The following is a 48,227-nucleotide window of genomic DNA, read 5'->3' as shown; positions in this document are numbered from 1 at the left end:
AGATCGCCACCCGGGTCGGCGTCTCCCAGATGCACGTGTCGCGGCTGCTCGCCCGCGCGCTGACCAAGCTGCGCGGCCAGCTCACCGAAGCCTGATGAGAGGTAAGGAGGGGCCCCCTCTTAACGCCTGCGGTATAGGCGGGGCCCCCTCCTGACGCCTTCGCTCGCACCGCGTCCCGACCGCCACCGGCCCCGCCGGTGGCGGTCGCGTCGTCTCACCCGCCGCGCCCCGGCTCACCAGGCGGCGGGCGGTGGTGGTGGCACCACCGGGGGACGGTCGTCGCAGGTGATGGTGTTGGGCAGCAGCCACGGGGCCAGCCAGCCGCCGTCGTTGCCGCCGAGATCGGTCAGCCGGAACTCCGACCCGGCCGGGGTGAAGTGGAACGAGCCGCAGTTGTTCACCCCGACCGCGCCCACGTTGCGCGCGTCGACGTCGGCGAAACTCACCCCTCCGGCGGTCCGGGCGCTGACCACCGACGTGCCGGCGCCGTCGACCCGGATGTCGCGGAAGGCGACGTTGTCGATGCGTACGCTGTCCTTCACCGGCCAGTCGCTGACCAGCATGATGGCGTTGTAGGTGCTGTCCAGATAGGCGTCGCCGACCACCTGGATGTCGGCGTCGATGCTGCGGTCCAACGCGTAGAACCAGATCGCGCCGAGCCCGATGTTCCAGTTGAGATCGTAGGTGCCGGCCCGGACCGTGGTGTTGCCGGTGATCCGGATCCGGCCGGTGAACGGCTCGGCGCCGAAGCGGGCGCCGACCTGGATGGCGCTGCCCTCGCGTACCGGATCGGCGATCAGGTTGTGCGCGACGGTCAGGTCGGCGCCGCCGTAGAGCGCGATGCCGTTGGCCAGCACCGGCGACTGCACCGTGTTGTACGCGAAGGTGTTGGCCGCGTCGGCCGTCCCCTCCGACCACATGGCCAGCGCGTCGTCGCCGCTGTTGCGGACCACGGAGTTGGTGACCGACGACCGGGTGACGCCGGTGTGGAGGTTGAGCCCGTCGGCGATCTGGTCGGCGATCACGGTGTTCGTCACCCGCAGACCGGTCATCGGCCCGTCGAACCACATGCCGACCTTCGTGTGGTGCACGTAGAGGCCGTCGAGCGTGCTGTGGCTGAGCGGCCACCGACGCCGTTGACCTGGTCGGTGTCGATCCGCTCGCGCACGTCGCCCTCGATCGCGAAGCCGGAGAGGTGCACGTTCCGGCTGCCGCCGTCGGCGGCGTCGCGGCCGTAGAACCCGACGCCGGTGTGCCGGGAGCCGTCGGGCGCCGGGGTGTCCAGGGGGACCTCACGTCCCTTCACCACGGTGTACCAGCTGCCGGCGCCGACGACTGTCACGTCGTCCACGACGATGTGCCGGTCGACCCGGAAGGTGCCCGGCGGCAGGTACAGCGGGCGGTGCGCCCGCCGGGCGTACGCCACGGCCCGGTCGAACGCGTCGGCGGACTCCCGCCGGCCGGTCGGGTCGGCGCCGAAGGCCAGCACGTTCACCGCGCGGGGAAGCACCCGGGGCGGCGCGATCAGGTGCGTATCCAACAGGTCGATCACGGTCCAGGCGGCGGCGGTCCCGGTCGGCGCGGTCAGCCGGACCACGTCGCCGGCCCGGTGGGTGCGGCCGAGCGCCATCCGCTGCTCGTCGTAGAAGTGGTGCGGCCGGAACGGCTTGCTGACCACCGGCGCGGGTGTGGTGGCCGCCGGCACGCAGGAGCACTCGGTGATCCACCAGTCCGGGTGCAGCAGGTCGGCGCCGGGGTCGTTGGTGAACGGGTACTGGTTGTAGAGCCAGGCGTACTGCGAGGTGAGCGTCATGGTGCGCGCGGGCGTCCGGCCGACGGCCACCCGTAGCGGCGCGGTGATGCCGCCGCCGCCGGGGGCGTCCGGGATGCTGTATCGCACGGTCAGCGCGTTGGTGGCGCGGGGGAGCGTGAACTCGACGTACTGGCCGGGGAGCAGACGCACGGCGCGACGGCCGGACGCCTCGCCGGCCAGGGTGTAGGCCGACCGGTCCGGGCCGATGACCGTGCCGCTGGTCCGGGCGTGCTCGGCCTCCTGCTCGAGGTAGTCGACGGTGGCGCCGCGGCCGGCGACCAGGGCCGGGTCGAGGGCGGCCCGGGTGGTCACCGCTGCCGGGCCGGCCGGGGCGGGCGACGCCGCGGCGCTGCCGCCGGTCGGCACCGCCAGGGCGACGGCGGTGACCGCGGTGGCGAGGAGCTTCGGTACGGATGGACGGCCCGCCGGGCCGGGAACGCTCCGCTGCATCGGAGCACCCACTTTCTCGAGGGAGGGGACGGTGGCGGCCATGTTATTCCTGATGTCTGTCGTCTTTCAAGCATCAATATGCTCGAATCTTTCGACACTCCAGGGGCGATCGATGGCAGGATTCGCGCCGAATCGCTGTTCATTTCTTGCAAGAATCTGACGTACGATTGCCGCCGTGACGAAGCGCTTGACGGAGGTGGCCCGCAAGGCGGGCGTCAGCGAGGCGACCGTGAGTCGGGTGCTCAACGGCCGGGGCGGCGTGTCCGAGGCGACCCGGACGGCGGTGCTGACCGCGCTCGACGTGCTCGGTTACGAGCGCCCGACGAAGCTGCGTGGGGAGCGGGCCCGGCTGGTCGGCTTGGTCCTGCCGGAGCTGCAGAACCCGATCTTCCCGGCGCTGGCCGAGGTGGTCACCGGCTCCCTCGCCCAACGGGGCTTCACCCCGGCGCTCTGCGCCCGCACCATCGGCGGCGTGCCGGAGTCCGGCTATGTGGAGATGCTGCTGGACCACCAGGTCAGCGGCGTCATCTTCGCCGGCGGCTCGTACGCGTTGGCGGACGCCTCGCACGAGCACTACCGGCGCCTGATCGACCGGGGCCTGCCGGTCGTGCTGGTCAACGCGGGCGTGGAGGAGCTGGGTTTCCCGCGCGTGTCCACCGACGACGCGGTTGCCGTCGAGCAGGCGTACGGGCACCTGCGCTCGCTCGGGCACGAGACGATCGGCATGGTGCTCGGCCCGGAGGACCACGTGCCGTCACGACGCAAGCTGGACGCCATGATCCGGGCCGCCGGTTGGGGCGGCGAGGACCGCAGTTACGTGGAGCGCTCCAGCTTCTCCATGGAGGGCGCCCGGGTGGCCGCGACCAAGCTGGTCGAACGCGGCGTGACCGGCATCGTCTGCGCCAGCGACGTGCTGGCCCTGGGCACCATCCGGGCCGCCCGTCGGCTGGGTCGCGCGGTGCCGGCCGACGTGTCGGTGGTGGGCTTCGACGACTCCGCGTTCATGACGTGCACCGACCCGCCGCTGACCACGGTGCGGCAGCCGATCGAGACGATGGGTCAGGCCGCGGTGGACCTGCTGGTCACCCAGATCGAGGGGGTCGGCGTGCTGCACGACGAGCTGCTCTTCGAGCCGGAACTCGTGGTGCGCGGCTCGACCGCCCCCGCCCCGCGTACCTGATCCCCTCGCCCCACCGGGCCGTCGACCGCTTTCCGGGTCGGCGGCCCTTTTCGTGCTGCTGATGCCTCCGTCGTGATCATCCGGCACCAAGTCGCCTTCTTTCGTCATCAGGTCGAAACCTTGCTGCGAAGAGTCGACGTCGCTACATTGACTCCACTCACAGGCGGTCCCCGCAGGCCAGTGAAAGTCATCGATACACCCGTTCCCGAAGGGATGGACAGATGTCCGTACCGCAGTATCGGAAGGTCGCGGCGGCGGCGCTCGCGGCCGGCCTCGGGCTCAGCCTCGCGGCGTGTTCCACGAAGAGCGACGACTCCGCCGACGCCGGCGGCAAGGTCACCATCACGGTCGACTGCCAGCCGGTCGGCGCGCAGAAGGAACTGCTGAAGAACTGGAACGACGACGTCGCCGAGTTCCAGCGGCAGAACCCGAACATCGTGGTCAAGAGCGTCAGCGTCGGAGAGCAGTGCAACAACCCGCCGGACTTCACCGCCCGGCTCGCCGGCGGCACCGTCACCGACGTCTTCTACGGCTACATGACCGACCTGGCGCAGGTGCTGGACTCCGGTCAGGCGATGGACATCACCCGGTACGCCACCAAGGACGCGATCCCGACCTGGGACAGCGTGGACCCGGCGCTCAAGGAGGTCTTCACCGACGGCGGCAAGCTCTACGGCGTCCCGGTGAAGAACTACTCGATGGGACTGACCTACAACAAGGCGCTGTTCCAGCGCGCCGGGCTCGACGCGGCCAACCCGCCGAAGACGTGGCCCGAGGTGCGGGCGGCGGCCAAGAAGATCTCCGCACTCGGCGGCGGCATCGCCGGATACTCGGAGTACAGCGCCGGCAACACCGGCGGCTGGCACTTCACCTCGCTGCTCTACTCACAGGGCGGCCAGGTGCTGTCCGCCGACGGCAAGAAGGCCGACTTCAACAACCCGATGGGCAAGCAGGTCCTGCAGAACCTCAAGGACATGCGCTACGGCGACAACAGCATGGGCAGCCGCCAGCTCCTCCAGTGGGGTGACCTGCTCACCAACGCCGGGGCCGGCAAGGTCGGCATGTTCATCGGCGCGCCCGACGCCACCCAGGCGATCGTCAGCCAGTTCCAGGGCAAGTACCAGGACTGGGCGATGGGTCCGCTGCCCGGCCAGGACGGCCCGGCCAAGGCGACGCTCGGCGGCGGCGAGGGCTACTTCTTCAAGAAGGGCCTCACCCCGGAGCAGGTCAAGGCCGGTCTGAAGTGGATCGCCTACCAGAAGCTCACCCCCGGCAAGGGTCAGTTCGACTACGTCCGGGCCAAGCCGCAGAACTACCCGGTGGGCCTGCCCCAGCCGCTGCTCTTCGCAGGCGGCAGCGACGCGCAGAAGCAGGAACTGGACCTGCGCAAGGCCAACGCCAACGTGGACACCACCAACTTCGCGGTCTTCGAGGCCAACCCGGTGCCGATCAAGGGGGAGCCGCGAAACGCCCAGGCCATCTACGCGGTGCTCGACGCCGCGATGTCCGGGGTGCTGACCAACCCGAACGCCAACATCGACGCGCTCCTCAAGACGGCCGAGGCCAAGGTCAACCAGCTCCTGGCCGCCGGCAGCTGACCCGACCGGTGTGGGGGCCGGTCCGCCGGCCCCCACCCCCTACCGCAGGAGTCGTCTTGGCGCTCACCACCGCCCCGGGTGCCACCCGTCGGCCCGGCCGTCCCGCCCCGCCGCCGCAGCAGACCGCTGCGCGCCACGCCGGGCTCGGCCGGAAGGTACGGGACAACCTCACCGGGCACACGTTCCTGATCGGCGCGGTCGCGTGCTTCGCCGTCTTCTCCTGGTACCCGATGGTCCGCGGCGTGGTGATGAGCTTCCAGCGCACCCGGCGCGGCGAGACCACCTGGGTGGGCTGGGACAACTACACCCGGATCATCGCCGACCCGAGCTTCTGGACGGCCTGGAAGAACACGTTCGTCTTCACCGGCCTGGCGCTCGTGCTCGGCTACGCCGTGCCGTTCCTCGTGGCGATCCTGCTCAACGAGCTGCGCCACGCCAAGGGCTACCTGCGGGTGCTGGTCTACCTGCCGGTGATGCTGCCGCCGGCGTCCGCGCTGTTCCTGTTCAAGTTCTACGCGTACGACCCGAGCGAGGCGGGACTGTTCAACGCGGTCCTCACCGCGCTGGGCCTGCCCACGTCGGAGTGGATGCAGTCGCCGACCATGACGATGCCGGCCATGGTGCTCGCGTCGACCTGGATGAACATGGGCGGCGCGGTGCTGATCTACCTGGCCGCGTTGCAGAACATCCCCGGCGAGTTGTACGAGGCCGCCGAGATCGACGGCGCCGGGGTGTGGCGGCGGATCGTGCACGTGACCATCCCGCAGACCCGGCTGATCCTCGCGCTGCTGGCGATGCTTCAGATCGTGGCCACCATGCAGGTGTTCACCGAGCCGCTGATCCTCGCCAACGGCGCCGGCACGCAGGACTCGGCGACCTCGGTGGCGTACCTGATCTACCAGCACGGCTTCTTCCAGAACGACCTCAACGGAGCCGCCGCGCTCGGCGTGATCATGCTGGTGGTGCTGGCCGGGTTCTCCGCCGTCTACGTGCGACTGACCGCGAGGCAGGACTAGGACATGGCAGCCGACTCCACCACCCGTACCCTCATCTCCCCGGCCCAACTGCGGCGCGGTCGCGGCCGGGTCCTCTACTGGGCCGTGCTCGCCGTCGTCGTGGCGGCGTTCACCCTGGTCTTCCTCGGCCCGCTCTACTGGATGGTCACCGGCGCGCTGAAGTCGGGCCAGGAGATCGCCCAGACGCCGCCGTCGCTGTTCCCCCGGGATCCCCAGCCGCAGAACTACGTCGACGCCTGGACAAACCTCGCCTTGGCGAAGCTGCTGTTCAACACGTTCTACTACGCCATGGGGGCGGTGCTGTTCCAGTTGGTGTTCGACACCGCTGCCGCGTACGCGCTGTCGAAGCTGCGCCCGGTGCTCGGCAAGCTGATCCTCGGCATGATGCTGGCGACGTTGATGATCCCGGCGATGGTGCTGATCGTCCCGCAGTACGTGACCGTGCTCGACCTGCCGATCGTGCACGTCAACCTGCTCGACTCGCCGTTCGCGATCTGGCTGCCGCTGGTCGCCAACGCGTTCAACATCTTCCTGCTCAAGCGGTTCTTCGACTCGATCCCGGAGGACCTGATGGCCGCCGCCGTGATGGACGGCGCGTCGCCGCTGCGCACGCTCTGGTCGATCGTCCTGCCGATGTCCCGGCCGATCCTCGGCGTGGTCGCGATCTTCGCGGTGACGGCGGTCTGGAAGGACTTCCTCTGGCCGAAGCTGGTCATGCCGTCGCCGGAGACGCGGACCGTCAGCGTCGGCATCTACACCTTCGCCGGCGGCACCCCGATGAACGTGGTGATCGCCGCCTCGGTCATCGCCGCGATCCCGACCGTCGTGCTGTTCCTGATCTTCCAACGGAACATCATGTCCGGCCTGACCTCCGGCGGCCTCAAGGGCTGACCGGGCGGCGCCGGCCCCGGCCCGTCGCAGCCCGCCGCATCAGAACCGACCCCGCAGAAAGCAGGTGCCCGTGTCCATCGTCGACAGCAGCCCGTGGTGGCGCTCAGCGGTGATCTACCAGGTCTACCCGCGCAGCTTCGCCGACGGCAACGGCGACGGGATCGGCGACGTCGCCGGCATCCGGTCCCGCCTGGACCACCTGGCCGCGCTCGGCGTCGACGCGATCTGGTACAGCCCCTGGTATCCGTCGCCGATGGCCGACGCCGGCTACGACGTGTCCGACTACCGCGACATCGACCCGGTCTTCGGCACGCTCGCCGAGGTCGAAGCGCTGATCACCGAGGCGCACGCGCGGGGCATCCGGACCATCGTCGACGTGGTGCCCAACCACTGCTCGGACGCGCACCCGTGGTTCCGGGCGGCGCTGGCCGGCGGGCCGGACGCGCCCGAGCGGGAGCTGTTCTGGTTCCGCGCCGGCCGGGGCCCCGACGGTGACCTGCCGCCGACCGACTGGACCGGCGAGTTCGGCGGCCCGACCTGGACCCGCACCACCGACCCGGACGGCACGCCCGGCGACTGGTACCTGCACCTGTTCGCCCCGCAGCAGCCCGACTTCAACTGGGACCACCCCCGGGTGCGCGCCGAGTTCTCCGACGTCCTGCGGTTCTGGTTCGACCGGGGCGTGGACGGCATCCGGATCGACTCGGCCGGCCTGCTGGTCAAGGACGGCACGCTGCCCGAGGTCCACCCGGACCGGCCGCACCCGTTCCGCGACCAGGACGGGGTGCACGACGTCTACCGGGCCTGGCGGCGGATCGCCGACGAGTACCCGGGGCAGCGGGCGCTGGTCGGCGAGGTGTGGCTGCCCGACCGGCAGCGGTTCGCCAACTACCTGCGCCCGGACGAGCTGCACACCGCGTTCAACTTCGACTTCCTCGGCTGCGCCTGGGACGCCACCGCGTTGCGGGAGAGCATCGACGGCACGCTTGCCGCGCACGCCCCGGTCGGCGCGCCGGCCACCTGGGTGCTGTCCAACCACGACGTGACCCGGCACGTCACCCGCTACGGCCGGGCGGACACCACGTTCAGCTTCGCCGCCAAGCGCGAGGGCATCCCCACCGACCTGGAGCTGGGTACCCGCCGAGCCCGGGCGGCCGCGCTGCTCTGCCTGGCGCTGCCCGGCGCCGCCTACGTCTACCAGGGCGAGGAGCTGGGGCTCTGGGAGGTCGAGGACATTCCGTACGAGCTGCGGCAGGACCCGATGTGGGAACGCTCCGGGCGGGTCGACCCCGGTCGCGACGGGTGCCGGGTGCCGCTGCCCTGGCAGGGCGACGACCCGCCGTTCGGGTTCAGCCCGGAGGGCGCGTCCGCCGCGCCGTGGTTGCCGCAGCCGGCGGACTGGAAGGACCGCACGGTCCGCGCCCAGACCGGGGACCCGCACTCGATGTTGGAGCTCTACCGGGCGGCGCTGGCGCTGCGCCGGGCCGAGCCCGCGCTCGGTGACGGCCCGTTGACCTGGCTGCCCGCACCCGACCGGGTGCTCGCGTTCGCCCGCGCACCCGGCTTCACCTGCCTGGTCAACCTCGGCGGCGAGACCGTGCCGCTGCCCGCCCACGATCGGCTGCTGCTGGCCAGCGGGCCGCTCGACGACGACCGGCTGCCCCCGGACACCGCGGTCTGGCTGCGTACCCGATCGATCTGAACCGCGACGGCGCCGGTGGCACCGTCCCGCCGCCGGTGCCACCGCGAACCGAACGGCGGAAGCCCGCCGACGCGCGACATCGGGCGGCCCGTCCCGGCCGCCACCGGAGGAACACCCGGGGAGGAAGGAGACCGGAGTACCGCCGCAACGGGGGACCTGGCCACCGACGAAAGGGAGCACACCCCGCATGGCCGAGCACCGCACCGCGCACCGCCACCGCAGCACCGGGCTGGCGGCCCTGGCCGCCGCCGCGCTCGCCGCCTCGACACTGACCGTCGTGGCGTTGACCTCCACCGCCACCCCGGCCCACGCCGCCGGGTTGTCCCCGTTCGACATCGCCGGCCGCGGCGCCACCGTCCCTTTCCGGGAGCAGGAGGCGGAGCAGGCCGCGCACAGCGGCACGAAGATCGGCCCGGACCGGCGCTACGGCACGCTGCCGTCGGAGGCGTCCGGCCGGGAGGCGGTCACCCTCGACGCGGTCGGGGAGTACGTCGAGTTCACGCTCGCCGCCCCGGCGAACGCGGTCACCTTCCGCTACAGCCTGCCGGACAGCGCCGCCGGCACCGGCCGGGACGCCAGCATCGACCTGCGCGCGAACGGCACGCTGGTCAAGGCCGTCCCGGTCACCTCCCGGTACGGCTGGTACTACGGCGGCTACCCGTTCAACAACAACCCGGGCGACACCAACCCGCACCACTTCTACGACGAGACCCGGACGATGTTCGGCACCACCTACCCGGCCGGCACCAAGATCCGCCTCCAGGTCTCCTCGACCGCGCAGTCGCCCACCTTCACCATCGACCTGGCCGACTTCGAGCTGGTCGGCGCGCCCATCAGCAAGCCGTCCGGGGCGCTGGACGTGGTCACCGACTTCGGCGCGGACCCGACCGGCGCCACCGACTCCACCGCGAAGTTCCAGGCCGCCGTGGACGCCGGCAAGGCGCAGGGCAGGGCGGTCTGGATCCCGTCCGGCACGTTCACGCTCTGGGACCACGTGGTGGTCGACGGCGTGACGCTCCGCGGCGCCGGGCCGTGGTACTCGGTGCTCGGCGGCCGGCACCCCACCGACCGCAAGCGCGCCGCCGGCATCTACGGCAGGTACGTGCCGGGCGGGGGCTACTCCGGTGAGATCCGGTCGCACGAGGCCGGCGGGCCCAGCCGCAACGTCACGCTGCGGGACTTCGCCATCATCGGCGACATCCGTGAGCGGGTCGACGAGGACCAGGTCAACGCGCTCGGCGGCGCGATGACCGACTCGGTGGTGGACAACCTGTGGTTGCAGCACACCAAGGTCGGCGCCTGGATGGACGGGCCGATGGACAACTTCACCATCCGCAACAGCCGCATCCTCGACCAGACCGCCGACGGGGTGAACTTCCACTGGGGCGTCACCAACTCCACGGTGACCAACACGTTCGTCCGCAACACCGGCGACGACGCGCTGGCCATGTGGGCGCAGAGCGTGCCGAACGTCGGCAACTCCTTCACCCACAACACCATCGGCGTGACGATCCTGGCGAACCACCTGGTCACCTACGGCGGGCGCAACATCACCATTACCGACAACGTGACCGCCGACTCGGTGACCAACGGTGGCGGCATCCACGTGGCCAACCGCTATCCCGGGGTCAACGGGTCGACGGCCGTCGCGGGCACCATCACGGTGGCCCGCAACACGCTCATCCGCAACGGCAACTCCGACTACAACTGGCAGTTCGGAGTCGGCGCGATCTGGTTCTCGGCGCTCAACGAGCCGATCCAGGGCGCGGCGATCAACGTCACCGACACCGACATCCTGGACAGCTCCTACGCGGCGCTGCACTGGATCGAGGGGCAGACCAGCGGCATCTCGTTCAGCAACGTCCGCATCGACGGCGCGGGCACGTACGCGCTCCAGGTGCAGGCGCCGAGCCAGGTCAGCTTCACGAACGTGCGGGCCACCAACATCGCCCAGGCCAACCCGATGCACAACTGCGTGGGCAGCGGCTTCCAGATCACCCAGGGCAGCGGGAACTCCGGCTGGTACACGGCCACCCCGTACTGCGGGCCGTGGCCGCAGCCGCAGTGGGGCAACGGCCCGTCCAGCCCGCCGCCCACCAGCACGCCCCCGACCACGCCGCCGCCGACCACCCCGCCGCCGGCCGGCGGCAACCTGGCCCTCGGTCGGCCGGCGACCGCGACAAGCGTCAACCAGACGTACGCGGCCGGCAACGCGGTCGACGGCAACGCGGCCAGCTACTGGGAGAGCGCCAACAACGCGTTCCCGCAGTCGCTGACGGTCGACCTCGGCGCGTCCCGCACCGTCGACCGGGTGGTGCTGAAGCTCCCGGCCGGCTGGGAACGCCGCACCGAGACGCTTGCCGTGCTCGGCTCCACCGACGGCTCGTCGTTCACCACGCTCGCCGCGTCGGCGGGCCGGGTGTTCGACCCGGGTTCCGGCAACAGCGTGTCGATCGCGCTGCCGTCCGGCGCCCGCCGGTACGTGCGGGTCACCGTGAGCGGCAACACCGGCTGGCCGGCGGCCCAGCTCAGCGAGCTGGAGGTGTACGGCGACGGCACCACCACCCCGCCGCCCACCACCACCCCGCCGACCACGCCACCGCCGACCACCGCGCCGCCGACCGGCAACCTGGCCGCCGGCCGGCCGGTCGCGGAGACCAGCCACGCCGACGTGTACGGCGCCGGCAACACCGTCGACGGCAACGCGAACACCTACTGGGAGAGCGCCAACAACGCGTTCCCGCAGTCGGTCACCGTCGACCTGGGCAGCGCCCGCCCGGTGGCGCGGGTGGTGCTCAAGCTGCCGCCGTCGGCGGCCTGGCAGACCCGCACCCAGACCGTGGCCGTGCTCGGCTCCACCGACGGCGCGTCGTTCACCACGCTCAAGGCGGCGGCCGGCTACCCGTTCGACCCGGCAAGCGGCAACACCGTCTCGATCGCGCTGCCCTCCGGTGACCGCCGCTTCGTGCGGCTGACGTTCACCGGCAACACCGGCTGGCCGGCCGGTCAACTCTCAGAGTTCGAGGTCTACGCCTCCTGACCCGGCGCGGCGGGGACCCGCCCCCGGTCCCCGCCGCACCACCACCCCCGTCAACGCCTCTCCACCTCCCCCGGAAGAAGGTGTCCGTCCACCATGTCCAGACTCCGTACCAGAATGGTCGCGGTGCTCGCCGCGGTCGGCCTGGCCGTCACCGCGGCGCCCGCCCCACCGGCCCTGGCCGCCGGCGGTCCGAACCTCGCCGCCGGCCGACCCGCCACCGCCAGCAGCGTCAACGGCCCCTACGTCACCGCCAACCTCACCGACGGCAGCCAGGGCAGCTACTGGGAGAGCAGCGGCGCGCTGCCCCAGTGGGCCCAGGTCGACCTCGGCGCCAGCCGCGCCGTCGATCAGGTGGTGCTCAAGCTCCCGGCCGCCTGGGAGGCGCGCAACCAGACGCTGTCCGTGCAGGCCAGCGCCGACGGCAGCGGCTTCACCACGGTCGTCGCCTCCGCCGCCCGGTCGTTCAGCCCGGCCGCCGGCAACGCGGTGACGCTCGGCTTCAGCGCCACCGACGCCCGCTACCTGCGCGTCACGATCACCGCGAACACCGGCTGGACCGCCGCCCAGCTCGCCGAGCTGGAGGTCTACGGCGCCGCCGGCTCGTCGACCAACCTGGCGCTCGGCAAGACCATGACCGAGAGCGGCCACTCCGACGTGTACGGGGCCGGCAACGCCAACGACGGCAACGCGGGCACCTACTGGGAGAGCCCGAACAACGCGTTCCCGCAGTGGATCCAGGTCGACCTGGGCGCCGCCACCAGCGTCAACCGGCTGGTGCTGCGGCTGCCCACCGGCTGGGGCGCGCGCAACCAGACGCTGACCGTGCAGGGCAGCACCAACGGCTCCACGTTCGGCACGCTCGTCGCGTCCGCGTCGTACGCGTTCGACCCGGCCGGCGGCAACACGGTGACCGTCACCGTGCCCACCGCGTCCACCCGCTACCTGCGGCTGCTGTTCACCGCGAACAGCGCCTGGCCCGCCGGGCAGCTCGCCGAGCTGGAGATCTACGGTCCGACCACCGGGGACACCCAGGCGCCCAGCGCGCCGGGGAACCTGGCGTTCACCGAGCCGGCCACCGGCCAGGTGCGGCTGACCTGGACCGCGTCCACCGACAACGTCGGCGTCACCGGCTACCAGGTGTACGCCAACGGTTCGCTGCGCACCACCGTCGGCGGGTCCACGCTCACGTACACCGACAGCCAGCCGGACAGCGCCACCGTCTCCTACCAGGTGCGGGCCCGCGACGCGGCCGGCAACGTGTCGGCCAACAGCAACACCGTCACCCGCACCGGGAGCGGCACCGGCGCCACCAACCTGGCGGTCGGCAAGCCGGCCACCGCCTCCTCCGTGGTGCACGTGTTCAACGCCGCCAACGCGGTCGACAACGACGTCACCACCTACTGGGAGGGCGCGCCCGGCGCGTACCCGAGCACGCTGACCGTCGCGCTGGGCGCGAACGCCAGCATCAGCGCGGTCGTGGTGAAGCTCAACCCGGACCCGGCGTGGGGCGCGCGTACCCAGACGTTCCAGGTGCTCGGGCGGGAGCAGTCCGGGTCCGGGTTCACCAGCCTGGTCGGCTCCGCGACGTACTCCTTCAACTCGAACACCGGCAACACGGTGACCGTGCCGGTCTCCGCGACCGCCGCGGACGTGCGGCTCCAGTTCACCGCGAACTCCGGCTCGTCCAACGGGCAGGTCGCCGAACTCCAGGTGATCGGCGTGCCGGCGCCCAACCCGGACCTCACCGTCACCGCCCTGACCGCCTCGCCCACCGCGCCGGTGGAGACCGACACGATCACGCTGTCCGCCACCGTGCGCAACGCCGGCACCGCGGCGTCCGCCGCCACGGACGTCAACCTCTACCTGGGTACGACGAAGGTCGGCACCGCCTCCGTCGGCGCGCTCGCGGCCGGCGCGTCGAGCACCGTCTCGGCGAACATCGGCGCGCGCAACGCCGGCAGCTACCAGCTCACCGCGACTGTCGACGAGTCGAACACGGTGATCGAGCAGAACGAGGCGAACAACAGCTACACCAACCCGACCGCGTTGACGGTCAGCCCGGTGGCCAGCTCCGACCTGGTGGCCTCCGCGGTGACCTGGTCGCCGGGCACGCCTGCGGCCGGCGCCACGGTCAGCTTCGCGGTGACGCTGCGCAACCAGGGCACGATCGCCTCGGCGAGCGGCGCGCACGGCATCACGCTCACCGTGCTCAACGACTCCGGTTCCGTCGTCCGCACGCTCACCGGCTCGTACTCCGGCACGATCGCCGCCGGGGCCACCGCCGGCCCGGTGTCGCTCGGCACCTGGACCGCCGTCAACGGCCGCTACACGGTGAGGGTGGTGCTCGCCGACGACGCCAACGAGCTGCCGGTGAAGCGGCAGAACAACACGAGCGACCGGCCGTTGTTCGTCGGTCGCGGGGCGAACCTGGGCTACGACATGTACGAGGCGGAGGACGGCTCGGTCGGCGGCGGCGCGCAGGTGATCGGACCGAACCGCACCATCGGCGATCTGGCCGGTGAGGCGTCCGGCCGGCGCGCGGTCACCCTCAACACCACCGGCGCGTACGTCGAGTGGACCACCAAGTCGGCCGCGAACGCGCTGGTCACCCGCTTCTCCATCCCGGACGCGCCGGGCGGCGGCGGGATCGACTCGACGCTGAACGTCTACGTCAACGGGGTGCTGCACAAGCCGATCAGCCTCACCTCCAAGCACATCTGGCTCTACGGCGCCGAGGCCGGCCCGAGCGACTCACCCAGCGCGGGCGCGCCCCGGCACCTCTACGACGAGGCGAACGTGCTGCTCAACTCCACCGTCCCGGCGGGCAGCCGGATCCGGCTCCAGAAGGACCCGGCCAACGCCACCACGTACGCGATCGACTTCGTCAACACCGAGCTGGTGTCGCCGCGGGCCAACCCGGACCCGACCCGCTACAAGGTGCCGACCGGCTTCAGCCACTCCGACGTGCAGAACGCGCTGGACGCGGTGCGGATGGACACCACCGGCACGCTCGTCGGCGTCTACCTGCCCGCCGGCACCTACGAAACCGCGCAGAAGCTCCAGGTGTACGGCAAGGCGGTGAAGGTCGTCGGCGCCGGCATGTGGTACACCCGCTTCCAGACGCCGACGAACCAGCAGAACACCGACGCCGGGTTCCGGGTGGAGTCCTCGGCCAGCGGGTCGACCTTCGCCCACCTGGCGTTCTTCGGCAACTACACCAACCGGATCGACGGTCCGGGCAAGGTGTGGGGCGAGCTGAAGGACGTGGACAACCTGACGCTGGACAGCGTCTGGGTGGAGCACACGGTCTGCGCGTACTGGGGAGTGAGCGTGGACGCGCTGACCATCCGGGACAGCCGGTTCCGCAACACCTTCGCCGACGCGGTGAACATGACAAACGGCAGCACCAACGCCCTGGTCACCAATTCCGAGGGCCGCTCCAACGGTGACGACGCGTTCGCGTTGTTCTCCGCCACCGACCAGGGCGGCTCCGGCGGCAACCACGGCAACGTGTTCGAGAACCTGACCGCCACGCTGACCTGGCGCGCCGCCGGCATCGCCGTGTACGGCGGCTACGACAACGTCTTCCGCAACCTCTACATCGCCGACCAGTTGACGTACTCGGGCATCACCATCAGCTCGCTGGACTTCGGCTACCCGTTCGTCGGGTTCGGCGCCAGCCCGCCCACCCGGTTCGAGAACATCTCGCTGATCCGCTCCGGCGGGCACTTCTGGGGCGCGCAGACGTTCCCGGCGATGTGGCTGTTCTCCGCGTCCAAGGAGTTCCGCGGCATCCGGGTCAGCGACGTGGACATCGTCGATCCGACGTACTCGGGGATCATGTTCCAGACCAAGTACACCGGCAGCCAGCCGGAGAACCCGATCACCGACACGGTCCTGACGAACGTCTCGATCTCCGGGGCGCGGCGTAGCGGCGATGCGTTCGACGCGAAGTCCGGCTTCGGTGTGTGGGTCAACGAGATGCCCGAGGCGGGGCAGGGCCCGGCCGTCGGCTCGGCCACCTTCACCAACCTCCGCCTGACCGACAACTACCAGGACATCAAGAACACCACCAGCACGTTCACCATCACCCGCAACTAACGTAAGGCGGGGCCCCTTCTTAACGCCTCCGGTAGAGAAGGGGCCCCTTCTCACACGCCCAGCGGGGACGCACTCGAGCGTCACCGGGGCCGGTCGACGTGGTGACGCCCCGCTCACGGCGGTCCGGGTGTACTCCACGGATGCGCCTGCGTACCCGGCTCGTTCCGTCCCGGACCACCGGGACCACCCGCGCCCTGCTCGCCGCGATCCTCAGCGCGGTCGTGGTCGGTGCCGCCCTGACCTCCGGCTCGCCCGCCGAGGCGGCCATCACGACCCATGTCTTCACCGCCACCAACGACAGTTACGTCAACGCCGCCGCGCCCACCACGAACTACGACACGTCGTCACGGTTGGCGGTGGCCGCGGGGCCGACCCGGATCTCGTACGTGAGTTTCGCGGTCACCGGCCTGACCGCACCCGTGGTGAATGCCCGGTTGGAGATGCACACCAGCAGCGCGAGCTTCGCGGGTAGCCTCACGGGTGGCACGATCGAGCGCACCGGCGCGAACTGGGTCGAGACGACGTTGACCTACGCCAACCGCCCGTCCCCGATCGGCTCGCCGTTGTCCCGGTTCGGCATCGTCAAGCCCGATCGCTGGTACCAGGCCGACGTGACCGCCGCGGTGACCGGCAACATGGTGGTCAGCTTCGCCATCTCCTCCACCGACCCGGACGGCGCCTACTACGACGCCCGGGAGAGCGCCGAGAACTGGCCTCGACTCGCCGTCGACACCGGCGTGCCCCCCAGACCGGACAACATCCTGCTGGCCGCCGGGGACATCGCGAGCTGCACCACCGACCGGGACGAGGAGACCGCGCGGATCCTGGACAGCCAGCCGGGCACCGTGGCCACGATCGGCGACTCCGTCTACGAGTCCGGCACCACCGCCGAGTTCGCCAACTGCTACCAGCCGACCTGGGGGCGACACAAGGCCCGCACCCGTCCCGCCGTCGGCAACCACGAGTACCTCACCGCCAACGCCGCCCCCTACTTCGCCTACTTCGGGGCGGCGGCGGGCCCGGCCGGACTCGGCTACTACTCGTACGACCTGCCCGGCTCCTCCGACTGGCACATCGTCGTGCTGAACTCCAACTGCGCCAAGGTGGGTGGCTGCCAGGCGGGCTCGGCCCAGGAGCGGTGGCTGCGTGCCGACCTCGCGGCCCACCCCACCCGCTGCACCCTGGCCTACTGGCACCACCCCCTGTTCAGCTCCGGCGAACGGCAGGCGCCCAACGTGTTACCGCTGTTTCAGGCGCTCTACGACGCCGGTGCCGAGATCGTGCTTAACGGGCACGCCCACCAGTACGAACGGTTCGCCCCCCAGTCCCCGGACCGGACCGCCGACCCCGCCCGGGGCATCCGCGAGTTCGTGGTGGGCACCGGCGGTCGTTCCCTCCAGTCGGGCTTCGGCACCGTGGTGCCCAACAGCGAGGTACGCAACGGCACCACCTACGGCGTCCTGAGACTCACTGCCTACGAGGGCGGATACGACTGGCGCTTCCTGCCGGTGACCGGGCAGACCTTCACCGACGGCGGCAGCGGCACCTGCCACTGAACCCGGCTGCCTGAAGGGCGCGGCGCCCGCTCGGGCGCGAGCACGGCGGGGTGGCCCGGCCCGAACCGGGCCACCCCGGAGAATCACTCGGGGATGACGAACTGGGCGGCGCTGGTGGTGTCGTAGTTGACGCCGTTCTTCTCGGCGTGGTGGGTGCAGGTGACCGCGACCGTCCGGGACTGGGCGGGGACGCCACTGACCGGGACGGTCGGCGACCAGAAGGTCACGTCGACGAGCGCCCCGTTGTTCTCCGAGTCGTAGTCGTTGGTGGAGTAGCTGAGCACGGTGGCCGAGCACCGGACGTTGATGTAGTTGGCGTCCACCCGGTCGTTGCTCCAGGTGGCGAGCCGCGAGTAGCCACGGACCTTGATGCCGCCGACGCGGAACGGCCAGGCTCCCTCATGGCCGACGCTCTCCAACTGGATGACACCCTGGAGGTTGTACGCCGGCGTTGACGGAGGTGGCGTGCCGGGGTCGCCGGTCCCACCACCGCCGCCATCCCCGCCCCCGCCGTCACAATTGAGAGAACAGTCGGGTTCCGAGGCGTGCGCCGGCATTGCCACCGCGCCGGTGGCCGTGAGGCAGGCCAGCAGGGCGATTCCGACGGTTGCAAAGCGTCTGAGCACGTCATCTCCTGTCGGTGGACGCCCGAGAAAATCAACCCCCGTGGCGCGTGATCGGAGACGTAGGCTATCGCCGCCTTTTTCGAAAAAGCAATAGATACTGATCGGTACGGCTGCGTCAGAAATCCGCTGAATAATGTTGTCGGCCGTTGTTGAGTCGACCGGGACCGCTGAGCCTTTTCCAAGCTGATCATGCAGGTCAAGGCAGTTGCGGCGGGCCCGGTGATCGATGGGTGCGAGGCTCCAGGTAGGACAGCTGTCGACCAAGACTCGAAGCCCCAACCGGGAGCCTCGCCATGCTGTCCTACCCCGCCACGATTCCGTTGTCCAGCCGCACCCTGAACCACCTCGCCGACCGCATCCGCGGCCACCGCAAGCAGCGCCGATCACGATGGCGCCGCCTCGCACCCGGCCGGCAGGCACTGCTGGCTCTGGCCCATCTCCGCAACGGCGACACCTACACCCGACTCGCGGCCGGCTTCGAGATCGGCGTCGCCACCGCCTGGCGCTACGTCCAGGAAGCAATAGCCCTGCTCAGCTCGGCAGCCGACGACCTGGCCACCGCTATGCGACGCATCCGGCTACTGGCATACGCGATACTCGACGGCACACTGATGCCAATCGACCGGGTCGCCGAGCAGAAGCCCTACTACAGCGGCAAACACAAACGCCACGGCGTGAACGTGCAGGTCATCGCCGATGCCGCCGGCCGCCTCGTGTGGGTATCACCGGCACTGCCGGGGTCGGCACACGACCTGAGCGCCGCCCGCCATCACGGCATCATCGATGCCCTGACCAGCGCGGAGGTGATGACCTTCGCCGACAAGGGCTACCAAGGCGCCCACGGTAGCGTCCGCACGCCGTTCAAGCGGCGCCGCTTCCGGCCGAAACTGTCACGCAGGCAGAAGGCCGTGAACCGCGCCCACGCGAAGATCCGCGCCCGCGGTGAACGAGCGATCGCCACGCTCAAGACCTGGAAGATCCTGGCCAAGCTGCGATCCTGCCCACGCCGAGCCACCGCGATCGTCCAAGCCATCCTCGTCCTGCACCACGTCGAAGCGAACCGCTACGCAGGATGAAAATGGCTCACTCTTTTAAGGAGCGATTTTTGGTCTCATGGTGTCAGTTGAATCAGCGTGCGGCAGCCTGACGGCAATTGTCCGGGCTGACGGGATAATTCGGGAGTGCGCGGGAGACCCGCCCTATCCTGCGGCGTACCTCGCGATGCGGCACTGGGGCGCCGATGCGATCCCGAGCTGACACGCCGCCGGAAGGTTGATCACTATGACCTGGTTCTGGATCGCCTGTGGCACATCACTGCCGCTCGTCGCCACGTCAGCCGTCGTCCTTCTGAGGCGCCGACGTCGGATGGTCGATGCCGAGCCGGGGCGGGACGCGGTTGCGGCACGGGCGCGGCGGGCAATGGCCGAGATGGACAACCGGCGTCGGCGTTTCGGCAGAGGCGCGATCCGCGGTGGCGGCGGCGGTGGTGACAGGGGAACAATGTGCGACGCCGCGTACGGCTCGGACACCTCCGCCGGAGCCTAGCGAGGGAGCGGACCCCATGCGTGTACCGTTCGCTATGACAACCTGCCGCAGCGTGTTCGAGCAGGCTCCTCCTGTCGTATCGGAGCGCCGCTGATGCCTCGCCGTCCGGTCCCCGCCGATCCGTCGATCGGTGACCGCATCCGCGCCCGCCGCGAGCTGCGCGGGTGGAGCATCCGGTACGCGGCCAGCCGCGCCGGCATCTCGCACACATCCTGGTCGCGGATCGAGCGCGGTCAACAGCGCACCGACCGGTACATGATCGTGGACTTGGCCGCCGCGCTTGAGTGTTCGGTGGTCGACCTGACCGGGCAGGCGTACACCCCGGCGGATCGGCAGCTCGACGCCGCCCGCATCGACGCCGAACGGGTCTGGCGGGCCATGATGGACTCGCCCATGGACGCGCGATCCGGTGTGGCTGCCACGGTCGAGCAGGTGCACCGTGAGGCGACTCTGGTGCGGGACCTGTACGGGCGGTGTGACTACGCGGGCGCGCTGCGGCGGCTCGTCGATCTGGTGCCGGCGATGCACGGCCTGACCGATCGCCGGGCCGCCTTGGCGGAGATGGTGCCGGTGTACGGCGTCGCGATGGGCTCGCTCCTGAACGTAAGCTACCCGGCCCATGCCTGGCTGGCGGCGGAGCGCTGCGCCGAGGCGGCCGGGCTGCTCGACGCCCCTGTCGCTGTCGGCGTGGCGGCGGCCAACCGGGCGCGGGTGTCCGCCCACTCGGGGGCGTACCGGCCGGCGCGGGCGTGGTGCGACGCGGCGGCGGCCGACCTCGCGGGCAGCGCGGCGCAGGGAGCGTTGGACGTGCTGGGGTTTCTGCACCTGGCGCGGGCGCTGCACCTCGCCGGCCTTCGTGACCTTGTCGGCGCGGAGGAGCATCTCGCCGAGGCGGCGTTGATCGCCGCGCACACCGGGGAGACGGAGAGTTGGGATCTCGCCTGGGGGCCGCGGAACGTGGCGCTGTGGCGGATGGCGTTCCTGCTCGACACGGGGCGGCCGGAGGCGGCCATGGCGGCGGCGGCCGGAGTGGACCTGACCGGCCTGCCGGCAGTGCGGCAGGTGTACTTCTGGCTCGACATGGGACGCGCCGCCGAGGCGGTCGGCCGGGACCGCGAGGCGGTGCGGATGCTGCTCGCGGCCGAGCGTATCGGCCCACAGCACGCCCGCTCGTCGGTCGCGGCCCGCGAAACGGCGCGGTCGATGCTGCGGAGGGGATCGGTGTCACCGGAACTGCGGGGCCTCTGTGAACGAATGAGCCTCACGACGCAGTAGTGGTGCGTAGGCGTTCCAGTCGATCCGCACACATTCCGTAGCGTCCCGATCACAGGGATGCGGTGATCCGATCGCGTCTCTTTTCGGCGCGACGGTGGCGAGCCCATCGCCGTGCCTTCGTCGAAGGGACCATCGATGGGCAACCGGCGTGACCAGGGAGACAACCGAGGCGAGCAGGCGGAGGCCGCTGAGCAGGAGGCGGCGCGGCAGCGGATCATCGCGCAGGCCGAGGCGGACCGAACACCTGTCGAGGACACCACCCGCGCGGTGCCGGACCGGCGGTGGCGTCGTGACCGGTGAGCGGGTGCCGATCGGTCGACGCGTCGCCTACCTGCGGGTGCGCCGCAAGCTGTCGCAGCAGACGTTCGCCGACCGGCTGGGCAAGTCGAAGAGCTGGGTGGACAAGGTGGAGCGCGGCGTCCGGTCCCTCGAGCGGGTGTCGACGATCCGGGAGGTCGCGGCGGTGCTGCGGGTCGATGCCGCGACGCTGCTCGGCGACGATGCCCGGCCCGCCGAGGTGGCCGAGCGCGACGAGGGCGTGGCGCGCATCCGGGCGGCCCTGTCCACGTACGGGATGACGGCCGGCCGGGACGCACCGCCGGACCGGTGGGGTCGGGCCGTGGCGCACGCCTGGGACACCTACCGGCACGCCCGCTATCCGCAGCTCATGGAGCAGCTTCCGGCGTTGCTGACCGACGTCCAACGCGGGCAGGCGCGGGATCCACAGGCGGGCCGGGCGGTGGTGGTGGACGCGTACCGGGTCGCGGCGGCGCTGCTGACCAAGCTGGACGAGGCGAGTCTCGCCTGGCTGGCCGCCGACCGGGCGATGGCGGCAGCGGCGGGGGACCGGGTCCTGTCGGCCTGCGCGGCGGTGCAGCTCGGGCCGGTGCTGCGGGCGTCGGCGCGGGCCCGGTCGGTGCTGTTGGCCGCCGCGTACCGGGTCGCGCCGAGCGACAGCGATTCGGGTACGCCGGAAGAATTGTCGCTGTGCGGGACGCTGCTGGCGCAGGCGGCGTTGACGGCGGCGCGGACCGGCGACGGGCGTGCCGCCGGTGAGCTGTTGGACGAGGCGGCGGAGATGGCCGTCCGGGTGGGCGACGGGCACGACCATTGTCGGACCGCGTTCGGGCCGGCGGCGGTGGACGTGGCGCGGGCGGTCGCCGCCGTGGAACGGGGCGACGGTGCGGAGGCGGTGGCCCGGCACGAGGCGGCGATCGCGGGGGACGGGTGGCGGTGGCTGCCGCTGGAGCATCGCGCCGCGCATCTGGTGGACGCCGCGCGGGCGTACCTCATGGTGGGTGAAGCCGAGCGCGCGGCGAACGCCCTGGCCCGGGCGAAACACCTCGCGCCCGCCGAGGTCCGCCACCGCCCCACCGCGCGCGCCCTGACCGCCCAGATCTCGACCGAAGCGCCGATCTTGGAGTTGTGGCACCTCCGATAAGGAGCGAAACCGGCATACTGTGGCACCACAAGCCCAAGATCGACGAAGGCGGGCCACGCAACGACTGGTCACGCGGTATTCGTGAGTTCAAACTCCGCTGTTGTCACGACTTCGGAGGGTGAAACTCATCGGTCGGTCGTGACTTGTCGCACTGGGCCTGCGCCTCCGCCATCCGCAGGATTGACGTCAACCGATCAGCCGGTGGAGGCAACCGACATGGACGAACGGTACGACTCGTACTGCGCGGTCGATCCGCTCTTCTACGACTCGCTGGCCGGCACCACGACCGAGGCCGGCGGCTACCTCACCGGCCCGGTGCCGGAGGGCTGGGAATGCGAGGTCAAGGACGACTGGATGATCCACGGACCGGTCGGCGGATCGCTCCCCGCGCAGGGCTGGAAGATCCACGTGTCGGCCCGGCTGGACAACGCGGAGCGCGTCCTTCACCGGGTGGCCGAATACTGCCGGCCCCGCGGCATCCCGTTCAAGCACCTGCGCGGCCCGCGCCTGCTGCTCATGCGCAACAGCAAGTACGCCCGGCGCGGCGCCAGCGGGAAGTTCGTCACCGTCTACCCGCGCGACGACGCCGAGCTGGAGCTGACGGCCAAGGAGCTCGCCGGCCTCCTCGACGGCGAGCAGGGGCCGTACATCCTCAGCGACCTGCGCTACGGCGACGGCCCGGTCTACCTGCGCTACGGCGGTTTCGCCGCCCGCTACTGCGTCTCCGCCGACGGGCAGACCGTGCCGGCGATCGAGAACCCGGACGGCGTCCTGGTGCCCGACCGGCGGGACCCGGTGTTCCACGTGCCGGAGTGGGTGCCCCTGCCCGACTTCCTCGCCCCGCACCTGGCCGCCCGGAACGCGGCGACGACGACCGACCTGCCGTACCGGATCGAGAAGGTGATCCACTTCTCCAACGGCGGCGGCCTGTACGAGGCCCGCGACACCCGCACCGACCAGCGGGTGGTGCTCAAGGAGGCGCGCCCGCACGCCGGGCTGGACGCCACCGGCGCCGACGCGGTGAGCCGGCTGCGCCGTGAGGCGGCGACGCTCCGGCGTCTGGCCGACGTGCCGCACCTGGTGCGGGTGCACGACGAGTTCAGCTTCGGCGGGCACGAGTTCCTGGCCCTGGCGTTCGTCGAGGGCCGCCCGCTCAACCAGGTGGTGGTGGAGCGGTACCCGCTGGTCAACGCCGACGCCGACCGGGCCGACTACACCCGCTGGGCGCTCGACGTGCACCGCCAGGTGGCCGAGGCGGTCGCCGCCATCCACGCGCACGGCGTCGTCTACGGCGACCTGCACATGTTCAACGTCATGGTCGGCGACGACGGCGCGGTGACCCTGATCGACTTCGAGGTCGCCGCCGACGTCGCCGAGGCGACCCGGCCCGCGCTGCGCAACCAGGCGTTCGCCGCGCCGCGCGACCGCACCGGCGTCGACGTCGACCGGTACGCGCTGGCCTGCCTGCGCCTCGCCCTGTTCCTGCCGCTGACCGCGATGCTGCGGCTCGCGCCCGCCAAGGCGGCGCACCTGGCCGACGTGGTCGCCGAGAACTTCCCGGTGCCGCGCGAGCTGCTGGACGAGGCGGTCCAGGTGATCGTGGGCGAGCGGCCGGCGGACCTCACGCGTGCCGTCACGATCGACCCGGACGACTGGCCCGGCCTGCGCGACCGGCTCGCCGAGGCGATCACCGCGAGCGCCACCCCGGAACGCGACGACCGGCTCTTCCCCGGCGACATCCGCCAGTTCGCCGGCGCCGACGGCGGGCTCAACCTCGCGTACGGCGTGGCCGGGGTGCTCTGGGCGTTGAACGCCAGCGGCGCCGGCACCGACCCCGCGCACGAGCGGTGGCTGATCGACCGGGTACGCGAACCCGCCTCCGGCAGCCGCCTCGGCCTCTACGACGGACTGCACGGCATCGCGTACGTGCTGGAGCTGCTCGGCCACCGGGACGAGGCGCTGCGCCTGCTCGACCTCTGCCTCGACCAGCCCTGGACCGAGCTGCGCGACGACCTGACCGGTGGGCTGTCCGGGATCGCGCTGAACCTGGCCCACTTCGCCGCGCTCACCGGCGAGCGGCGGTACGCCGACGCCGCCCGACGGGCCGTCGACGTGGTGGTCGGCCGGCTCGGCGACGTCGAATCGGTCGCCGAGGTCAGCGGCGGGCAGCATCCGTACGCGGGGCTGGCCCGTGGCGGGGCCGGCGTGGCGCTGATGCTGCTGCGGATGTACGAGCGGTCCGGCGAGGCCGACCTGCTCGACCACGCGCGCACCGCGCTCCGTCAGGACCTGCGCCGCTGCGTCCGCCGCGACGGCGGGCACCTGGAGGTCAACGAGGGCTGGCGGACCATGCCCTACCTGGCCGAGGGGAGCGTCGGCATCGGGCTGGTGCTCGACCGGTACCTGCGCCACCGGCCCGACGACGAGCTGCGCGACGAGGCCACCGCGATCCGTCGCTGCGCCGACTCCCCGTTCTACGCGCAGTCCGGCCTCTTCGCCGGACGCGCCGGGATCGTCGCGTACCTCGCCGAGCGCGGCGACCGGGACGCGGCCCGGCAGCAGGCCCGGTTGCTCGGCTGGCACGCCCTGCCGTACCGGGACCGGACCGCCTTCCCCGGCGACCAGCTCCTGCGGCTCTCCATGGACCTGGCCACCGGCACCGCCGGAGTGCTCGCCGCGCTCGCCGCGACCCGGCCGGACGACCCGCTCCACCTGCCGTTCCTGACTCCGCTGCCCGACGCGACGCGCGTCGCGGGCACGGACCGGGCGGCCACCGACCCCCCGGCTTCCCCGGGGCGACCCCGCACCGACGTGACCGGAAGGAGGTGAATCGACATGGCCCTGCTCGACCTCCAGGGGATGGAGCTGCCGGCCGCCGAGCGTACCGGCGGTGGCAGCCGCGCCAGCCTGCTGCTCTGCGGCGACAGCTCGCTGAGCGTCACCACCTGCAACTGATCCGTCCGACGACCGACGTCAACGTCACCCGAGAGAAGTGAGGAAACGACATGGCCCTGCTCGACCTCCAGGGAATGGAACTGCCGGCCGCCGAGCGTACCGGCGGTGGCAGCCGCGCCAGCCTGCTGCTCTGCGGCGACAGCTCGCTGAGCGTCACCACCTGCAACTGACCATCAGTCGCTTGGCCCCGGACCGGCGTGAGCCGGCCCGGGGCCCGCGCCCGTGGGAGGACCGATGACCCCCGCCGACCGGCTGGCGCTTCGCGCCGTGGCCTTCGCCGGATGGTGGACACCGACGTTGGCGGTGCTCGCCGTGGTCGAGGCCGCGGCCGAGCTGGCGCTGCCCGCCGTCCTGGGCCGCGCGGTGGACGCCGTGGTCGGTGCGGCGCCGCAGTCGTCGTCCGGCCGGTGGATCGTCGTGGTCGCCGTGCTGGTGCTGGTGCTGATCGGCACGCGGGCCGCACAGGACTACGGCGGTGGCGTGGCCGGGGCCCGTTCGGTGGCCGCGCTGCGGCACGCCCTGGTCCGGCACCTGTTCACGCTCGATCCGCGCACGGTGGCCCGCCGACCGGTGGGTGATCTGGTCGGCCGGCTGGTCGGGCAGGTCGCCGACGCCGGGCAGGCCGCTCCGGCGGTGGTCCTGGCCGGCAGCGTGCTGCTGCCACCGCTGGGCAGCCTGGTCGCGCTCACCCTGATCGACCCGTGGCTCGGCCTGACCTTCGTGGTGGGGCTGTTGCTGCTGGCCCTGCTGCTGCGGCGCTTCGTCAGCGAGGCGTCCGACGCGGTCGCCGGCTACCAGCGGGCGCAGGGGGACCTGGCCGGAAGGCTCGTCGAGGCGCTGGCCGGCGCCCGGACCATCGCCGCCGCCGGCACCGCCGAGCGGGAGGTCGACCGGGTGCTCACCCCGCTGCCGGAGTTGCACCGCCACGGCGTACGCACCTGGCGGGTGCTCGCCGGGGCGTCCGCCCGGGGCGCGCTGCTGAACCCGCTGCTGCAACTGGCGGTCGTGGCGGTCGGCGGAGTGGCGCTGTCGGCCGGGCGGCTGACCCCCGGCGAGCTGCTCGCCGCCCTGCAGTACGCGGCGATCGGCGCCGGGCTGGGTGCCGCGATCGCCGCCGTCAACACCGCCGTACGGGTCCGCGCCGGCTGCGCCCGGGCCGCCGAGATCCTCGACGAACCGGCCCGTCGGCACGGCGCCCGGGACCTGCCGCCCGGGTCGGGTCGGCTGGACCTGTGCGGGGTGCACGTGCGTGGTGACGACGGCCGGCCGCTGCTCGACCGGGTCGACCTGCGGGTGCCGGGCGGGACGCTGCTCGCCGTGGTCGGCCCGTCCGGCGCCGGCAAGTCCCTGCTCGCGGCCGTGGCCGGCCGGCTGCGTGACCCGGACGCCGGCGAGGTACGCCTGGACGGCGTGCCACTCGGGGAGTTGTCGCCGGCGGCGCTCGGCCGGGCGGTCGGCTACGGCTTCGAGCGGCCGGTGCTGGTGGGGGAGACCGTCGGCGCGGCCGTCGGCTGCGGCGCCGACCCGGTGCCGTTGGCCCGCGCGGCGCAGGTCCACGACGTGGTGCGGCTGCTGCCCGAGCGCTACCGCACCCCGCTGGCCGGGCTGGCTCTCTCCGGTGGTGAGCGGCAGCGCCTCGGCCTGGCTCGCGCGCTGCGGGCCGAGCGGCTGCTGATCCTCGACGACGCGACGTCCAGCCTGGACACGGTCACCGAGCACCGGGTGGTGGACGCGCTCACCGGCCCGCACGACCGGCGTACCCGGGTGGTGGTGAGCCATCGCGTCGGCACCGCGGCCCGCGCCGACCTGGTGGCCTGGGTGGACGGCGGCCGGGTGCGGGCGGTGGCCCCGCACGAGGCGCTCTGGGCCGATCCGGCCTACCGGGCGGTGTTCCGGTCGTGACCACGGTGGGCGCGGCGATCCGGGCGGCGCTGTCGGCGCGGCGTGGCCCGCTGCTGTGCCTGGCCGGCTGGTCGTTGGCCGAGGCGCTGCCGGCGGCGTTGACCGGCCTGCTGACCGCTCGGGCCGTGGACGAGGGGTTCCTGGCCGGCCGGCCCGGCGTCGGGCTCCTCTGGCTGGGTCTGCTGGCGGTCGCGGTGCTGGTCGGCGCGTTCGGCACCCGACAGGCGTACGGGCTGCTGGGTGCGGTGGTGGAGCCGTTCCGTGACGACCTGCTGCGGCGGGTGGTGGCGGGGGCGCTGGCCGGTGCGACCGACGGTCGGGTCGACGACGCGGCGGTGACCCGGCTGACCCACCAGGTGGAGATGGTCCGGGACACCTGGGCCGGCCTGCTGATGGTGGTCCGCGGCTTCGTGTTCGCCGCCGGCGCCGCCGTGATCGGCCTCTGTTCCCTGGCCGCTCCGGTCGCGCTGCTGGTCGCCGGGCCGGTGCTGGCCGGCCTTCTGCTCTTCGCGGCCGCCCTGCCGGCGATGGTGGCCCGCCAGCGCGAGTACGTCCTGGCCGGTGAGCGACTCGGCCGGGACGCGATCGTGGCGGTGGCCGGGCACCGTGACGTGACGGTCAGCGGGGCCGGGGACCGGGTCGTCGGCTGGCTCGGCGGTCACGTCGACGCGCAGGCCCGGGTGGAGCGACGCCTGGCCGTCATGGCCGCCGCGCGCAGCCTGAGCCTGGCCGTCGGCGGCTGGCTCCCGGTGCCCCTGCTGCTGCTGGCCGGCCCGTGGCTGCTGCGGCAGGGTCTCGGGCCGGGTGCGCTGCTCGGGGCGCTGGTCTACGTCGTCCGTGGCATCCAGCCGGCGCTGCACACGCTGTTCCAGGGGGTGGCCGCCGGCGGTCTCCGGTTCGTGGTCACCCTCGACCGGCTGCTGCGCACGTGCGTGCCTCCGCAGCGGTCGGGGGGAGCGGCGAGCCCGTCGTCGCGCGATCCGGGCACGCCCGCGTTGTCGCTGCGGGCGGTGACCTTCCGGTACGGGCCGCACGCCGAGCCGGTGCTGGACGGCTTCGACCTGACCGTGCCGGCCGGCGACCACCTGGCGATCGTCGGCGCGAGCGGAATCGGCAAGTCCACTCTCGCCGGGTTGATGGCCGGGGTGCTGCATCCGGAGTCCGGCTCGGTCCACGTGGCGGGGACGTCGACCGCCGGTGCCGGCACGGCCGAGCTGGCGGCCCACCGGGTGCTCATTCCGCAGGAGGCGTACGTGTTCACCGGCACGGTCCGGGACAACCTGCGCTACCTGCGGCCCGGCCTCGACGACGCGGCCGTGCTCCGGGCGGCGGACCGGTTGGGGCTGGCCGACCTGGTGGCCCGGCTCGGCGGCCTCGACGCGACCCTGCGGACGGCCGGCCTCTCCGCCGGCGAGCGCCAGCAGCTGGCACTGCTCCGCGCCTGGCTGTCGCCGGCGCCGCTGGTCGTCCTCGACGAGGCGACCTGCCACCTGGACCCCGCCACCGAGGCGCGCCTGGAAGCGGCCTTCGCCGCCCGACCCGGCACCCTCGTGGTGATCGCGCACCGGATCAGCTCGGCGGCACGTGCCCGCCGAGTGCTGCTGCTCGACGGCGGGCACGCCCACCTGGACAGCCACCGGGGGCTGCTGGCCGTCTCGGCGGCCTACCGGGAACTGGTGGGCTACTGGGCGGGCGAGGGCTCAGATCCAGCAGGACTCCCGGGCGATCCGCACGGCTTCCAGGCGGGTCCGCGCCCCGGTCTTCGCCATGACATGGGACAGGTGGTTGCGGACCGTTCCCGGTGACACGCCCAGCTTCTGGGCGATCTCCCGCACCGGCATGCCGTCGGCCGCCACGTCGAGCACCTCCCGCTCGCGTGGGGTCAGCGGATTGTCGGCGACGTCGAGCGCGGCGACGACCAGGTCCGGGTCGAGCACCGGCTGACCGTCGGCGACCTCCCGGACTCCGTCCGCGATCCGCTCCGGCGGCACGTCGCGGTCGAGGAAGCCGATCCACCCGTGATGCTCGGCGAGCACCGCCCGCACCCGTCCGGCCCGACGCCGGTCCACCAGCACCAGCACCCGGCCGCCGTGATTGCCGTCCGCCACGGCGGCGAGCGGTGCCAACCGTTCGACCGGTACGACGTCGACGTCGACGACGGCGACGTCCGGGCGTTCGTCCAGGAGCGCGGCGTGGACGGCGTCGGCGGTGTCCGCCTCAGCGACGACATCGATGTCGCCCTGTGCGCAGAGCAGGTGGGCGAGCGCCCCCCGGACCAGCCGTCCCTCGAGCGCGAGCAGTGTGCGGACCATGTCGACTCCCAGCCACGACCCCCGCCTTCCTGACACGTAATGTGAACGGTCGATAACCAACCGTCAGGAATCCTATTTGCATCACTGTCCCGGCGACACCCGTGTCCGGGTGTCGAGAATCAGATCCAGCCGGCGTCCTGGGCGCGCTGCACCGCCTCCCACCGGTTCCGCCCGCCGGCCTTGCGCAGCAGGCTGGACAGGTGGTTGCGGACGGTGCCCGGGGCGAGGTGCAGCACCTCGGCGATCTCCCGGCTCGGCAGGCCCTTCGCGGCGACGGCGGCCACCTCGCGTTCCCGGTCGCTGAGCGGGTTGACCACGGTGTCCAGGGCGGCGAGCGCGGTCACCGGGTCGGTGGTGCGGCGTCCCTCGGCGACCGCTCGTAGCCGGGCGAGCATCTCCTCCGGCGGCACGTCCTTGGCGACGACCGCGCGGGCGCGCAGTCGCATCGCCGAGCGCAATACCCGGGCCGTCGGCCGGTCCGTCAGCACCACGACCGCGCAGTCCGGCACCGCGGCGCGCAGCGCCGGCACCACCGTGGACATCTCGTTCTCCGCGGTGAGGTCGACCAGGGCGAGGTCGGGACGGGAGCCGGCGAGGCGGCACATGTCGTCGGGATCGGCGGCGCACTCCCGTACCACCTCGAAGTCGCCTGCCGCCGCGACCACCCCGGCCACGAGCGTGCGGCACAACCCCGGTTCGCCGAGCACGGCGACCCGGACCGCCGGCGCCCGTCCGGGTGAGGATTCGCGTGGAGTATCACTCACGGGATCACTCTGCCCGACGCGGCGTCACCGGTAACCCCCCTCGCCGGGACATTCCCGACGGTCCCGGCATGTGGGCAGGTTCTCCGTCGATCGGTTCGGCGCATCCGGCCGGTCGCGGCGCAATCAGCGGGCGAGCGCGGCGGCCAGCCGGCGGACCGCCTCGTCCATCTGCTCCGGCGGGGCGGCGGCGTAGGTGAGACGCAGGTGCGGCGCCGGCGGCTCGGCGGCGTGCCGCCGCGGGGCACGTCGCGCGGGACCAGCGACGGCAGGTGCCGGTTCAGCGCCGGGAGCAGCGCACCCGCGGCGGCAACGCGCGACCGCGCGGGTACGCCCAGGCCCACCCCGGACCGGCCGCCCAGCGGTGGTGATCCCACCGCCATGGGAACACCGCGGGATCCGCCTGGGCCGGCGCCCGGTCGCCTGCTCAAGGGGCCGCCCGTGCTTGACCCGCCTTGCGCCGGAACCTAAACTAACTAGCTGTTAACGCTAACAGCGGCGTCAGTCGATGAGGGCCGACGGGTCATTGACGCCGGGGTCAAGGGCAGTCCCCAGGGCGACGCTGGAGGGGCGGTGCCGACCGGTCCGGACCGGACCGGGGCGCGCGCGTATCACCACCACCAGCCAGGAGGACGCAGAATGACGCACGACCAGAATGGGCCGGTCAGCGGCGAGCGGCGATTGCTGAGCCGGAGAGCCGTCCTGATGACGATGGGGGCCGTGCCGGTCTCGGCAGCGGCGACCACGCTGCTGGGAGCCACCGGAGCTTCGGCCGCGCCGGCGACCATCAACCTGTCGGCGCAGCGGCAGACGATCAAGGGCTACGGCGCCATGACCCACGCGGCCTGGATCGGCGACCTGACGGCCGCCCAGCGGGAGACGGCGTTCGGCACCGGCGAGGGGCGGCTGGGCTTCTCCATCCTGCGGATTCCCGTTGGCGAGAGCTCGGCTGACTTCGGCCGTGACCTCGCGACGGCGAAGCGCGCGGCCGAACTGGGGGTGACCGTCTTCGCCTCGCCGTGGAACCCGCCCGCCAGCATGATCGAGACCTTCACCCGCGGCAGCCAGACCAACGCGAAGCGGCTCCGCTCCAGCTCGTACGCCGCCTATGCGCAGCACCTCAACGACTTCACCACGTACATGCGCAACAACGGGGTGTCCCTGTACAGCATCTCCGTGCAGAACGAGCCCGACTACGCACACGACTGGACGTGGTGGACCTCCGCCGAGATGGTCAGGTTCCTGCGGGAGAACGCCGGCTCGATCAGCACCCGGGTCATGGCGCCCGAGTCGTTTCAGTACATCAAGTCCATGTCCGACCCGATTCTCAACGACCCCACGGCGCTGGCCAACGTGGACATCATCGGGGCCCACCTCTACGGGACGTCGTACTCGAACTTCCCGTACCCCCTCTTCAAGCAGAAGGGTGCGGGCAAAGAGCTGTGGATGACCGAGGTCTACTACCCGAACAGCAACGCCAACTCGGGCGACGCCTGGCCCGAGGCGCTCGACGTGGGCGAGCACATCCACCGCGCCATGGTGGACGCCGAGTTCCAGGCGTACGTCTGGTGGTATCTGCGGCGCAGCTACGGCCCCATGCGGGAGGACGGTCAGGTCAGCAAGCGTGGTGCCATGATGGCCCACTTCGCCCGGTTCGTCCGGCCCGGCTACACCCGGATCGACGCGACGGCGAACCCGGCGTCGAACGTCTACGTCTCGGCGTACCGGGGCGGCAACACCGTCGTCATCGTCGCCGTCAACAAGAACACCTCCTCGGTGAGCCAGCAGTTCACCCTGTCGGGCACCACCGCTTCCGGCAGCGTCTCGAACTGGCTGACCGACGCGAGCCGGACCGTCGCGCCCCAGGGCGCGCTCACCATGTCGAACGGCTCCCTCACCGTCACCCTGCCCGCCCGAAGCATCATGACCTTCGTGACCAGCACGAACGACGCTCCGCCGCCCACCCCGACCCCGACCCCGACCCCGACCCCCACGCCCACCGTCACCCCGACCCCGGGTGGGGGCACGGGTCCCCGGGTCGCCTACACGATGAACTCCTGGGGCTCCGGCTTCACGGCCAGCATCGACATCACCAACACCGGCACCTCGGCGATCAACGGCTGGACGTTGGCCTTCAACCTGCCCTCGGGCCAGTCGATCACCTCGGGCTGGGGTGCCACCTACTCGCCGTCCAGCGGTCAGGTGAGCGCCCGCAACGTCGACTACAACGCCGCGATCGCCCCCGGGGCCACCATCAACATCGGTTTCCAGGCCAACACCAGCGGCAACACCGCTGAGCCGACTGCCTTCACCCTCAACGGCGTCGCCTGCACGGTGGTCTGATCGTTGCGACGCAGGGCCACCCACCCTGGAGATTGACCAGAACCGAGTGCGGCCCCTCCGGCGACGGAGGGGCCGCACCCTTCTCATCGGGCGTGCCGGGGCATGCCCGGGCCGAACGCGACTGACGCGGGCGACGACTCATGTCTCTGCAAAAAACCTGCAAACGCCAACCCTTGCCCTGGGCGAAAGCGCTTTCTTACGATTGCGTCACATCGATGTTTCATTTGCGGGCCGGGCACCGCGAATGGAGGAACGCCGCTGGCGGCGCGCCTGATCGCGTCGCGGCAATTCACCTTTCCTGTTCGGCGACAGCCGGTCGATCCGGCATGCGCGAAAACGAAACGAGGCGTCAATGAGACGACCAGTCGCACTGCGACTTCAGGCCACGTTGGCCACGGCGGTGGTGGGGGTCGCGGTCGCCGTGGCCATGCCGACCCCGCAGGCGTCGGCGGCGGCCGGGACCGCCACCGGCTACGCGACCCAGAACGGCGGGACCACCGGCGGCGCGGGCGGGCAGACGGTACGCGCCACCACCGGGACCGCGATCCACACCGCGCTCTGCAACCGGGCCAGCAGCAGCACCCCGATCATCATCGAGGTCTCCGGGACCATCAACCACGGCAACACCGCCAAGGTGTCGGGTTCGAGCTGCAACACCGCGGCCGGCGTGATCGAGCTGAAGCAGATCAGCAACGTCACCATCATCGGGGTGGGCGGCGGTGCGGTCTTCGACCAGCTCGGCATCCACATCCGAGACTCGCGCAACATCATCATCCAGAACGTCACGGTGCGGAACGTGAAGAAGTCGGGCTCGCCCACCTCCAACGGCGGCGACGCCATCGGCATGGAGAGCACGGTCCGCAACATCTGGGTGGACCACGTCACGCTGGAGGCGTCGGGCGGCGAGGCGGAGGGCTTCGACGGCCTGTTCGACATGAAGGACGACACCCAGTACGTGACGTTGTCCTACAGCATCCTGCGCAACTCCGGCCGCGGCGGTCTCATCGGCTCCAGTGAGAGCGACCGGTCGAACGGCTTCATCACGTTCGACCACAACCTCTACGAGAACATCGACTCCCGCACGCCGCTGCTGCGCGGCGGTGTCGCGCACATGTACAACAACCACTACTCCGGCCTGCACGAGTCCGGCATCAACTCCCGCGCCGGCGCCCGGGCCAAGGTGGAGAACAACTACTTCCGCAACTCCAAGGACGTGCTCGGCACGTTCTACACCAACGAGCGCGGCACCTGGCAGGTCAGCGGCAACATCTTCGACAACGTGACCTGGTCGGCCGCGGGTAACGAGAACTACCCGGCCGGGCCGAACCCGACGTCCACCACCACCGTCAGCATTCCCTACTCGTACCGACTGGACGGCGCGAGCTGCGTGCCGGACATCGTCCGGCAGACGGCGGGCGCCAACACCGGCCTGCGGGTGTCGGACGGCAACTGCACGCCGCAGTCCCCGCCGCCCACCACGGCGACGCCGACCACGCCCGCGCCGACCACGCCGCCGCCGACGACCACCAGCCCGCCGCCGACCGGCGGGACCAACCTGAGCCTCGCCTCGGGCGCCGGCGCCGACGGCTCCAGCAAGGCCGACGGCACCAGCTACGGCAACGTGCGCGACGGCAACCTGAGCACCTGGTGGTCGCCGTCCGGGTCCACCGGCACCATCTCGATCAAGTGGGGCTCGGCCACCACGGTGTCGCGAGTGGTCATCCGCGAGCCGTCCGGCACCCAGGGTTCGATCGGGTCCTGGCAGCTCGTCAACAACGACACCGGCGCCGTGCTGGCCTCCGGCAGCGGGGCGGGCGCCACCAGCTTCGCCGCCACCTCACTCAAAAAGATCAACTTCAAGATCAACAGCTCGAACGGTACGCCGAAGGTCGGCGAGTTCGAGACGTACGCCGGCTGACCGGCGGAACGAAGGCGGGGGCGGCCGTTTCGGCCGCCCCCGCCTCCGCGTGTCCCTCCGTCAGAGGGTGAGCACGACGTGGCGATGTGCTCGCCCCTTGCTGACGTTGTGCGGCGAAGCCGTCAGCGCTGGAGGGTCAGCAGGCCCGGCCGGTAGGGCAGCAGGCCGTAGTCGCCGCCGGAGTTGGGGGAACGGCCCTGGTAGAGCAGTTGCAGGTTGCAGGGGTCGACGGTGAAGGTCTGGTCCGCGGTGGTGCGGATCAGTTCGCCGTGGCTGATGTCGTTGGTCCAGGTGGCGCCGCTGTTGGCCTTGCCCGCGAACGGGTTGCTCTCGGTGGCGGCGTTCGGGGTCCACGAGCCGCCCAGGCTGGTGGCGGTGAAGGAGCGGAAGTAGCGGCCCTGGGAGCCGATGGCCTCGACGATCATGAGGTATCGGGTCTGACCCTGCAGCTTGTAGACCTGCACGGCCTCGAACAGGTTGTTCGTGCTGTCGCTCATGATGGTGGTGTAGTTGGAGCCGAAGTTGCCGGGGAAGTTCCCGATCGGCATGCTGGCGCGGTAGATCTTGCCGTTGTCACCGGCGAAGAACAGGTACATGTTCTGGTCGTCGGCGATGACGGTCTGGTCGATCGGGCCGGTGCCGGAGCCGGAGATGCTGCCGGTGAACAGCGGCTGCGCCGACGACCAGCCGTTGGGGTTGGTCGGGTCGCTCGACGTCTTGTAGGAGAACGCGGTTGGCCCCCACTGGTAGGTGAGCACCCAGATGTTGCGCGGGGCGAAGTAGAACAACGTCGGCGCGACGGTGCCCTGCGACATGCCGTTCTGGCTGGCCGAGGCCATCTCCGACCAGTTCGAGAACAGACCGAAGTTCATCGACCCCCACGACGAGCCGGTGTTGTGCGTGGTGGCGTAGACCAGGTGCTTGCCGTTGTAGGGGGCGACGGTGAAGTCCTTCAGCGACACCCAACCCGACTTCGGCTGCGCCAGCGCGCCGGTCGAGGACCACCGGTAGCTCGACGGCAGGTTGCACGTGCCGGTCGGCGGCGGCGTGGTCGTCGGCGTCGGGCCGGGCGTGGGCGAGTTCGTCGGCGACGTGGTCGGCGAGCTGGTCGGCGACGTGGTCGGAGTGGTGCCGCCGGTGCAGGTGACCCCGTTGAGCGCGAAGCTGGTGGGGGCGGGGTTGCTGCTGGTCCAGGCGCCGTTGAAGCCGAACGAGACGGTCCCGTTGGTGGGGATGGCGCCGTTGTAGCTGACGTTCTTCGCGGTGACCGCGGCGCCGCTCTGGGTCACGGTGGCGTTCCAGGCCTGGGTGACGGTCTGGCCGGCGCCGTAGTTCCAGTTCAGCGTCCAGCTCGACAGCGCGTCACCGAGGTTGGTGATGGCGACCTCGGCGCCGAAACCGCCGCCCCACTGCGACGACACGGTGTACTTCACCGAACAGCCGGCTGCTGCGGCACCGGCCGGCAGCGCCGCGACGACCCCCGTGGTGGCCAGCAGCACGGCACCGGCCGAGGCCAGGCCGACATTGGCGGCCCTGAATCTAGGCATAACGCTTCCTCCTGTGGTGGTGGCGGCCCGTGCACTCGCTGAGGTGATTGTGTTGTGAACGCTAACAGCCGCATCAGGCATGTTACGGGAGCGCTCCCATGCGCTCAATGGGCGAAATTTCGAGATGACGAGGCCCGATACCCGGCCGGTCGAGCATGAGGCCGGCGGTGGACATAAGCGACAGCGCGCCGCTGCCTTTACGATCAACAGAAAGCGGGGTGGGTCAGGGAGCGGTGCAGGGGGTGCCGTCGGCGGTGCAGGACTCCGGGCCGTTGTGCAGGGGATCCGGGTCGCGGACGTCGAACCGGATGGTGGTCGACCCGCCGGGCGGCAACTCGGCGCCGGTGAACGTCACCACCGAGCCGTCCTGCGCCGCCTCGGCCCCGTCGACCGAACCCACCGTGGCGCCGTCGCCGATCGTCACGGTCACCGTCCACTCCGGGCGGGGCGCCGGGCCGGGGTTGCGCAGCACCACCTCGCCCCGATAGCCGAACACCCGGTCGGTGACCGTCTGGTAGGTCGCGGTCAACGGGACGGCGGCGGGCGGCGTCGGGCTCGGCGTACGGCTGGGGGAGCGGGACACCGACGGCGAGGGGGAGGCGCTGCGGCGGCTGGCGCTCGGCGTGGGCCGGGCGGTCGTGGGCCGCGGCGACGCGCTGGTGGTGGCGGGCATGACCAGCGGCGGCGCGGATGGGGGCGGCCCGGCCGGGGCGGGTGGGGTGTCCCGGGTCGCCCACAGCACTGCGCCGGTGGCGGTGGCGGTGGCGAGCACCGTCACCACGCCGGCGATCAGCAGGACCCGCTTGCGGGACCGGCCACGACTCGCGACGAGCAGGGGGACGATCGGCAGTTCCGCGGTCAGCCCGCCCTCGGCGCGGCGCAGGTCCACCTCCTGGAAGGCCAGCCAGTCCAGGATCGCCGGCAGCCGCCCGGTCAGCGCCCGCTCGTGCTGCTCGGCGCGGGCGTCCGCGTCCCAGTCACCCTCCTCCAGGACCTCGCGTACGGAGAGCCGGGCGCCGTGCGCGGTCGGGTGGAGATCGCAGGCCAGGCGGGTGGCCCGGCCGGCTTCCCGGCACCGCACCACCAGCCGCCGTGGGGCGCGCAGCTCGACCAGTTCCACCTCGGTGTCGGCGTCGTAGCCGGGCAGCGCAGCGGTCGCCAGGATCCAGCGGTCGTCCTGTGGCGTGCTGTCGGCGAACCACTTGGCCAGCAGGACCCGCTCGGTCAACGCCTGCCAGACGCGGGCGGGCGGGTGGAACAGGTCGACCTCGGTGGCGATCTCGATCACGCGGAGACTCTAGGGCCTGTGTCAAGGCGGGCAGCGGTCACTCCGACCCGCCGTCGTGCCACCGCGCCCGCCAGGCGGCCTCGCTCTCCTCGGCGCTGATCCGCTCCTGGTGCACCACCCGCCGCAGCGCGGCGCGCTCGTCCGCGAAGACCACCAGCTCGACCGCGACCAGCGCCACGCAGATGACGGTGAGCAGGGCGAGCGCGCCGAGCGCCGGCAGGCGCCGGCCGAACGGCAGCGCCACCGCCAGCACCACCAGGGTGCCGACCCGGGTCCACGACAGCGTCCGCAGCGTGCGCCACTGGAACGCCACGTTGGCGGCGAGGTAGACCATCACGCCGACGAACAGCAGCGGCACGGCCGGGCCGTGGCCTCGTTCCGCCACGCCGCCGACCGGGTCGGTGACGGTCCGGACCAGCTCCTCGGCGCCGAGCGCGAACAGGATCACCCCGGCGATCATCGGTAGGTAGAGGTAGGCGTACGCGTCGCGGGCCATGGCCACCCGCGGATGGCCCTTGGCGGCGTGCAGCGCGATCCGGGCGGCCGGTCCGATCATGTCGAAGTGCACCCACCAGAGCGCGGCGGTGAACAGGATCCCGCAGACCGCCGCCGGGATGGCCGGCCAGGTCACCGGCTTGCCGAGCAGGTTGCCGCCGACTCCGACCGAGATGACCGACTCACCCAGCGCGATGATCAGGATCAGGTCGTACCGTTCGGTCCAGTGCTCGGCGGAGGTGATCTTCCAGCCGTCGGTGCCGGCCAGCACGCCGCTGCTGTACTGCACCGCGACGACGGCGATCCACAGCCCGTCCCGCAGCCACGGCCCGGTCTGTGGGTCGACGTGCGGGGGTAACAGTGCGGCCACCAACAGCAGGCAGGTCGAGAGCAGCACCTCGGGCAGGAACAGCCACACCTTGCGCCGCGCCGGTGGATCGTCGCGCGTGGCGTACCAGTAGAGCGACGTGTGCACGATCCGGATCACCACGTAGCTGACCGTGACCAGGATCGGGCCGGCGGCTCCCTGGCCCAGGTCACCGAAGGTCTGCGGCAGGGCCAGCGCGAACGTGAACAGCGCGATCATGCCGACCACCATGAGGATCGGCACGAAGCCCTCGCCCAGCCGCAGCCGGGCCGCCACCGCGCTGTGCACCACCCAGCACCACCACAGCACCGCGAGCACCAGCAGCGCGTGCAGCAGCTCCCGCACGGTCACGTTGGCGGCGGTGGCCCGGGTGATGATGAAGAAGGACACCACGAAGACGAGGTCGAAGAAGATCTCGAACTTGTCCACCCGGGTGGCGGGGGCGACCTGCGCCGCGGGCCCGAGCCCCTTGCGCCACCGGTCGCCGCCCACCGGCCGAGTGTGTCAGCCCAGCTCAGCCGCTATGCGGGATTTGCCGGGCAGTCCCCCGGCCGCCGGGGTGGCGTGGGCGAGCACGTCGCGCAGCACGTCGCGCAGCGGCGCGTCCGGGTGCTCGATCCAGTGCTGGGCGGCGACGCGGAGCGTGGCCAGGAACGTGGCCGCCAGCACCCGCGCCCGCAGGGGCACGTCGGGTCCGGTGAGCCGGCGGGCGATCTCCGCGGCCAGGTCCCGCTCGATGGCCGCGTACGCGCCGACCTGGTGGGCGACCAGGCTCGGGTGGCCGTGCAGCCGGCGGCGCCGGTTCAGCCAGGGTTCGGCCGGGTCGTCGTAGCTCTCGTCGGCCTGCAGCGCGGCGGCCCGGGTCAGCGCGGTCCAGGGCGGCAGCTCGGTCGGCTGCTCCGCGAACAGCTCCAGCAGTCGGCGCAGCCGCACCGTGTCGCCGTGGAAGAGCGCCTCCTCCTTGCCGGAGAAGTAGTTGGAGAACGTGCGCCGGGAGACGTTGACGGCGTCGGCGATGGCCTCGACGGTGACCCGGTCGGGGCCGTGCTCGACGGCCAGGCGCAGGGCGGCCTCGTGCAGCGCCAGGCGGGTGGCCGCCTTCTTCCGCTCCCGCAGGCCGGTGCACTCGTCCATGCCGGCCAGCGTACGTGATCCTTTTCTCAATGGGCAAACTTGCCTGATGAGCAAGATTTGTTGATGATTGCTCGAGGCAACCAAGCGGCCCCTATCCGACACACCTGGAGGACGCGCGATGAGCGCACCCACCGCGACGGCCGAGGCCGCGCCCATGAGCCGGCGGCAGACGCTGGAGGCACTCAGCGGGCTGCTGCTGGTGCTCTTCGTGGCCATGCTGAGCAGCACCGTCGTCTCCACCGCCCTGCCGAAGATCATCGGTGCGCTCAACGGCTCGCAGACGCAGTACACGTGGGTGGTCACCGCCACCCTGCTCACCGCCACGGCGACCACCCCGATCTGGGGCAAGCTCGCCGACCTGTTCAACAAGAAGCTGCTGATCCAGGTCGCCATCGTGGTCTTCCTGGCCGGCTCCGTCGCGGCCGGCTTCGCGCAGAGCGCCGGCCAGCTCATCGCCGCCCGGGCGTTCCAGGGCATCGGCGTGGGTGGCCTGCAGGCGTTGGTCCAGGTGGCCATCGCGGCCATGATCCCGCCGCGGGAGCGGGGTCGTTACAACGGCTACCTGGGCGGTGTCATGGCACTCGCCACGGTCGGCGGTCCGCTGCTCGGCGGCCTCATCGTCGACACCTCCTGGCTCGGCTGGCGCTGGTGCTTCTTCGTCGGCGTGCCGGTCGCGATCGTCGCGCTCTTCCTGCTCCAGATCACGCTGAACCTGCCCACCGTGCGCCGGCAGAACGTCAAGATCGACTATCTGGGCGCCGCGCTGATCGCGGCCGGGGTCAGCGTGCTGCTGATCTGGATCTCCTTCGTCGACGACTCGTTCGCCTGGCTCTCCTGGCAGACCGGCGCCATGGTCGGTGGCGCGGTGCTGCTGCTCGCGCTCGCCGTCTGGGTCGAGGCACGGGCCGCCGAGCCGGTGGTCCCGCTGGAGATCGTCCGCCAACGCACCACCGCGCTGGCCATCCTGGGCAGCCTCGCGGTGGGCATGGCGATGTTCGGCGGCGCGGTCTTCCTCGGCCAGTACTTCCAGATCGGCCGCGGCTACAGCCCGACCGAGGCCGGCCTGCTCACCATCCCGATGATGGCCGGCGTGCTGATCTCCTCGATCGTCGCCGGCCGGATGATCACCGCCAGCGGGAAGGTCAAGCCGTACATCGTGTTCGGTTCGATCGTGCTGGTCGCCGGCTTCGCCCTGCTCGGCACGATCGACCACGAGACCTCCCTGGTCATCGTCGGGGTGGCCATGTTCATCGTCGGCGTCGGCGTCGGCATGACCATGCAGAACCTGGTGCTCGCGGTGCAGAACACGGTCGCGCTCAAGGACATCGGCGCCGCCAGCGCCAGCGTCGCGTTCTTCCGCTCGCTCGGCGGCACCATCGGCGTGTCGGTGCTCGGCGCGATCCTGGCCCGGCGGGTCACCGACCGGATCACCCACGACCTCGCCGCGGCCGGCATCCCCACCTCCGGCAGCGGCGGCAGCAGCACGTTGAACCTCGACGCGCTGCCCGAGCCGGTGCGGCAGATCGTCCGGGCCGCGTACGGGGACGCGACCGGGCACATCTTCCTCATCTCGGCCGCCATCGCGGTGGTCGGCATCGTGGCGGCCCTGTTGCTGCGCCCGGTTACCCTTCGCTCCAGCCTCGATCTTCCGGACACCGGTCGATCGGTGGCGGTGGGCGCCGACGCGGTCGACGGGGCGCCCGCGTTCGACGGGGTGAGCGCCGACCAGGCCGGCCGGGAGGAACACGCCCGCCGCTGAGGCCGTACCCCAGGGCCGTCGCCGACCCGGCGGCGGCCCTGGTCCGTGCCGAGAGGCACCGAAGGAGGAGCCGTGCAGCTCACCAAGACCGCGTCCCCGCGGGCCGGCGCGCTGCGCCGGGCGGCCCGCGAACTGGCGCTGGTCGCCGTGCTCTTCCTCGCCTACAAGGCGGGCCGGCAACTGATCGCCGGGCGGGCCGGCACCGCGCTGGCCAACGGCGAGCGGATCTGGTGGCTGGAACGGCTGCTGCACCTGCCCGACGAGGCGCTGCTGCAGGCGCCGCTGCTGGCGCACGAGCTGCCGGTGCGGCTGGCCAACAGCTACTACGCCTACGTGCACTTCCCGGCCACGGTGCTCTGCCTGATCTGGCTCTACCTGCGCCGGCCGGCCCACTACCTGCGGCTGCGGCGGGCCCTCGCGGTGCTGACCGCCACGGCGCTGGTGCTGCACGTCTGCGTCCCGCTCGCGCCGCCGCGCCTGACCGCGCTCACCGGCATGGTGGACACCGGCCGCCTGTTCGGCCCCAGCGTCTACGGGCCACCGGAGGCCGACCAGCTCAGCAACCAGTACGCGGCCATGCCGTCGCTGCACGTCGGGTGGGCGCTGGCGGTGGCGCTGGCCCTGGTGGCGGTCACCGCCGGGCGGTGGCGCTGGCTCTGGCTGGCGCATCCGCTGGTCACCGCCGTGGTGGTGGTCGCCACCGGCAACCACTACTGGCTCGACGGGGTGGTCGCGGCGGTCCTGCTCGCGGTGATCCTGGCCGCGCTGCCCCGACCCGTACCGCCCGACCGGTCGCCGCCTCCGCCGGTGGCCGGGCCGCCGCGCCCGCACGTGGTGCCGGCACCGCGCCGCGCCGGCCGCCGCCGGACCACGAAGGTCCCGACGGCGGCCGACGCCCGGCTCCGGCCACCCGGCCGGGGCTGAGATCCGGCTCAGGAACGGACGGTGCAGACCGTGCCGTTGAGCCGGAACACGCCCGGCGGCACGTTCGGTCCGCTGTACGCGCCGACGAAGCCCGCGCTGGTGCTCCCGCCGTCGGCCGCGAGCCGGCGGTTGTCCGCGGTCGGGGTCACCCGGACCTCCGTGCCGGTCTGCGTCCAGGTGGCGTTCCAGCCGCTGCTCACCTGCTGCCACCCGGTCGGCCAGGTCCAGGTGAGCGTCCAGCCGTCCACCACGTCCGGGCCGGTGTTCACCACCTCGACGGTCGCCACGTACCCGTTGCCCCAGTCGGTGTCGTTGTGGAAGCGGACCGCGCAGCCGGCGGCGGCCGGGCTGCCGGTGGCGAACGTCAGCGGCGGGGACGACCAGGACACCCGGCCGGCGGTGTCCCGGGCCAGCACGTTGACCGTGTAGCGGGCGCCCGGTTCGAGGTTGCGCACGGTGAACGAGGTGCCGGCGGTCTCGCCGAGCTGCTCGCTGACCGCGCCGAACTGCCGGTACACCTCGTACTTGGCGATCGGCGCCGCGCCCGGGGTGGCCGCCGGCCACGCGAGGGTCGCCGCGCGGTCGGTCACCGCGCTCGCCGTCGGCCGCCCCGGAGCGCCGGGCCGCCCGGCGGAGCTGCCGGCCGGTCGCAGCACCAGCGTGGTCAGGGAGTACGGCGGCAGCGTGCGGGTGGTGGCGCTGCCCGAGCGGTCGGTGCTGACGCCGCTCGCGCCGTTGGTCAGCGTGTGCACCGTCGGCGCCTCGTCCGCCGGGGTGAAGCCGGCGTAGTCGACCGTCACCGGGTGGGCGGTGTTCGGGTCCTTGTTGAGCAACTGGACCGCGAGGCCGCCGTCCGGCCGGCGCACGGCGTGCGCGGTGACCAGCGGCTGGTCGGTGCCGGCGCGGACGAACTGGTCACCGGGCCGGGCGAAGAGGTTCATCATGGACAGTGCGTGGTAGGGCGCGAACGGCGTGTTGAACGCCGGCTGGCAGACGGCGCCGTCGCTGGTGCAGTTGCCGCTGGAGAGCAGCCCGAAGTCGCCGTAGTCGGTCTGTCCGGCCACCTCGGAGACGGTGCCGAGGCCGTTGTGCACGTTCCACCACTGCACCGTGAAGACGCCCTGTTCCAGCAGGCCACTGTAGGCGTCGGCGAGGAACAGCGCGCCGGGCTGGGTGTTCCGGCCGGCGTCGACGTTCAGCTCGGTGAGGCTGATCCCGATCCGGTCGGAGTCCGGGCCGGCGTACCGGGAGATCTGCTGGCGCAGCAGCCAGGCGGCGTCGGGCAGCTGGTTGGTACGGGTCAGCGACTCGGCCGCGGTGCCGCCCGGGTACCAGTGCACGTCCACGAAGTCGATCTTCGGTCCGGCCAGGGAGAGCACCGTGGAGTTCCACGGACCCGGGTCGGCGCCGGCGGTGATCCCGTCGGGCCAGTTGCCGGGCATGGTCAGCACCGCGCCGACCTTGACGCTCGGGTCGACCGCCTTCATCGCGTCGGCGTACTCGATCACCAGCTTGGCGTACTGGGTGGCGCTCTTGTCCGGGTGGTCGTCGGCCTCCCAGGCCGACCCGTAGTGGCCGTTGCCGTAGTTCTCGTTGCCGACGGTCCACCACTTCGCGCCGTAGCCCTTGGTGACGTTGGCGTACCGCACCCAGTCGGCCGCCTCGGCCGGCGTGCCGGTGCCGTAGTTGGCGATGATCATCGGTTGGGCGCCGACCCGGCGTGCCCCGGCCATGAACGTGTCGAAGTCGGTGTCCGGCGCGACGTAGCCACCGGGCGCGGTGTGCGTCTTCCAGTGGTAGATGTCGGCGTACGAGCCGCCGGGGTAGCGCAGCATCTTCACGCCGGCCGCCTTGAGCAGGTCGGACGTCTCGGTGCTGCCGAGTTTGGCGTCCCAGATGGCGTGGTTGACGCCGAGCGCGGTGTCCGGCACGGTGGCCAGCCCGGCGCGGGCGTTCACGGTCACCGTGACCGGGTCGACGGCGGCGCCGGCGGCGGGCGGTTCGACGGTGGCGAGCGTGGTGGTGACGAGCAGCAGGCTTGCCGCGTACGTGGTCCAGCGGCGCGCGCGGGGCAGGGATCTCCTCATGGGGGTTCCTTCGAGAGGCGGTGTTCCCGGGTCTTGTGCCGCCGTCCGCCCGGAGGCCTGCCGGCGCCCGGGTGCCCTGGGACGACGATCGGCTCCGCGTGCTGATCAGAATTCCACGCGTGACGCGCGGCGCTCAAGGCTTAATTTATAGATAGGAGTCTTTACTGTTAACAAGCTTTAATTTATGTTCGGGGCACCTTCCGTTCCCCCCGAAGGAGTTGCCACCATGCGTCGAAGAATCACCCTGCCCCTGCTCACCACCGGCGCGGTCACCGCCGCCCTGGCGCTCGCCGCGCCCGCGCAGGCCCACGGCTACGTCTCCTCGCCCGCCAGCCGCCAGGCGCTCTGCGCGCAGAACCGGGTGCCCGACTGCGGTCAGATCAGGTACGAGCCGCAGAGCGTCGAGGGACCCAAGGGTCTGAAGACCTGCCACGCCAACATCGCCCAGTTCGCGGTGCTCAACGACGACAGCCGCAACTGGCCGGCCACCTCGGTCGGCAGCACGGTGACGTTCACCTGGGTCAACACCGCCCGGCACGCCACCGCCAACTGGGAGTACTGGATCGGCGGCACCCGGGTCGCGGTCGTCGACGGCGGTGGCCGCCAGCCCGACGCCACCGTGTCGCACACCGTCAACCTGGGCGGCTTCTCCGGGCGGCAGAAGCTGCTCGCGGTCTGGAACATCTCCGACACCGCGAACGCGTTCTACTCCTGCGTCGACCTCCAGATCGGCGGCGGGGGCGGCAACCCGACCCCCACCCCGTCGCCGACCCCGTCGCCCACGCGCACCGCCACGCCGTCGCCCACGCCCGCCCCGACCGGCACGCCCGCGCCGGGCGGCACCTGGGCCGCCGGCAAGGCGTACCAGGTCGGCGACACGGTGACCTACGCCGGCCGCGGCTACCGCTGCCGCCAGGCGCACACCGCGATCGCCGGCTGGGAGCCGCCGAACGTCCCGGCCCTCTGGCAGCAGCTCTGACCGCCGCCGGCGGCGGGACACCACCGGTGCCTCGGACCACCCCGGACACCTGTGAGGCTCCCGCCACCGGACGGGGCGCGTCGCGCGGCCGGCCGGTCCCGCCGGCCGCGCGACCCGTCCGCCCGCTCCCGATCGGAGGCTCCAGGATGCGCCGCCCGTCCGCCGCCACGCTGTCCGTGCTGCTCGTCGCCGTGCTGCTCGTCGCCGCCGGCTGCCGTGGCCGGGCGGCGTCACCCGCCGCGTCCCGCCCCGCCCCGTCCGCCGCCGAGACGACCAGCGGCATCGACGCGCTCTTCCTCGCCATGATGGTGGCGCACACCACGCAGACGCTGGCGATCGTCGACGCCGGTCTCGATCGGGTCACCGACCCGCAGGTCCGCACACTGATCGCCGCCGTCCGCGCCACCGAGACCGATGAGCTGGCCACCATGCGCGGCTGGCTGCGCGAGGCCGGGCCGTCCGCGGCGGCCGCCGCCGCCCGCCACGACCACACCGGACACAGCGACGCCGCCGCCGGCCTGGCCCGGCTGCGGGCCGCCCCGGCCGCCCACGTCGACCGGGTGCTGCTCGACGTGCTCACCGCGCACCAGCGCACCGCCGCCGCCCTGGCCCGCGCCCAGGTCACCGCCGGAACCAGCGATCGGGTACGCGATCTCGCCACCCGGATCGACCGCTCGCGCACGGCCGAGGTGGCGCTGATGGCGAAGCTGGGCGGGCCGCCGGCCTGACCCGCTCCGTCGGTCACGGACTCGGTACCCGACAAAGGCCGCACAAGCCGTGCCTGAGGGCCGCAAGTTCATGATCGACGAGGGCGGGTGGCGATTTCGGAGGGCATGACGTTCGTCACGCCGACGCTTGTCGGGATCCGGCCGGGACCGGGGACGGCCGGCACGCGGTGGCCGGCGAATCAGGTCGCATCGGTGCTTTCCACCCGGCCGTTCTCCCTGACCGGTGTCGGAACCGGGCCACGTTCGGGCCGAGCGGGCTCGTCGCCGCGGGTGAGGGCGTTCGCCTCTGGGCAAAACCGGCCGCGCCATGTCGCAGGCCGTGACTAGGCTTTCGCCGGACGTCGTCCGACCGCACGTACCCCCCGCGCGCCCAGCGTGCGCGCGGCGCCGCCACCCCTCGGACCGGACCGGAACCAGGAGACTGTCTGTGACCCAGCAATCCGTCGCGACATCGAACAAACTCGACGCCGCGGTGCTCAAGGTGGCCGGCGTCGTCGTGCTCGGTGCGATCATGTCGATCCTCGACGTGACCGTCGTCAGCGTGGCCATCCCGACGTTCCAGAGCGAGTTCGACGCGTCGTACGCGCGGGTCGCCTGGACCATGACCGGCTACACCCTCGCGCTGGCCACGGTGATCCCGCTCAGCGGCTGGGCCGCGGACCGGTTCGGCACGAAACGCCTCTACATGGTGGCGCTGGCGCTGTTCACCATCGGCTCCGGCCTGTGCGCCACGGCCGACTCCATCGGCGAGCTGATCGCCTGGCGGGTGGTCCAGGGGCTCGGCGGCGGCATGCTCATGCCGCTCGGCATGACCATCATGACCCGGGCCGCCGGCCCGCACCGGATCGGCCGGCTGATGGCCGTGCTCGGCATCCCGATGCTGCTCGGCCCGATCGGCGGCCCGATCCTCGGCGGCTGGCTGATCGACACCGCGAGCTGGCACTGGATCTTCCTGATCAACCTGCCGATCGGCGTGGTCGCGCTGATCTACGCCCAACTGGCGCTGCCGAAGGACGCTCCCGAGCCGTCCGAGTCGTTCGACTTCCTCGGCATGCTGATGCTCTCGCCGGGCCTGGCGCTGTTCCTCTACGGCGTCTCCTCGCTGCCGGAGGCCGGCACGGTCACCGACACCGAGGTCTGGCTGCCGATGGCGGCCGGCGCGGCGCTCGTGGTGGCGTTCGTCCGCTACTCGTTCCGGCCCCGGCACCCGCTGCTCGACCTGCGGCTGTTCCGCAACCGCAACCTCACCCTCGCCTCGCTGACCCTGTTCGTCTTCATCATCGCGTTCATGGGCGCGGGCCTGCTGTTCCCGAGCTACTTCCTGCAGATCCGGGGCGAGACGACGCTGACCGCGGGCCTGCTGATGGCGCCGCAGGGCATCGGCGCGATGCTCACCATGCCGATCGCCGGCATGCTGGCCGACCGGGTGCCGGTCGGCCGCACGGTGCCGTTCGCGCTGGTGCTCATCGCGGCCGGGTTCTTCACCTTCACCCAGCTCGGCACCGACACGTCCTACCTGCTGCTCTGCGGCTCGCTGTTCGTGATGGGCCTCGGCATGGGCGGCACCATGATGCCGATCATGACCTCGGCGCTGAAGACGTTGCAGGCCGCGGAGGTGGCCCGGGGCTCGACGCTGGTCAACATCCTCCAGCAGATCGGCGGGTCGGTCGGCGCGGCGGTGATGTCGGTGATCCTCACCAGCGAGCTGAACGGCTCGCGGCCGATCCCCGGCGTGACCGACCCGGGCAGCGGCGCCCCGGTCACCGAGGCCCAGCTCGCCATCGCCGTGCAGCAGCAGCCCGAGCTGGCCCAGCAGTTCCCGGTGCCACCGTCGCTGATCGAGCGCGGGCTCGACTTCGCGGCCAGCTCCTTCGCCACCACGTTCTGGGTGGCGTTCGGCCTGGTGCTGCTCACCTTCATCCCGGCCGCCTTCCTGCCCCGCCGGCGCGAGCCGTCGCACCTGCTCGACGGCGGGCCGGGGGAGGAGCAGCGGCCGATGCCGGTGCCGATCCACTGATCCCCGCCCGTGGCCGTGGGGCCGACCGCCGCCGGCGGTCGGCCCCACGGCGTGTCGGCCGCCGCCGCGGCGTCACCGACCGGCCGGGCCGAGCGGAAGCCGGGGTGCCGTGGCGTATCGCCACCGACGGACCGGGCAGCGCCTAGGCTCGACGGATGAGCGGCGAGAGGTGGGCAGGGTGAGCGCGGGCGGCGAGGACCGCTCGGCGCGGCGGCGCAAGCGCCTGCTGCTGGCGGGGCTGCTGGCCGTGGTCGCGCTGATCCTGCTGCTGCTCGCGCTCACCGTCGCCAACGGCGCGGTCGCCGGTGTCGAGGTGGTGCTCGCCCTGCTGCTCCTGGTGGCCAGCTACGCGATCCAGCGGGTGGCCCGCCGGGAGACGGTCTTCCGCGACGAGGGGCGGCGGTGACCGGCGCGACGGTCCGGCCCGGCTAGGCTGACCGGCGTGGATCAGGAAGACCGGATCGCGCTGTTCCTCGA

35 protein-coding genes and 1 pseudogene (1 of these 36 running past the window's edge) are annotated in these 48,227 nt (G+C 71.9%); 27 read left to right on the top strand and 9 right to left on the bottom strand.

What is annotated here, in order from left to right; genetic code table 11:
- On the top strand, positions 1-95 hold a 95-nt coding region (locus tag ACGFI2_RS11005), incomplete at its 5' end, for a sigma factor-like helix-turn-helix DNA-binding protein (RefSeq protein WP_393514163.1).
- A 138-nt stretch (positions 96-233) separates the two neighbouring features.
- Here ACGFI2_RS11005 and ACGFI2_RS11000 read toward each other — a convergent pair.
- Positions 234-2,263, bottom strand: a pseudogene (locus ACGFI2_RS11000) (glycosyl hydrolase family 28-related protein).
- 175 nt (positions 2,264-2,438) lie between these two features.
- Between ACGFI2_RS11000 and ACGFI2_RS10995 the strand changes: the two are divergent.
- The 8 genes from ACGFI2_RS10995 to ACGFI2_RS10960 all read left to right on the top strand — a co-directional run bounded on the left by ACGFI2_RS10995 (position 2,439) and on the right by ACGFI2_RS10960 (position 17,347).
- Positions 2,439-3,443, top strand: a complete 1,005-nt coding sequence (locus tag ACGFI2_RS10995) for a LacI family DNA-binding transcriptional regulator (protein ID WP_393514115.1) — start codon at positions 2,439-2,441, stop codon at positions 3,441-3,443.
- Positions 3,444-3,664: 221 nt separating this feature from the next.
- Positions 3,665-5,041, top strand: coding sequence for an ABC transporter substrate-binding protein (locus ACGFI2_RS10990; RefSeq protein WP_393514112.1), 1,377 nt, complete (start codon positions 3,665-3,667; stop codon positions 5,039-5,041).
- A 56-nt stretch (positions 5,042-5,097) separates the two neighbouring features.
- Entirely contained in the window at positions 5,098-6,057 is a 960-nt protein-coding gene (locus tag ACGFI2_RS10985) for a carbohydrate ABC transporter permease (RefSeq protein ID WP_393514109.1), read from the top strand.
- Positions 6,058-6,060: 3 nt separating this feature from the next.
- Entirely contained in the window at positions 6,061-6,948 is an 888-nt protein-coding gene (locus ACGFI2_RS10980; protein ID WP_393514106.1) for a carbohydrate ABC transporter permease, read from the top strand.
- Between the two features lie 76 nt (positions 6,949-7,024).
- On the top strand, positions 7,025-8,650 hold the full coding sequence (locus ACGFI2_RS10975) for a glycoside hydrolase family 13 protein (RefSeq protein WP_393514160.1): 1,626 nt from the start codon (positions 7,025-7,027) through the stop codon (positions 8,648-8,650).
- A gap of 187 nt (positions 8,651-8,837) precedes the next feature.
- On the top strand, positions 8,838-11,690 hold the full coding sequence (locus ACGFI2_RS10970) for a discoidin domain-containing protein (protein ID WP_393514103.1): 2,853 nt from the start codon (positions 8,838-8,840) through the stop codon (positions 11,688-11,690).
- A gap of 93 nt (positions 11,691-11,783) precedes the next feature.
- Positions 11,784-15,791, top strand: coding sequence for a discoidin domain-containing protein (locus ACGFI2_RS10965; protein ID WP_393514100.1), 4,008 nt, complete (start codon positions 11,784-11,786; stop codon positions 15,789-15,791).
- A gap of 140 nt (positions 15,792-15,931) precedes the next feature.
- On the top strand, positions 15,932-17,347 hold the full coding sequence (locus ACGFI2_RS10960; protein ID WP_393514097.1) for a DNRLRE domain-containing protein: 1,416 nt from the start codon (positions 15,932-15,934) through the stop codon (positions 17,345-17,347).
- 83 nt (positions 17,348-17,430) lie between these two features.
- On the opposite strand, the gene ACGFI2_RS10955 is transcribed toward ACGFI2_RS10960, so the two are convergent.
- Entirely contained in the window at positions 17,431-17,766 is a 336-nt protein-coding gene (locus ACGFI2_RS10955) for a hypothetical protein (protein WP_393514094.1), read from the bottom strand.
- Positions 17,767-18,266: 500 nt separating this feature from the next.
- Here ACGFI2_RS10955 and ACGFI2_RS10950 point away from each other — a divergent pair, with 500 nt between their 5' ends.
- The 9 genes from ACGFI2_RS10950 (at position 18,267) to ACGFI2_RS10910 (ending at position 28,896) form a co-directional block, all read left to right on the top strand.
- Complete coding sequence (locus ACGFI2_RS10950; protein WP_393514091.1) at positions 18,267-19,049, top strand: transposase family protein; 783 nt, start codon at positions 18,267-18,269, stop codon at positions 19,047-19,049.
- Positions 19,050-19,644: 595 nt separating this feature from the next.
- Positions 19,645-20,793 (top strand): helix-turn-helix domain-containing protein, encoded by a 1,149-nt coding sequence (locus tag ACGFI2_RS10945; protein ID WP_393514157.1) that lies wholly within the window; start codon positions 19,645-19,647, stop codon positions 20,791-20,793.
- Between the two features lie 135 nt (positions 20,794-20,928).
- Positions 20,929-21,093 (top strand): hypothetical protein, encoded by a 165-nt coding sequence (locus tag ACGFI2_RS10940; protein WP_393514088.1) that lies wholly within the window; start codon positions 20,929-20,931, stop codon positions 21,091-21,093.
- Positions 21,083-22,234, top strand: coding sequence for a helix-turn-helix domain-containing protein (locus tag ACGFI2_RS10935; RefSeq protein ID WP_393514085.1), 1,152 nt, complete (start codon positions 21,083-21,085; stop codon positions 22,232-22,234). The genes ACGFI2_RS10940 and ACGFI2_RS10935 overlap by 11 nt, the downstream gene beginning before the upstream one ends.
- A 216-nt stretch (positions 22,235-22,450) precedes the next feature.
- On the top strand, positions 22,451-25,063 hold the full coding sequence (gene lanKC / locus ACGFI2_RS10930; protein ID WP_393514082.1) for a class III lanthionine synthetase LanKC: 2,613 nt from the start codon (positions 22,451-22,453) through the stop codon (positions 25,061-25,063).
- Between the two features lie 6 nt (positions 25,064-25,069).
- Positions 25,070-25,189 (top strand): SapB/AmfS family lanthipeptide, encoded by a 120-nt coding sequence (locus tag ACGFI2_RS10925; RefSeq protein ID WP_088647629.1) that lies wholly within the window; start codon positions 25,070-25,072, stop codon positions 25,187-25,189.
- A gap of 50 nt (positions 25,190-25,239) precedes the next feature.
- Positions 25,240-25,359 carry a SapB/AmfS family lanthipeptide gene (locus ACGFI2_RS10920; protein ID WP_088647629.1) on the top strand — a complete coding sequence of 40 codons (120 nt, stop codon included), beginning with the start codon at positions 25,240-25,242 and terminating at the stop codon, positions 25,357-25,359.
- 64 nt (positions 25,360-25,423) lie between these two features.
- Positions 25,424-27,091, top strand: coding sequence for an ABC transporter ATP-binding protein (locus ACGFI2_RS10915; protein ID WP_393514079.1), 1,668 nt, complete (start codon positions 25,424-25,426; stop codon positions 27,089-27,091).
- A complete protein-coding gene (locus ACGFI2_RS10910) occupies positions 27,088-28,896 on the top strand; it encodes an ATP-binding cassette domain-containing protein (RefSeq protein WP_393514076.1) in 1,809 nt (602 codons plus the stop codon). The genes ACGFI2_RS10915 and ACGFI2_RS10910 overlap by 4 nt, the downstream gene beginning before the upstream one ends.
- On the opposite strand, the gene ACGFI2_RS10905 is transcribed toward ACGFI2_RS10910, so the two are convergent.
- Positions 28,792-29,403: a LuxR C-terminal-related transcriptional regulator gene (locus tag ACGFI2_RS10905; protein ID WP_393514073.1), complete on the bottom strand. Its 612-nt coding sequence runs from the start codon at positions 29,401-29,403 to the stop codon at positions 28,792-28,794. The genes ACGFI2_RS10910 and ACGFI2_RS10905 overlap by 105 nt on opposite strands.
- A gap of 119 nt (positions 29,404-29,522) precedes the next feature.
- Positions 29,523-30,167, bottom strand: a complete 645-nt coding sequence (locus ACGFI2_RS10900) for a DNA-binding response regulator (RefSeq protein WP_393514070.1) — start codon at positions 30,165-30,167, stop codon at positions 29,523-29,525.
- Positions 30,168-30,875: 708 nt separating this feature from the next.
- On the opposite strand from ACGFI2_RS10900, the gene ACGFI2_RS10895 reads away from it, so the two are divergent.
- Both ACGFI2_RS10895 and ACGFI2_RS10890 read left to right on the top strand, forming a co-directional pair.
- Positions 30,876-32,507: a cellulose binding domain-containing protein gene (locus ACGFI2_RS10895; protein WP_393514154.1), complete on the top strand. Its 1,632-nt coding sequence runs from the start codon at positions 30,876-30,878 to the stop codon at positions 32,505-32,507.
- Between the two features lie 352 nt (positions 32,508-32,859).
- Positions 32,860-34,425: a polysaccharide lyase family 1 protein gene (locus ACGFI2_RS10890; RefSeq protein ID WP_393514067.1), complete on the top strand. Its 1,566-nt coding sequence runs from the start codon at positions 32,860-32,862 to the stop codon at positions 34,423-34,425.
- Positions 34,426-34,547: 122 nt separating this feature from the next.
- Here the strand turns inward: ACGFI2_RS10890 and ACGFI2_RS10885 are convergent, their stop codons facing one another.
- The 4 genes from ACGFI2_RS10885 to ACGFI2_RS10870 form a co-directional block, all read right to left on the bottom strand.
- Positions 34,548-35,972, bottom strand: a complete 1,425-nt coding sequence (locus ACGFI2_RS10885) for a non-reducing end alpha-L-arabinofuranosidase family hydrolase (RefSeq protein ID WP_393514064.1) — start codon at positions 35,970-35,972, stop codon at positions 34,548-34,550.
- A 223-nt stretch (positions 35,973-36,195) separates the two neighbouring features.
- Positions 36,196-37,260, bottom strand: coding sequence for an SRPBCC domain-containing protein (locus tag ACGFI2_RS10880; RefSeq protein ID WP_393514061.1), 1,065 nt, complete (start codon positions 37,258-37,260; stop codon positions 36,196-36,198).
- Between the two features lie 37 nt (positions 37,261-37,297).
- Positions 37,298-38,614, bottom strand: coding sequence for a low temperature requirement protein A (locus tag ACGFI2_RS10875; protein WP_393514058.1), 1,317 nt, complete (start codon positions 38,612-38,614; stop codon positions 37,298-37,300).
- 12 nt (positions 38,615-38,626) lie between these two features.
- Entirely contained in the window at positions 38,627-39,256 is a 630-nt protein-coding gene (locus ACGFI2_RS10870; RefSeq protein WP_393514055.1) for a TetR/AcrR family transcriptional regulator, read from the bottom strand.
- A gap of 118 nt (positions 39,257-39,374) precedes the next feature.
- Here ACGFI2_RS10870 and ACGFI2_RS10865 point away from each other — a divergent pair, with 118 nt between their 5' ends.
- Both ACGFI2_RS10865 and ACGFI2_RS10860 read left to right on the top strand, forming a co-directional pair.
- Positions 39,375-41,015 carry an MDR family MFS transporter gene (locus ACGFI2_RS10865; protein WP_393514052.1) on the top strand — a complete coding sequence of 547 codons (1,641 nt, stop codon included), beginning with the start codon at positions 39,375-39,377 and terminating at the stop codon, positions 41,013-41,015.
- Between the two features lie 72 nt (positions 41,016-41,087).
- Entirely contained in the window at positions 41,088-41,939 is an 852-nt protein-coding gene (locus ACGFI2_RS10860) for a phosphatase PAP2 family protein (protein WP_393514049.1), read from the top strand.
- Positions 41,940-41,947: 8 nt separating this feature from the next.
- Here ACGFI2_RS10860 and ACGFI2_RS10855 read toward each other — a convergent pair whose 3' ends face one another.
- Entirely contained in the window at positions 41,948-44,026 is a 2,079-nt protein-coding gene (locus ACGFI2_RS10855) for a cellulose binding domain-containing protein (protein ID WP_393514046.1), read from the bottom strand.
- Between the two features lie 226 nt (positions 44,027-44,252).
- Here ACGFI2_RS10855 and ACGFI2_RS10850 point away from each other — a divergent pair, with 226 nt between their 5' ends.
- The 5 genes from ACGFI2_RS10850 to ACGFI2_RS10830 all read left to right on the top strand — a co-directional run.
- Complete coding sequence (locus ACGFI2_RS10850; RefSeq protein ID WP_393514043.1) at positions 44,253-45,005, top strand: lytic polysaccharide monooxygenase; 753 nt, start codon at positions 44,253-44,255, stop codon at positions 45,003-45,005.
- Positions 45,006-45,151: 146 nt separating this feature from the next.
- Positions 45,152-45,733, top strand: coding sequence for a DUF305 domain-containing protein (locus ACGFI2_RS10845; RefSeq protein WP_393514040.1), 582 nt, complete (start codon positions 45,152-45,154; stop codon positions 45,731-45,733).
- Between the two features lie 427 nt (positions 45,734-46,160).
- Positions 46,161-47,750, top strand: a complete 1,590-nt coding sequence (locus ACGFI2_RS10840) for a DHA2 family efflux MFS transporter permease subunit (RefSeq protein ID WP_393514037.1) — start codon at positions 46,161-46,163, stop codon at positions 47,748-47,750.
- A gap of 178 nt (positions 47,751-47,928) precedes the next feature.
- Positions 47,929-48,156, top strand: a complete 228-nt coding sequence (locus ACGFI2_RS10835) for a hypothetical protein (protein WP_393514034.1) — start codon at positions 47,929-47,931, stop codon at positions 48,154-48,156.
- A gap of 36 nt (positions 48,157-48,192) precedes the next feature.
- Positions 48,193-48,227, top strand: the start of a protein-coding gene (locus ACGFI2_RS10830; protein WP_393514031.1) for an NYN domain-containing protein. The gene runs 1,048 nt beyond the window's last position; only the first 35 of its 1,083 coding nucleotides appear in the window; the start codon lies at positions 48,193-48,195; its stop codon lies off the right edge, out of view.

Origin of the sequence: Micromonospora sp. NPDC049282 (assembly GCF_043197045.1) — a bacterium.
Lineage (GTDB): Bacteria > Actinomycetota > Actinomycetes > Mycobacteriales > Micromonosporaceae > Micromonospora.
This window is presented reverse-complemented; position numbering and strand designations above follow the sequence as displayed.

What these genes read in the sequence shown, in the direction of transcription:
- ACGFI2_RS10990 (WP_393514112.1), top strand. Translation starts at nt 3,665, where the DNA reads ATGTCCGTACCGCAGTATCGGAAGGTCGCGGCGGCGGCGCTCGCGGCC.
- ACGFI2_RS10980 (WP_393514106.1), top strand. Translation starts at nt 6,061, where the DNA reads ATGGCAGCCGACTCCACCACCCGTACCCTCATCTCCCCGGCCCAACTG.
- ACGFI2_RS10970 (WP_393514103.1), top strand. Translation starts at nt 8,838, where the DNA reads ATGGCCGAGCACCGCACCGCGCACCGCCACCGCAGCACCGGGCTGGCG.
- ACGFI2_RS10965 (WP_393514100.1), top strand. Translation starts at nt 11,784, where the DNA reads ATGTCCAGACTCCGTACCAGAATGGTCGCGGTGCTCGCCGCGGTCGGC.
- ACGFI2_RS10960 (WP_393514097.1), top strand. Translation starts at nt 15,932, where the DNA reads ATGCGCCTGCGTACCCGGCTCGTTCCGTCCCGGACCACCGGGACCACC.
- ACGFI2_RS10950 (WP_393514091.1), top strand. Translation starts at nt 18,267, where the DNA reads ATGCTGTCCTACCCCGCCACGATTCCGTTGTCCAGCCGCACCCTGAAC.
- ACGFI2_RS10940 (WP_393514088.1), top strand. Translation starts at nt 20,929, where the DNA reads ATGGGCAACCGGCGTGACCAGGGAGACAACCGAGGCGAGCAGGCGGAG.
- lanKC (WP_393514082.1), top strand. Translation starts at nt 22,451, where the DNA reads ATGGACGAACGGTACGACTCGTACTGCGCGGTCGATCCGCTCTTCTAC.
- ACGFI2_RS10925 (WP_088647629.1), top strand. Translation starts at nt 25,070, where the DNA reads ATGGCCCTGCTCGACCTCCAGGGGATGGAGCTGCCGGCCGCCGAGCGT.
- ACGFI2_RS10920 (WP_088647629.1), top strand. Translation starts at nt 25,240, where the DNA reads ATGGCCCTGCTCGACCTCCAGGGAATGGAACTGCCGGCCGCCGAGCGT.
- ACGFI2_RS10915 (WP_393514079.1), top strand. Translation starts at nt 25,424, where the DNA reads ATGACCCCCGCCGACCGGCTGGCGCTTCGCGCCGTGGCCTTCGCCGGA.
- ACGFI2_RS10905 (WP_393514073.1), bottom strand. Translation starts at nt 29,403, where the DNA reads ATGGTCCGCACACTGCTCGCGCTCGAGGGACGGCTGGTCCGGGGGGCG.
- ACGFI2_RS10895 (WP_393514154.1), top strand. Translation starts at nt 30,876, where the DNA reads ATGGGGGCCGTGCCGGTCTCGGCAGCGGCGACCACGCTGCTGGGAGCC.
- ACGFI2_RS10890 (WP_393514067.1), top strand. Translation starts at nt 32,860, where the DNA reads ATGAGACGACCAGTCGCACTGCGACTTCAGGCCACGTTGGCCACGGCG.
- ACGFI2_RS10885 (WP_393514064.1), bottom strand. Translation starts at nt 35,972, where the DNA reads ATGCCTAGATTCAGGGCCGCCAATGTCGGCCTGGCCTCGGCCGGTGCC.
- ACGFI2_RS10870 (WP_393514055.1), bottom strand. Translation starts at nt 39,256, where the DNA reads ATGGACGAGTGCACCGGCCTGCGGGAGCGGAAGAAGGCGGCCACCCGC.
- ACGFI2_RS10865 (WP_393514052.1), top strand. Translation starts at nt 39,375, where the DNA reads ATGAGCGCACCCACCGCGACGGCCGAGGCCGCGCCCATGAGCCGGCGG.
- ACGFI2_RS10855 (WP_393514046.1), bottom strand. Translation starts at nt 44,026, where the DNA reads ATGAGGAGATCCCTGCCCCGCGCGCGCCGCTGGACCACGTACGCGGCA.
- ACGFI2_RS10850 (WP_393514043.1), top strand. Translation starts at nt 44,253, where the DNA reads ATGCGTCGAAGAATCACCCTGCCCCTGCTCACCACCGGCGCGGTCACC.
- ACGFI2_RS10845 (WP_393514040.1), top strand. Translation starts at nt 45,152, where the DNA reads ATGCGCCGCCCGTCCGCCGCCACGCTGTCCGTGCTGCTCGTCGCCGTG.